We start from the raw sequence: 56,388 nt of genomic DNA, 5'->3' as shown, positions 1-56,388 counted from the left end.
TCAGGCAAGTTCAGTTTTGGCAAATCCGTAACTGACAATGGCTGGAATATGTTCACGAACATGCTGGAGTATAAACTGGCTTGGCAAGGCAAACAGCTTATCAAGATAGACAAGTGGTATCCCAGCAGCCAGCTGTGCCATGTTTGCGGATATCAGAACCACGAAACCAAGGACTTATCTGTAAGGGAATGGGATTGCCCTAAATGTGGCAGTCACCATAACCGCGATAAGAACGCGGCCATCAATATCCGAGAAGAAGCCAGGCGGATATCTGCCTGACGTAATCCATAAAATACCGTGGGGCGCACGGGAATCTACGCCTGTGGAGAGAGTGTAAGCCGCCGCAACTCTTTGGAGTCAGTAGCGCTGTTCTCGTTGAAGCAGGAAGCTCCCGCCTCTATAGGCGGGAGTACGTTCACAGCTTATACTGTACCCATAAGGTTGGACAGTCCCCTTTTTAAGTGGTTAGCGGCTAGTGGTTCGTGATTAGCAGATGGTTTTATAGTTTGTAATACGGATGCCACGTGAGCGGCCCGTTAGGGATTGGGATAATTCTTCCAGCAAACGGGGCAGTAAATCATACATATCCCGAAGCGGGCGCCCCACGTGGCGCCCCTACAGAAAAGGGACTGCCACATGTGCGACAGTCCCTTTTCTTATTAGGAGAGGAGTAGTTTTTCGAGGATTGGGTCTAATTCTTCCGGTGTCGTGCTGGGTTCAAAGCGCTGGACCTGGCTGCCGTCCCGGTTGATGAGAAATTTGGTGAAATTCCATTTGATGCCGTTGCCCTGGGCATTGTCCGGATAGTATTCGGAAACGACCTTCTGGATGAGCTGGCCGCTTTCTTTATCGGTTTCGTAGCCTTTAAAAGGCGCGGCTCCCGTGAGGTATTGATAAAGCGGAGCTGCCTGATCACCGCGAACGTCGATTTTCGCAAAGAGCGGGAAGGTGACGCCATGGTTGAGGCGGCAGAACTGTTCGATGTGCTGGTTATCTTCCGGGTCCTGTTCCAGGAACTGGTTGCACGGGAAACCGAGGATGACCAGGCCTTTATCCTTATATTTCTGATATAAGGCTTCCAGGCCGTCGTACTGTGGTGTAAAGCCGCATTTGCTGGCCGTATTGACGATGAGCAGGACTTTATCTTTATATTGGCTCAGGGATACATCGTGACCCTGGATATCTTTGACAGTGAAATCGTATACGTTCATGACGTGACCTCTTTATGGTTTATAATTCGTGGATAACGCAGCCGCCAAATTCCGGCGAGCAGGTGGCCCCGTCGAGGGACGGCGCTTCTTTGACAGCGAACGACTCCTTCCACAGGCCGTGGAGGTTGCAGTATGCATAGACTTCGCCGGCATCGCCTGTTTCAAATTCAGCCTTCGGTTCTTCACCTGGTTTGAGGTAACGGATGTCGACGCCGTTGTCATCGACAAGGGCAATCCATTCGATGTAATGCTTTTCTTCCATCGGGTGTGTCACTGAGCCGACGTGGACTTCCAGATGACCATCGATTTTCTGGATAGCCGGTACGTGTTTTTCTTTAGCTGCATCGACAGTGTCGGCGACGAGATGAGTCAATTCCTGGCCGGCATAGATGAGTTTTTCCGGTACTTGCGTGCCTACAGATACTAAAACGCTGCCATCTTTATCGTTACGGTAAAATTCTACGTGTTTCATATGGGTTCCTCCTTCGGGGCTTGGCCCCTTAATAATTATTTTTCTTTATGTGCTCATTATAGACTAAATCGGTACGCTTGTTAATAATGGAGAATAATTATTCTTTATTATTTTTTCTTGATATCCAGCTCAATGCTGTGCGGGTCTTTCTTTAGGGCCTTCATCCGTTCCCGCGTCGTCCGGCTGGCACCGCCCCATTTGAGGACCAGTCCACCGTTTACACTCCACGTCGACGTCATATTGGAGCCGGACCGCCTTGTCAATTCGCCCCAGACGGAATTCCCCTTCCCCAAAGACAGGGACGTCCCAAAAGTCATGTCATACCAGGTGTAATGGCTGGAACCGACATCGGCCGTCTGGGGTGCCTGGCCATCGCCATGGAGACTGCCCGTCGTAGTCCCATTCATTTCCCGCTGAACGCCAAAGCGGCCATAGAGCAGGCCGGCATGGCCGTTGACGCTATACGATTTGCCGGCCATAATGCCCAGGCGTCCGGTGACATAGGGTTTATTCCCGGACCGATAGGTCACGTCGTCTCCGCTGACCGTGTAAGGGAAGACATAACTCAGGGACAGGCCGGCCTGGGGTTCCCAAAAGAATTGCTTGGGCAAGAGACGCGTTTCATAATAGCGTATACCAGCAGCGATCAGCCAGTTCCGGTAGTTGACCAAATCGCTATTCCCATCGGCATCGCTATAAGAGACAGTATGCTGCAACTGGGACAGGCGGATGACGGCATCACCGTGACGGTCGTGCTTATCGCCCCATTCCATGGCAAAACCGCCGCCATATTCCTTGATAGAGTCAGACCCGCCACCATAGGGCTGGCTTCCTGCCTGACCATTAGTATATACATTCGACGTGCTCATCGTATAAAAAGCGCCCTGATGCAGGGTCCCGCCCCAACGGGCCATGGCATGCGGCGAATCATAACCGATGAGGGTCGCACTGTAGTCCTGGCTGAAAGACAGGCTGCCGTAATCGGGAAAGGTATAGCTGCGATAATCGGTCTTGACCCACCAGCCCGTATCTTCTGATGGTTCGGCCAAGTCTTTATAAGAAGCGAAACGATTATCATGCTGCGCCGCCAGAAAAGGTCCGACGCCATTTCATAAAAAGAAGCCGTCCCAGCCTGTGTCGCTGCCAAAGACCGGCCGGCAGACGACCAGTCCGCCGTTCCTGCAGCAGCTGCTCCGGCCGGACAGACCAGGAGCGAAAAAGCGATTATCCAATTACGCAAACCAGGCAGACTGAATTTCATAAAAACCTCCTTCGAGGACTTATGTTTCCGTCCTTACTAAATCATAATGGCGGCAGCCCTGTTCTTCACGGCAGCACAGGACACCGTGGTCGACGAGATATTCAATATGGGCCAGCGTTTCCCCCAGGGCGAACCATTTCTGCGTCGGCGGAAAGTCCTTCCACTGCTTGCCGCGCATGGACCAGGTCATATGTGGGGCGATGTCGTAGGCCGTGCTGTGCGGATAGAGCCCTGCCAGATGGCAGATTTCCGCCAGGCGTCGGTCGTGATGGGCCACGATTTCGTCGATGCGGCCGGCAATGGACGTATCGCCTTCACGGTGTCCCGGCAGAGCCAGTCGGACGGGGAGTTCCCGCACTTTCTGTAAACTTTCGAGATAGCGTTGCAGGGCCTGTTTCATATGATACCAGACCTGGATGTTCGGCGTAATGTCGAAGAGGATGTGGTCACTGGTAAAGAAGACTTCTTCTTTCGGCAGGTACAGGCAGCACAGGCCCGGCGTATGGCCCGGCGTGTGAATGACCTGTAAATCGCAGCCGGCCAGGTGGAGGCAGTCGCCGTCATGGACAGGGTTCACCGGGAAATGCGGGTCTGGCGAAAAGGTCCGGGCCTGATTGGAGAACTGCGTCTTGATTTCGGCCGGCGGCATGCCTTCGCGCATGAAGTTATCTTCAGCCGCTTTCCACGTCGAACCGTCTTCGGAATCGACGAGGTACTGGTAATCGACGGGATGCATGTAAATAGGACAGCCGGCCTGGGCAAAGAGGCCGACGAGACCGCTGTGGTCAGCGTGGAGATGAGTGATGAACAGGGACGTATCAGATTGTAAACGGATGTCCAGTTCTTGTAAACCCTGGCACAAGGCGCGTTTACATTCAGGACGGTTAAAGCCCGTGTCGATGACTAGATTGCCAGACACTCCTTTGATGACATAGGCGTTGAGATACTGCAGGGGATTGTCAGGCAAATCGACGCGGATACGGTATATATCGGGATGAGAATGAACTTGTTGGATCATGGGACCTCCTTTTAAAGGAATCAGGCGGGCCGCCCTCTGGGACGGCCCTACGAATAAAGGCCTTTAAATTTAAAACCATTCACTAAAAACTACAGACTGCAAACTTACTACTCAAAAAGAGGCTGTCAGATGACAGCCTCTTTTCTCATTTCTTCTTTTTAGGATTATAGCGGTTCATGCCTTTGTCGACGCCCAGGCTCAGGCAGCCTTCGATAGCTGTCGCTGCGTCTTCAATGCCCTGCTGGTAGGCTTCACGGAGTTCTTCCGGGAAAGGAGTCAGGACGTGGTCGACGACGTCATGGTGCGGCAAGGGCCGGCCGATGCCAACGCGGAAACGGGTGAAATCGGTACAGCCGTTGGCAAACAGGCTCTTGATGCCGTTATGTCCGCCATCGCTGCCGCTCTTGCGGATGCGCAGACGGCCGACGGCCAAGTCCATATCGTCATAGGCGACGTAGACATCGGGCTGATCGACTTTATACCAGCGCATGAGCGGGCCGACGGCGCGGCCGCTTTCATTCATGTACGTCTGCGGCTTGACCAGGATGATCTTTTCGCCGTTCACCGTGGTCTGGGCCACAAGGGCGTCCATCTTATCCTGCCACAAGGTCACGTTCCAGCGCTTGGCTAATTCATCGACGACACGGAAACCCGTGTTGTGTTTCGATTCTTCATATTGGCGGCCCGGATTGCCCAGGCCTACGATCATATGCACGACAGGTCCCTTATTTGTCGAAGAGACGGCTTACGGAAACGTCGTGGAAGATGCGCATGATAGCTTCGCCGAGGAGCGGTGCGACCGAAAGGACTTTGATCTTATCGATCTGTTTTTCCTGCGGCAAAGGAATGGTATTGGTGATGATCAGTTCGGAAATGACTGATTTCTGGATGCGTTCGACAGCCGGGTCGGTGAGGACAGCGTGAGCGCAGGCAGCGAAGACACGGGAAGCACCCATTTCTTTCAGGGCTTTCGCGCCACCGCACAAGGAACCAGCCGTATCAACGATATCGTCGACGAGGATGCAGGTCTTGCCTTTGATGTCGCCGATGATGTTCATGACTTCAGCAACGCCCGGACGGGGACGGCGTTTTTCGATGATGGCGATAGGTGCATTGACGCGGTCAGCCAGATCGCGGGCACGCGTTACGCCACCGAGGTCAGGAGATACGACGACGATGTCGCCCATATCCGTTTCTTCTTTTTTCTGATTGATGTATTTGGCAATGATGGAAGCCGAGCCGAGGTGATCGACAGGGATGTCGAAGAAGCCCTGGATCTGGCCGGCATGCAAGTCCATGGTAACGACGCGGGTAATGCCGGCTGTCGTCATCAAATCAGCAACCAGTTTGGATGTAATCGGTTCACGGCCGCGGGTCTTGCGGTCCTGACGTGCATAACCATAATACGGAACAACGGCGGTAATGTGTTTAGCCGAAGCGCGTTTGAGGGCATCTGCATGATGAGCAGTTCCATCAGGGTGTCATTGGCCGGCTGACAAGTCGGCTGGATGACGAATACGTCCTTACCGCGGACACTTTCGTCGATCATGACCTGGATTTCACCGTTGTTGAATTTGCCAACAAAGGCTTTGCCCAGTTCCAAACCGAGGTAATCGGCAATTTCCCTGGCCAATTCCGGATTGGCATTCCCCGTAAAAATCTTCAGCTTTTTCCCGTCTTCGTAACTCATAGTGAGCCTCCCTGTATAAGTAGTGATTAATTGTTATTTTTTATATGTATCTTCCTTGACCCAGCCTTCAATGTTGCGCTGCCGTGCCCGGGCAACGGATAAGGCTTTGGCCGGAATATCTTTGGTAATCGTCGAACCGGCGCCGACATAGGCATAGTCGCCGACTTTGACCGGTGCGACGAGGTTGCTGTTGCAGCCTACGAAGGCATGGTCGCCAATGATCGTGCGGTGTTTGATCTTGCCGTCGTAATTGACAGTGATCGTCCCGCAGCCGATATTGACACCACTGCCGACATCGCTGTCGCCGATGTAGCTGAGGTGCGGCAGTTTCGTGCCATCGCCGACGGTGGAGTTCTTGACTTCCATATAGTTGCCGACTTTGACCTGATTGCCGATGACCGTATTGGGCCGGAAATGGACGAACGGGCCGATTTCACAGCCGTTCTTGATTTCGCAGTCATGAGCATACATGAACTGGACATGGTCGTCATCGCCCATCTTGACGTTAGTCATGCGGACGTACGGGCCGACCTGGCAGCCTTCGCCGATGACCGTATCGCCTTCGAGGATCGTCCCCGGATAAAGGACGGTGTCGCGGCCGACGGTGACCGTCGTGTCTACATAGGTGTTATTCGGATCGATGATGGAAACGCCATCGGTCATGAGTTCATCCAGTTTACGCTGGCGCAGGACCCGTTCGGCTTCGGCCATCTGCTGACGCGAGTTTACACCGAGTGTTTCCGCATAGGACGGCGCAGCAAAGGCACTGACGACTTTGCCTGCCGATACGAGCATGCCGATGATATCGGTCAGATAGTATTCACCTTGCGCGTTGTCATTGGTGACGTTGTGAAGCATATCCCACAAGAGAGACATATCAAAGCAGTAAATGCCGGCGTTTACTTCGTCGACTGCCAGTTCTTCCGGCGTGCCGTCTTTCTGTTCGACGATTTTGACGACCTGCCCTTTTTCATCGCGGATGACGCGGCCGTAACCGGTCGGATTCGGCATATGTGCCGTCAGGACCGTCGCTGCAGCGCCGCTCTGTTCATGGCAGTCGATAAGGGCTGTAAACGTTTCCTTCGTGACCAGCGGCGTATCGCCACAGGTTACGAGGAGGGTGCCAGCTTCCCCCTGGAGCAGCGGTTCTGCCTGCAGGACAGCATGGCCTGTGCCGAGCTGTTCTTTCTGCATGACAGTTTCGGCCTGATCACCGAGGTAATCCCGGACCGTTTCACCGCCAAACCCGACGACGACGACCTGGCGCTGCGTCCCGGCTGCTTTGACAGCCCGCAGTACCTGTTCGACCATCGGGACGCCGCCGACTTTGTGCAAAACCTTGGGGAACTTCGACTTCATACGCGTCCCCTTGCCGGCAGCGAGGATAAGTGCAATAGTATTTTTCATCCAGTTATAGCCTCCCTGAATTCCATAACTATATAATGTCCATTTAAGGATAACACAAAACGGGGCGAAAAAAAAGAGGCTGTCACATAAAGACGCCTCTTTTATCAAACAAGCTCGTATTAACCTAATACATAGACAACGACATCACGACGGCCGAAGTCGAGGGCTTCGCTGGTCGAATCCATGGCCAGGTCGATGCGGTCACCGACGATAGCTCCGCCCGTATCGGCAGCTACGGCATAGCCATAGCCTTCAATGTAGAGCTGCGAGCCGAGGGGAATGACATCGGGGTCGACGGCAACCATGCCGCGCTGGAGATACTGTCCCGTTGCCGTGTAGCCATCACCGCCGCCATCTTCAGCGGTGTAAGCCGTAGCTTCCATGACAAGACGACGCTGATAGCCTTCCGTCGAAGACGATTCTTCAGGGATCGGACGGCCACTGGCTTCCGACAGGGCTTCCATGGTCTGGGAGCCGACGACGCCGTCTGCCGTGAGGCCGTGGTCAGCCTGGAACTGTTCGACAGCAGCTTCTGTCGAGGGACCAAAATCACCATCAGCACTACCGGACAGATAGCCCGTATCCTGAAGCATATATTGAACGCTCTGTACGACAGAGCCACTCATACCCATTTGAACGCTAGCACAAGCCAGGGATGTAAATGCGAACATGCAGATTGTTGTCATTAATATCAGTATACGATTTCTCAAAAAACCACCTCTTTGAACGAACACAATATCAAGTACGTCCTGAATTATAACAAACTTCCCACTATAAGTCAAAAAAATTAATAATTATAATATGTTTTTGATGTATTTATTCTTTATTCTGTACACCGTTTAAACAGCGTATGTCCGTTAATGCTCAACTTCGAGATGTATTTTTTAGTACCTGGTACTAGTTTTTTATAATTATTATGCATTTTTACCTATTTTAGCTCTTCGTCTTCTCCACAATATTTCTTATGGATTCAGCTCCTTCTATGGAATCGGTGAGGACGTAAATGAAGTCTCCTGCCCGCAGACACGTATCGTCATCAGGATGATATCTCCACTGCCGCGCTTGATGTCGACGATGACCGTATGGGCCGGCCAGGCAATGCGGCCGACATATTTCCCATCGGCCTGACTGCCGCTGGATACGGTCAGTTCCAGGAGATTACGCCGTTCTTCCGACGATAAGACGGGCTTATTCTTGGCCAGGTTCCGCTGCAATAAAGCTTCATAAATCGGTTCGCCCTGGCAGAGCTGAGCTACGACCAGTGCGACCAATGACGCCGTACAGAGAACAAGCAGGTGCTCATAAGAGCTGGTCATTTCCATGATGAGAATGGTTCCCGTCACCGGTGACTGAACAGAGGCCGCAAAAAAGGCGGCCATGGAGATGACGACGATGTTGGACAAGTAATACGAAGAAATGAGTCCCAAGCGGACAAAGACGATGCCCGTAATGCCGCCTGTCAGCGCGCCCAGGACCAGCATGGGCAGGAAAAAGCCGCCAGGGACGCCGCAGCCATAGCTGACCAGGGTGAAGAGGAACTTCCCGATGAGAAGGCCGGCAAAGAGTTTCAGCGATAAGGGCAGGGTATAGAGGCTGTTGACCAGGTCGTTGCCGCCGCCCAGGACTTCCGGGAAGACATAGCCCAAGATGCCGGCCATGCACAAGGCAAAGGCAATGCGCATATAATTATTGCGAAAGACAGGTAAATCATAGAAATAATGAATATTCAGCAAACCCTTGTTGAAGACGACGCCGGCCAAGCCAATAATGATTCCCAGAATGACCACGAGCCACATGTAGCGCAGGGGAAACGGCGGCAGCATGCCGAAATGGAAGACCGGCGCCCGGCCGAAGACGTAGCGGCTGACCATGGTCGCCAGCAGGGCCGCTGCCATGGACGGCGCCAGGACGACGCCGGAAAAATTGCGGTGCAGTTCTTCCAGGGCGAACATGACGCCGGCCAAGGGCGCATTAAAGGCCGCCGCCAGACCGGCACTGGCACCGGCCGTGATGAGGTAGCGTTCTTCCATGCGCGTCCGCCCCAAGGCCCGGCTCAGGCCCTGAGCCGTCACGGCGCCGATCTGGATGGACGGCCCTTCGCGGCCCAGGGACAGGCCCAGGCCGATGCCGACGATGCCACCGATGAGCTTGACCCAGAGAATGCGCAGCCAGCGCATGCGGATGGCCCCCAAGATGACGCCTTTTACCTGGGGGATGCCGCTGCCGCCGGCATTGGGTTCATAAATCCCCAGGCGCCATAAGAGCAGGGCCGCCGCCAATAAGACGCCGAACCAGGACAGGTTCAGGAGTACGCCGCCGCTGGCCAGGACGTTGGCATAGATCCATTGGCGCCAGACCGTCCCCATTTCCAGGCCCCAGCGAAAAAAGCTGATAACCGTTCCTGATAATATCCCGACGACGATGCCTTCAAAAAAAAGGCGCAGGCGGAACCGAGGCCAATGGTCGAGGGCCCGCAGAGCCGCTTCTAACTGTGTATCGACATGCATATCTTTCACAATCCTTTCTATTCATATGTCCAAATTATATCATAGTCCCGTAACTTTCGCAGGTTCCTGATGGTATCCCCTATTATAGTATTATAGAGAAGGCGAAATATAAGTTTTCGTAAATTTTTCGCAAGCATTTCCTAAAAATCGTTGCTATTTAAAGAATGACTCATTATGATAGAAACAACACATCGATAGGAGTCCTGTCCATGAATCAGCCATCTTTCCATTTCCCAAAAAGCCCGCGGGCCAAGGCCATCGCCTTTGGCCTCATCTTTCTCCTGACTTGTATAGCCATTTATCTCTATAGCCATTCCAGTGCCGTCCCAAAAGTAAAAGGCACGGCCCAGAACGTATCGGTCACGGCGTATACCGTGACCCGCCAGGATATGAAGCGCAAGATTTCCCTGTCCGGCCAGACCGTTCCCGTCGCCCAGGTCGACATTTCCACGAAATACGCCGGTAAAATCGCCGATGTCGCCGTCAACCTCGGCGATGTCGTCGCGCCGGGCCAGGTCCTGCTCATCCAGGATACGGTCGACACGAACCTGACCCTCAATCAGGATAAAGCAGCCCTGGAACAGGCCGTCGCCGATTCCAAGGCTGCGGAATCGCAATTCGGCTCAGACCTGCAAAAAGCAGAAGTCGAATACGACACGGCCAAGATGAATTACAACCGCTATGCCGTCCTGAAAAACGAAGGCGCCATTTCCCAGCAGGAACTGGATACAGCCTATCAGGCCCTGATCGTCGCCAAATCGGCCCTGGACAACCTGGAGTCGCAGAATGTCGGCGACGTCCCGGCCAGTGTGGCCAGTAAATATGCCGCCCAGGCCAAAGCCGGCTATACCGTCGACAGCCTGACCCAGCAGCTCGACGACATGACCCTGCGGGCCCCGCGGGCCGGCGTCGTCACCTACCGCAACGCCGAAGTCGGCGCCATGGCCGCGGCCAACACGAAAGTCATGACCATTACCGATACGAGCGGCGTATACATCGACTGTTCCCTGTCCGAAGCCGACGTCGCCGCCATCCAGCAGGGGATGCCCGTCAGCGTATCCATCGAGTCCCTAGCCCAGGACTACGACGGCTATATTACCTACGTCAGCCCGGCCATGGACGATACGACCAAGACCTACGTCGTCCGCATCACCCTGGCCCAGCCGGACGCGAAGCTGCGCGGCGGCATGTTCGCCCAGTCGTCCATCGACGTCCTGCAGAAACCGGATACCCTGTTCATCCCCAAAGACGCCTTGACGGAACAGGATGGGAAGGCTCAGGTCTGCGTCATCAGGCCTGACGATACGATTGAACTCCGCACGGTCACGACGGGCCTGCGCAACGACGATTATATCGAAATCACGGACGGCCTCGATGACGGTGACGTCATCGCCACAACCAACTTGGCCCGCCTCAAAGACGGTACGACCGTATCCATCGAAGAAAGGCAGTGACCGTCATGAATTTGACTAAGTTTTCTATCGACCGCCCTATCGGCATCACTATGGTCATCGCCTTCTTCGTCGTCCTCGGCCTGTTCAGTTTCTACCGCATCGGCGTTGAACTGCTGCCGGCCTTGAACACACCGTACGTCACCGTGTCCATTTCCTACCCCGGTGCCAATGCCGATTCCGTCGAACAGCAGGTCGTCAAGCCTGCCGAAGACGCTCTGTCTTCTGTGTCTAATTTAAAACATATGACGTCGACGGCATCGTACGGCCAGGCCCGGATTACGCTGGAGCTTGATTTTTCGGCCAATGCCGATGCGGCAGCCATTGACGCTACGAAAAAAATCAATGCCATCCGCGGCAGCCTGCCTGACGATATCGACGAGCCAGTCGTCATCAAGCGCGACGTCAACGCGACGCCGATCATGTACGTCGCCGTCCAATCTTCCCACTCCCTGGACGATATCTACAGCAAGACAGAAAATGATTTCCAAGATGTCCTCCAGCAGGCCGATGGCGTCTCGGAAATCGAGCTCAACGGCGGCCGTGATAAGGAAATCGCCGTCGAAATCGACAAGGACAAGCTCATCCACTACGATATGACCCTGGCAGAAGTCGTCAAAGCCTTGAAAGCGGAAAACGTCCTCATGCCGTCGGGGACGATTTATTCGTCAGGCACGACGACGGACGTCCGCGTCAAAGCCCAGTACGCCGATGAAAGCGAACTGTCCCAAATCCAGGTCACCAATGCCAAGGGTGCCAAGATTCCCATTACGGCGGTCGCCTCCATCAAGCGCCAGGACCAGCGAGTCACGCATTATGCCCGTGTCAACGGCGACGATGCTGTCGTCATGGCCATTTACAAGAACAGCGACGCCAACGTCGTCAACACGGTCGACAATGTGACCAAAAAGCTGGACGAACTGCGCCAGGACAATCCGGACTATACCTTTACCATTACCAATGAATCGGCTTCGTATATCCGCAATTCCCTGCACAATACCCTGCAGACCCTCATCGAAGGCCTGTGCACGACAGGGCTGGTCCTGTTCTTCTTCCTCCGGGGCTGGCGATCGACGCTGGCCGTCATGATTGCCATTCCGACATCCCTGATTTCTACTTTTTTTGCCATGTACCTGGCCGGCTTCACCTTTAACATGATGTCCCTCATGGGCATGGCCCTGTGCATCGGCATCCTCGTCGACGACTCGATTGTCGTATTGGAAAACATCCACCGCCACCTCATGCAGGGCGAAGCACCAAAATCAGCAGCCCTTCACGGCCGGTCGGAAATTGGCATGGCTGCTGTCGCCATCACCCTCTGCGATGTCGTCGTTTTCCTGCCTATTGCCTTCATGACGGGCATGGTCGGCCAGTATTTCAAACAGTTCGGCCTGACCATCGTCTTTGCCACACTCTTTTCCCTCTTCGTTTCCTTTACGCTGACGCCGATGCTGGCATCGCGCCTGTTCCGCCTGGGCCTGAAAATCCCGGACAAACCGATTTGGCATAAAATGGACGCCATCGAAGAAAGCGCCCGCAACCACTATACGTCTATCCTGACCTGGAGCCTGGATCACGCCAAAAAGCTGGTCATCCCCGTCCTGGTCCTGTTTATCGCCGCAGCGGCCCTGATCCCGACGGGCCTGGTCGGTTCGGAATTCATGCCCCAGACTGACGAAAGCAGTTTCCGCATCACCGTCGAACTGCCGACCAATGCCAATCTGACGCGGACGGATAAAGTAGCGCGCCAGCTCGAAGATTACTTGAAGACGGTCCCGGAAGTCACGTACTATACGTCGATGATCGGCGGCAAGAGCCTGAACCAGGCCAATATCCAGGTAACGCTGAAAGACCGGCGCGACCGGTCGCGGACGATATGGCAAGTCACCAACGACGTGCGCCGCTTTGCTGCGGACCACATCTATGACGGCGACGTCCGGGTCAAAGAAGCCCAGGCTTCCGTATCCGGGACGACAGGCGGCTTCGGCGGCGGTTCAGGCAACCTTCGCCTGGAACTGCGCGGCAAGGACAGCGAGGCCCTGCTGGCCCAGTCACGGGCTATCGAACAGATGATGAAGACCGACATCGCCGGCCTGCGCGACATCAGCAGCTCCTACCAGGACGGCATGCCCGAATACCAGCTCGTCGTCGACCGTAATAAGCTGAAACAATACGGCACGTCCCTGAGCGATCTGAACGACACCTTTTCCAATGCCATCAGCGGCCAGAAAGCCGGCGTCCTGGCCAATGACGCCAAAAACGACAACAACGACACGGATATCTACGTCCGCCTCAAAGGGGCCGACGCCTTCCGCCTGTCCGACTTGGAAACGATTCCCCTCAACGCCAACGGCCACATCATTTACATCGCCGACGTAGCCAAGGTCCAGGCCGGGACAGGACCGGTGACGATCCGCCGGACCGACAAGGAACGGAGCATCACCCTCGGCGGCTCGCCTCAGGGACGGCCGCTGAACGAGGTCATCCAGGACGTGGCGAATCACCTGAACGCCATGGACCTGCACGGCATGACTTTCCGCTTCACCGGCCAGGCCGACCAGATGACGACGACCTTCACGGACTTGGGCGAAGCCCTGCTCCTGTCGCTCATCCTGATATTCATGATCCTGGCCATCCTCTATGAATCGGTCAAGACGCCATTCATCCGCATGTTCTCGCTGCCCCTGGGCCTCATCGGCTCCCTGTTCCTGCTCTTCTTGACCAATAATACGCTGAACCTCTATTCCCTTATCGGCATCCTGGTCATGGATGGCCTGGTCGCCAAGAATGGGACGCTCCTCCTGGACTATACGCTGACCCTCATGCACGAACAGGGCCTGGACCCGCGCAGCGCCGTCATCCAGGCCGGCCGCGTCCGGCTGCGTCCTATCTTCATGACCACCCTGACCATGGTCGTCGGCATGCTGCCTACGGCCCTGTCCATGACGGCCGGGGCGGAAACGCGGGCCAGTATGGCCGTCGTCGTCATCGGCGGCCTGCTGACATCGACAGTCTTCACACTGGTCATTATCCCGATTCTTTTCGTCTTCATGGAAAAGCACAGCCTGTTCCGACGAAAGAGTGCCTAAAAAAAGTCCTGCCCTGGTGGCAGGATTTTTTGTTTTATTATAGAATAATATATACATATATAGAAAATGCATCGGGCTCAATGAAGGAGGACTGACCTATGAACGATAGATACACACCGACATTTAATATTCACGAAGCCGTGCGCAAGACTTTACCTTATATGATGGAAATGCGCGAATATTTCCATGCCCATCCGGAATTGAGTGAAAAAGAATTCGATACGTGCAAGACGATATTCCAGGAACTGTCCCTCATGGGCATCGAAGACGTTAAAATCATCGCCGGCACAGGCGTCACCGGCCTGATCCACGGCGCCCTGCCCGGTCCAGTCATCCTCTTGCGGGCCGATATCGACGCCCTGCCGCTGACGGAAAAATTCGACTGCCCTTATTCGTCCCTCGTCGACGGCGTCATGCACGCCTGCGGCCATGACGGCCATGCAGCCAATCTCCTGGGCGTCGCCAAAATCCTCAACAAGCACAAAGACTGCCTGCGCGGCACGATCCGCCTGGCCTTCCAGCCGGCAGAAGAAGGCAACGGCGGCGCCGCCCGCATGATCGACGCCGGCATCCTCAACAACCCCCGCGTCGACTATGCCCTGGGCCTGCACGTCGCCGGCAGCCTGCCCAAGGGGTACGTCGGCATCGGCCGCGGTGAGATTTCGGCGTCCTGTGACGACTTCACCATCACCCTCCACGGCCGCGGCGGCCACGGCTCCCAGCCGTCCCTGTGCATCAGCCCCATCCAGATGGGCATCGACATCATCCAGTCCATCCAGAACTTCGTCTACAACTGCCATGCCGACGGCGACGGCGTCGTCCTCACCTTCGGCCAGTTCCAGGCCGGCCACAACCCGAACGTCATCCCGGAAACGGCCGAACTGAAAGGGACCCTGCGGACATATAACGAAGAAAAGCGGAAACGCATCCTCGACGCCATTCAGGCCATCCTGAAAAATGTCACTACCACTTACGGCGGCACCTTCGACCTGGACGTCGTCCCCTTCTCGCCAGTCTGCGTCAATGACGACGGCGTCACCGACCGGGTCGTCCACATCCTCCAGGACCACTGTTCCCACCGCGTCGACCTGGTCCCCTTGAAGCGCGGCTCCGGCTCGGAAGACTTCGCTTATTTCAGCGCCGCCGTGCCCAGCTCGTTCTACTACGTCGGCGTCTACAGCGACGCACCGGTCATCGGCCATTCACCGGAATTCCATTGGGACAGCAACGCCTTGAAGTACATGTGCGAAACGATGCTCACCATCGTCTATTACTTTGAAAGTTATGCCTGAGCTTCCCAGTTGTCTAATTCCATATTGAGCGTATAATGAGGGGTATCCATCTTGAAAAAGGAGTGATACCCCTCATGGTATTCTGGTTCATCATCGAACACACGATGCTTCCCATTTTCTTTCTCGTCGTCCTCGGTTATTTCCTCGATAAGAAATTCCACCTCGACGTAAAGACCTTATCGAAGCTCATGTTTTTCCTGGTCATCCCCAGTTTCATCTTTACCAATATCTATACGACGCAATTCCCGGCGACGAGCATCAACATCATCGCGGCCATCGCCATCTTCATGGTCATCTGCTTCGTCATCGCCAACATCGTCGGCCGTATCCGCCACTACGATGCAGCCATGCTGGAATCGTGCCGCAATGCCTTCATGTTCAACAACACGGGAAATCTCGGCGTCGCCCTGATCATCCTCGTCTTTTCCCACGACCCCTTCGTCGTCAACGGCCAGACGCCGTATCTGGCCGAAGCTATGGTTGTACAGATCATCATCTTCATGATCCAGAGCATCTCCCTCAACACGCTCGGCCTCTATCAGGCCGGCCGGGGCCGCCTGACGGCCAGGGATACGCTATCTGTTATGTTCCACATGCCCCTGCTCTATGTCCTGGCTGCGGCCCTCATCGCCCGCTACGTCGGCTGGGACGCCAAGGACTTCTTCCTGTGGCCTATCATGGATATGGCCAGCAAGGCCCTCCTGCCCCTGGCCATGGTCAGCATCGGTGCCCAGTTGTCGCAGACGAAGATCCAATGGCTCGACAAGGACGTCTGGATTGTCAGCATCCTCAAGATGACGGTCCTGCCCCTCATCGGCCTGGCCATGATCTACCTGGCCAATGCCTTCCGGCCCGGCACGTTCACAGCCGTCAGTGCCACGGTCTTCCTCATCTACTGTGCCATCCCGACGGCCGTCAATACGGCCCTGTTTGCCATCGAGTTCGACAACAACCCCGATTACACCACGCAGGTCGTCATGAACACGACGGCCCTGAGCGCCGTATCCCTGACTTTCTATATTTTCCTGGGGCACATTCTTTTCGTCTGAATGATATACTTTTTATCTGTTCGTTACTAAAATCAATATATCCCAACTTTTATTAAAAGAATTTCAAAAAAAGTTATTGACATGACGCGTTTTTACTTATATAATGATTTCATCAACAGAATAGCAGCGGCAAAGGAGCCTGGAAAGAGAGAGCATAAACTATCTTTCCAGGCTTTTCGTATATTCTGGCGATAATAAAATATGACAGTAGACAATGATGTCTTTTCCCCGATGGTTCCATCAGGAAAGGCATCTTTTTTATTTGTCAGGAGGTTGGGAATTATGAAAAAATTATGGTCACGTTTAGGAGTGCTGCTCCCGTGTCTGCTCATGGCAGCGCCGGCAGCCTTCGCTTCCGATCCGGGGACGATCGATACAGGCGATACGGCCTGGGTCCTCATCAGCGCAGCCCTGGTATTCATCATGACACCGGGCCTTGGCTTCTTCTACGGCGGCATGGTCCGCAACAAGAACGTCTTGACGACGATTATGCAGAGCTTCTTCATCGTCGCCATGATTTCCGTAGAATGGATCCTCATCGGCTATGCCATGACTTTCGGTACGGATATTAATGGTTTCATCGGTTCTCTTGATAAAGTCGGTCTTACCGGCGTCGGCATGGCTGTCCTGGAAAACGGGACGATTCCGGAAATGGCTTTCGTCGCCTTCCAGTGCATGTTCGCCGTCATCACACCGGCCCTGATTACCGGCGCTTTCGCCGAACGCATGAAGTTCCACGCTTTCGTCGTCTTCATCCTGCTCTGGGCTATCTTCATCTACAACCCCATGGCACACTGGGTCTGGGGCGGCGGCTTCCTGGCTAAACTCGGTGCCCTCGACTTCGCCGGCGGCCTGGTCATCCACATCCTCTCCGGTGTTTCGGGCCTGACCCTCTGCGTCCTCCTGGGCAAACGCTATGGCTATGGGAAAATCCCCATGGTTCCGCATAACCTGCCTATGACCGTCCTCGGCGCAGCCCTCCTCTGGTTCGGCTGGTTCGGTTTCAACGCCGGCAGTGCTCTCGGCGCCAACGCACTGGCTGCCAGCGCGTTCATCGCTTCTCAGGCCGCTGCCGCTGCCGCTACGGTCACCTGGGTCGCTGTCGAATGGATTGTCCAGGGTAAACCGACCATCCTCGGTGCCGCTTCGGGCTGCATCGCCGGCCTGGTTGCCATCACACCGGCAGCCGGCTTCGTCGCTCCCCTGCCGGCCTTGATTATCGGCGCTGTCGGCGGTGTCATCTGCTACTTCGCCGTCGCCGTCGTCAAAGCCAAACTCGGTTACGACGATTCCCTCGACGCCTTCGGTATCCACGGTATCGGCGGTACATGGGGCTCCATCGCCACCGGCCTCTGGGCTACGACGGAAGTCAACCCGGCCGGGGCTGACGGCCTCTTCTACGGCAGCTCGGATCTGCTCGTCGCTCAGATTATTTCCACTGTCGTCGCTTACGCCCTGGCCATTGTCGGCACGTTCATCATCTTCAAGATCATCAGCCTCTTCATGACGGTCCGCACCGATAAGAATGAAGAAATCACAGGCCTGGACATTGGCGAACACGGCGAACGGGGTTATAATTATGCTATCATGTCCGGCAGCCCCTTCGGCGAAACGCCGGCGACGCCGCTCGGCAATGCATCCTTGGACAATGCCGCCGTCAACAACGCAGGCATTAACGGTCGTAACTTATAGAGGTGATACGAATGGAAGAACATCCGATTACAAAAGTAGAAATCATCACTCGTCCGAGTAAATTGGAAGAGCTCAAAGAAGCCCTGAACAACATCGGTGTCATGGGCATGACTGTCAGCCAGGTCTTCGGCTGCGGCCTCCAGAAAGGCTACGTCGAAGTCTACCGCGGCCAGCGGTACAACATCAACCTCCTGCCAGGCATTAAAGTCGAAACGGTCGTCTGTGAAGTGCCGGTCGACAAAGTCGTCGAAGTCGCCCAGAAAGTCTGCAAGACAGGCAAACCGGGCGACGGCAAGATCTTCATCTACCGCCTGAACGATGCCGTCCGCATCCGGACAGGCGAACGAGGACCTATCGCCATCATGGACGAAAAGTGAGTGTACAAACGGGGCTGCCGCATCGCGACAGCCCCTTTCAAGTTGTTAGTGGCTAGTTGTTAGTTGTTAGCGGATGGGTTTAAATTTAAAGGTCTTTTCTACAAACTATAAAGCACAAGGTGTTTCGCATGATGATATAAATCTTCGTATGACGGCCCCGCTTTTTGTTATTAGGGGCTAACAACTTATCATTTTTGCGCTATAATAGCGTCATGAAAGAAAAATCCACTGCAACTACTCACAAGAGGAGGAATTCAACGTATGGTCAAAATCGGCAATGTTGCCCTCGACAATGGCATGCCTAAAATCTGTGTCCCCCTTGTCGGTCATTCTACGAACGAACTCGTCCAGGAATGCCGCTATCTCCAGGATAAAATCTACGACGTCGTCGAACTGCGCATCGACTTCTTGAAAGACGTCACGTCCCTCGACGCTGTCGGCGAAGCTTTGGCCGCTGTCCGCCAGGAATTGCCAAACGGCGCTATCCTGTTCACGTTCCGTACTAAAGAAGAAGGCGGCGAAACGGAAGTTCCTGAAAGCTACTATTTCGACCTCATCGGCTACGCTATTAAAAGCGGTAAAGTCGATGCCGTCGACGTCGAATACTTCCGCGACCGCGCCAGCATCGAAAAAGCACTGGTCGTCGCGAAAGAACACGGCGTAACGGTCATCATGAGCAACCACGACTTCGACAAGACGCCGTCTTTCGATGAAATCACTGGCCGCCTCATGGGCATGAAGAAACTCGGCGCCGATGTGGCCAAACTGGCCTGCATGCCGAACTCGGCTAAAGACGTCCTGACCCTCTTGTCGGCAACAGAAGCCGTCAAATCCCAGTATCCCGATGAACCGATCATCACCATGTCCATGGGCAAACTCGGCGCCATCAGCCGCATCAGCGGGGAAATCTTCGGCTCTGCCCTGACCTTCGGTTCGGCTAAAAAAGCCTCTGCACCGGGCCAGCTGGAAGTCACGACATTGCAACAAATCCTGCGGGCCCTTCACTGAGGCCTTCATATATTTCTGATAAGTGCTTCAAGGGCATAGAGTACTTCTTCCATGCTTTTATCATTGACAATGCAATAATCAGCCGCTTCACGGTAAAGTGTGATGCGTTCTTCGTAGAGCCGGTAGACTTTCTGCCGGCCCTCTTTTAATAAGGGGCGGACAGCTACATCTACATCGGAGACGATATCATCTGGTGAACGGTCGATAAAAAATACTTTGCCCGTCTTTTTTAAAATAGCCATATTTTCCGGACGTTTGATGACGCCGCCGCCACAGGCAATGATAACGCCCTGCTTGGCAGCCAGCGTACGACTGGCTCGGACTTCGGCATCGCGGAAGCAGTCTTCACTGACGGCGAAGAGTTCCGGGATGGTCTTACCTTCCTGTTCTACGATGACGTCGTCGGCGTCGTAGAAATCACGTCCTAAGCGTTTCGCCAAAGCTTTCCCTAAAGTACTCTTACCGCATCCAGGCATGCCGATGAGGACAATATTGACCTTATCATTCATAATAAGATTCCATCTCCTTGGCAATTTGTTCAATCACAGACGAATCGATAGTCCGGCCCATCCAGATTTCTTCCGAACCGATGGCCTGAGCGACGAGCATGTACATGCCGTTCAGGGTCTTGGCGCCGTGGCGACGGGCGGCCTGCAAAATCTGCGTGTCTTTCGGGTTATAGACGATATCGACGACAGCCGGAAAGGCGGCGATGATACGTTCCGATGCAGGGCAGCCGTTGACGTCAGGGAACATGCCGACTGGCGTGCAGTTGACCAGGACGTCGCCGCCCTGAGAATATTCAAAGTCCTGATAATCGATAGTATCGGCACCGACGGTCTTCGTGAAGGCGTCGAATTCCGTCTTCGAGTGAGGATGGCGGGATACGACGGTAATCGACTTGGCACCGCTGTCGGCCAGGTACTGGATGATGGCCCGGGCACCGCCGCCGGAACCGAGGACGACGCAGTCCTTCTTTTGGATGCCGATACCGGCATGTTCCAGGGAGCGACCGAAGCCGCTGTAGTCTGTATTATAGCCAAAAATCCCGTTATCTGTAAAATGGAGCGTGTTGACAGCTCCGATGATGCGGGCTTCGCGGGAAATATCCGTCAAGTACGGCATGACGTCGAGTTTGTAGGGAATGGTGACATTGGCTCCCGTATACCCTTCGTCGCGCAGGCGCTGAAGTTCATTTGGGATATCGCTGCGGTCCATTTCCAGGACGCCGTACTGATGCTGCCCTTCGACCTGTAAAATCCTGAATAATTTTTCGTGGATAGCCGGGGAAGCCGTATGACCTAACTTAGCCCCGATGACGCCTAATTTCATCTACATTTCCTCCTTGGTCGGATACGTAATTCCCTAAGATTTTAAAATAATTGCAGTGTTCTGCCAAATTGCGCAGGACCCGGGATGTCGCCGGATTGCGCAGGTTGCCCATGATGTCGATGTGGAAAAAGTATTCAAAGGGCCGGCCTTGAGGGGCCGCGATTCCAGATGAGTCATGTTCATGCCGTTATAGAAGAAGTAGCCCAGGACGTGATACAAGGCGCCTGGCCGGTGCTGTGTCGTCAGGACCAGGGTAATCTTGTCGGCCTCTGGCGACTGTTCCATATCGGCGGCGATGATGAAGAACCGCGTATAATTCATGGTATTGTCATTAATATGTTCCACCAGGACATCGAGGCCGTACATATCAGCTGCCGTCTTGTTGGCAATGGCAGCGATATGGGGGTCCTCCATTTTTTGAACCTGTTCGGCACTCTGAGAGGTACTGAAATAGGGGTGGAGCTGCCATTCGCCGTGGTGCTTGAGGTAACTGCGGCACTGGTTCAGGCCCTGCGGATGCGAATAGACTTCGCGGATGTCTTCGAGTTTCGTCCCTGGCAGGGTCAAGAGGCAATGCTCTACTTTGACGTATTTTTCGCCGACGACGCAGCAGTCGTAACGGTGGATGAGGTCGTATACATCGGTGATGCCGCCAGTCGACGAATTCTCGATGGGCAGGACGCCGTAGCGGGCCTGCCGGGTAGCAACGGCCTGAACGACGTCTTCAAAGTGAGAGCCATAAGCAGGCAAAATATTCTTGCCGGCAAAATAGGACTTCATGGCTTCATACGTATAAGAACCGGGCTGGCCGAAACAGGCGATGTTCAAGGGCATATCTTCAGACGCATCCATTACCAGCACCGCCCTTTCTCTGACAAGCAGACGTCGAGGATGGCCCAGGCAGCGGCCGCTTCGACGACAGGGATGGCCCTCTGGACGATGCAGGGATCGTGGCGGCCCTTGATGACGAGGTCGCAGTTTTCCTTCGTGTCCGTGTCGATGGTTTCCTGTTTCTGGCTGATTGACGCCGTCGGCTTGACGGCCAGGCGGAAGACGACAGGCATGCCGTTGGTGATGCCGCCGTTGATGCCTCCGTTGTGGTTGGTCCGGGTCTTGACGGCATCGCCATCGTAATAAAAGGCGTCGTTGGCCTGGGAGCCGCGGAGGTCTGCCAGGGCGAAGCCGTCGCCGAATTCGATGCCCTTGACGGCCGGTACGGAGAACATCATGTGACTGAGCTGGCTTTCGACGGAGTCGAAGAACGGGTCGCCGATGCCGGCAGGAAGACCTGTCACCATACATTCGATGACGCCGCCGACCGAATCGAGGTCGTTCTTGGCCTCCAGGATTTTTTCTTCCATCGGGCCGGCCTGGGCCTTATCGAGGACGGGCAGTGTTTCTTTTTTCAGCGCCTGCAGGGTTTCTGCTGTTTCCCCGGCAGCATCAAAGGGCTTGTCGGCGATGCCGGCCAGGCGCAGGATATGGGAGCCGATGGTAATGCCGTGGCGGGCCAGTATCTGCGAAGCGACGGCACCGGCAAAGACCAGGGGCGCCGTCAGACGGCCTGAGAAGTGGCCGCCGCCGCGGTAATCGTTGAAACCGCCATAGCGTATCTTGCCGGAATAATCGGCATGGCCAGGCCGCATGATGTGGCGCAGCTGGTCGTAATCCCGCGAGTGCTGGTCACTGTTGCGGATGATAGCGCACAGCGGCGTCCCCGTCGTATGGCCGTTGAAAAAGCCGCTTTGTACTTCAAAGACATCTTTTTCCGAGCGGGCCGTAGACATTTTATTCTTCCCCGGCGCGCGGCGGGCCATTTCAGCCCGGACGGCGTCCCAGTCGATGGCCTCGCCCGACGGCAGGCCGTCGAGGACGGCGCCGATAGAAAGGCCGTGAGATTCACCGAAAATCGTAAGGCCGATCGTTCTTCCAAAGGTATTCATTTTACTCCCCCTCCTTTTGGATGATGCCGCCTAAGGCCTGGAAATCCTGCCAGAATTCCGGATACGATTTGCGGACACACTCAGCGCCTTCGATGCGCAGCGGCTGGCTGCAGCGCTGGGATGCGACGGCCAGGGCCATGGCGATGCGATGGTCGTTCCAGCCGTTGACCGTACCACCGGTAAAGCCGCCGACACCGTGGATGATGAGGCCTTCGTCTTCTTCTTCGATATCGCCGCCGATTTTGTTGAGCTCTGTGGCCATGGCGTGCAGACGGTCACATTCTTTCAAGCGGACCCGGCCGGCATGGATGATGCGGGTAATGCCCTTGGCACAGGACGCCAGGACGGTCAGGACCGGGACCAGGTCCGGGCAGTCTTCGACGTCGATGACTCGTCCAGTCAGTTCTGACGGGCAGGCCGTCAATTCCGTCTTGCCTTCGACCTGGCCGCCCATGTCGCGGATGAGAGAGACGATGACTTCGTCGCCCTGAGACGATTTCGACCGCAGACCCGTGCAGCAGATAGCCCGGCCCAGGCTGCCGGCAGAGAGCCAGAAAGCGGCCTGGGAATAATCACCTTCGACGACATAAGTCCCGGATCGATAGTGCTGATTGCCAGGAATCCGATAGGAGCCGTCCCATTCTTTATCGATGACGATGCCGTGCTGGCGCAGGCAGTCGAGGGTCATGTCGACATAGCTGGCCGATTCCAGCGGCGTCGTACTGCGCAGGACCGAGTCGCCGTCGAGAAGGGGCAAGGTCATGAGCAGGCCCGTGAAGAATTGAGAGCTGACGTCGCCGGCCAGGGAATACGTCCCGGGCTGCAAGGTCCCCGATACGGTCAGGGGCAGGGCGCCTTCCGTCGTTTCATAAGTGATGCCCTTTTCATCAAAGAGTTCATAATACGGCGTCAACGGCCGTTTGGCCAGGCGGCCTTTGCCGGAAAAAGTAACCTTATTGTCGCTGAGGATGGCGACGGGAATGAGGAAGCGCAAGGTCGATCCCGATTCATTGGCATCGACGGCCAGCGGCTGGCCCTGAGGCTTCAAGCCGCCTTGGACGCGATAGGCAGCCCGGCCGGAATGAGCTGAAACGGCAGGTGTGATGTCGGCCCCTAAAGCCTTCAGGATATCACACGTCGCTTCGATGTCCTGGGATAGGGAGATGTTGTCGACCAGGCTTTCCCCTTCGGCCAGGGCCGCGCAGATGAGGTCGCGGTGGCCGATACTTTTAGAAGAAGGCGCTTCTACCGTCCCTTGTAAGGTATGTGGTGTAATGATGACATTCATTGGGCGTCCTTCTTTCGGATGTATTTCGGCAGGTCTTCCGCAGCCAGCGGCAGCAGGCGGGCCTTGCCGATTTCTTCGATAATGACCAGGGTAATATGGTTGCCGCGCATCTTCTTATCATTGCTGATGTAAGGGATGAGTTCTTCAGCCGATGCATCGACATCGATCGGCAGGCCATACTGTTCGAGGACCTTGCGCAGCCGCGCCGTCGTCCCGGCTTTCGTCAGCCCCATGGCTTCGGTGACACCGGTCAGCATGGACATGCCGGCAGCGACGCCTTCACCGTGGGTGTAGTGGCCAAAACCATAACAGCCTTCGATAGCATGGCCGATAGTATGACCAAAGTTCAACATCATACGTTCGCCCATATCAAAGACATCGTGTTCAACGATATCGGCCTTGCTCTGGCAACAGCGTTCGATGATTTCTTCCCAATGCTCGAAAACAGACTGGTCATCGAGCTTTTCCAGGAGTTCAAAGAGGGCCAGGTCGCGGATGCAGCCGTATTTGATGACTTCCCCCATACCGTCGTGGATGAAGCGCTTGGGCAGCGTCGATAGCAGTGCCGGATCGATGAGGACGCCTTTGGGCTGGTAAAAATTGCCGGCCTGATTCTTGCCGCTGGGCAGGTCGATGGCAACTTTTCCTCCAACGCTGCTGTCGACTTGGGAAATAATCGTCGTCGGAATCTGGATAAAGGGAACGCCGCGCAGGAAGGTCGCTGCCGCGAAGCCGCCGAGGTCGCCGGTAACGCCGCCACCGAAAGTCAGGATACAATCGCTGCGGGTAATGCCAGCATCAGAGAGCTGCTGATAGAGGTCTAGGAGGGTCGCTGCGCATTTGTGTTCTTCCCCGGCCGGAAAGACCAGGCGGTGAACGCGGAAGCCAGCCTTTGTTAGAACCGTTTCCAATCGCTGACCGTAGAGGGTATCGACGTTCGAATCACTAATGACAGCCAGGTTCTGCGATTTCGTCAGGTTGCGGATATAATCGCCAGCCCGGTCGAGAAGGCCATTTTCAATATGGATATCATAAGAGTCTTTTCCTAAATCAACGTGAATGTGTTTCATGAACCAATTCCCTTCTCCGCATAGCGGCTTGCTGTAAAAAACGGGTCATCTCTTGGGCATCTTCTTCGGCCAGCATGGTCGAGAAAGATTGCAGGGCTGCGCTGAAGCGGTTGATTTCATACAAGAGGTTGTCTTTATTGGATAAGAACAGCTTGGTCCACAGCGGCGCATTGATGTCGGCAACCCGCGTCCCATCGCGGAAACTGCCGGCTACAAAATACTTGGTCAGCGTATTCATGGATTCGCTGTTGACCAGAGCCGTCGCCAGGACGTGGGGCAGGCTGCTGGTATAAGCGATGAAGCGGTCGTGGTCTTCCGGCGTCACGCGGACGACGTGGGAACAGCCCAGGGCCATGGCCATATCCTTCACAGCCCGGATATGGTCTTCGTCGTTGCCCGCCATGGGGACGAGGATATAATTGGCACCGTTGAAGATATCGGCACTGGCCATGGCATACCCCCGGCCTTCACGGCCTGCCATGGGGTGACCGGGCACGAAATCAACGCCTTCCGGGAGAAGAGCGGCAATAGCCGTCGCCGTATCCCCTTTGATACCGGCTACGTCCGTCAAGACCGCCCCCGGTGCAAAGAAGGCTTTATTTTCTGCCAGGAATCGTATCATCACATCAGCGGCCGTACAAAAGATGACCAGATCCGCCTGCTTCAATGCCTTACTGCCAGCCGTATAGATTTCATCGACCATGCCTTCCTGCTTAGCCTGGTGGAGGGCTTTTTCATCGGAATCGATGGCGATGATATGTCCGACGCCGATGCGCCGCAGGCCGCGGGCATAGGAACCGCCGATGAGGCCCAGGCCGACGATGGCCACAGTCTGTTTCGTATTAAAACCACTAGCTTCCTTATCCATGATTGTCTCCCCCTGTATCCCTTATATTTCCCGGCCGACGACGGGTGCCAGTTTGCGGAGCGAATCCATGAGGTCGGCGAACATGGCCGGCGTAATCGACTGAGCGCCATCGCACCAAGCCCTGTCCGGGTCGTTGTGGACTTCGATCATCAGGCCGTCAGCCCCGGCAGCAACGGCGGCTTTGGCTAGGTCGGCTACCATCCAGCGCTTACCCGTCGCATGGCTCGGGTCGACGACGATGGGCAGGTGGCTCTGGCGTTTGACGGCCAGGACGGCACTCAAGTCGAGGGTGTTGCGGGTGTACGTTTCAAACGTCCGGATTCCCCGTTCGCAGAGGATGACGTTGTGGTTGCCTTCGGCCATGATGTATTCAGCCGACATGAGCCATTCTTCGATGGTCGCGCTCAGGCCCCGCTTGAGCAGGACCGGCTTGCGCGTCTTACCGACGGCTTTGAGGAGGTCGAAGTTCTGCATGTTCCGGGCCCCGATCTGGATGATGTCGACGCCATCTTCGAGGAAGACCGGCAGTTTGTCGGCCGACATGATTTCCGTAATGACCGGCAGTTTCGCCTTGCGGCCGGCGTCGCGGAGCATGTCGAGGCCCTTGTTGCCTAAACCCTGGAAGGAGTACGGCGAAGTACGCGGCTTGAAAGCACCGCCGCGAAGGATGTTGGCACCGGCCTTGGCGACGTCGTAGGCGACGCCTTCGATCTGGTCCGGCGTTTCAATGGAGCAGGGACCGGCGATGACGGCAAGTTTCTTGCCGCCAATGGTCACGCCGCTGTTACCGACGGGAATGACCGAATCCTGGGGATGGAACGCCCGGCTGGCCCGTTTGTACGGGACTTCGACGCGCATGACCTTGTCGACACATTCATAGCTCTGTATCTGTTCGACATCGACGACTTCCGTATTGCCGACGAGGCCCATGACAGTCTGGCGGGCGCCTTTACTGATATCGACCTGCAGGCCCTTGGCCTTGATGGCATCGACTAATTTTTTCGCTTCTTCTTTCGGTGTGTTTGCTTTCAATACAATGATCATAACTTTTTCCTCCATTCCAGCAACAAAAAAAAGCAGGCTCACATGAGCCTGCTTCTAAGATTCTCGTTTATCGCCTTTTCCTCGCGTCTTGCTTAGGCAGCCATAGCCGGCTGGCACGGAAAAGGTGGAAGTCTTCTCATGCTTACATCGGTTTTATTGAATTCGTCGTAGCAAAAATAACCAGCGCTAAAATACAGGTAGCCCCAGCTAAAATAAGTAAAGACGTATTCAATTACCTGATGTAAGAATGACGTGTTCATAGGAATCTCCTTGTGCAACATTTAAAAATTCGTTGTCGTCATTGTATACCCCGGGGAAATAATTGTCAAGGTAAAAAAGCAGGGATTCTCTGTATAGATATGAGAATCCCCGTGGACAATCGTTTTACTGACGGATATATTGTATACTATTTTCGCATATCATCTATGTCTTTTACCAAGAAGGCGGAATGGCTGTCGTGACGACGCGGAACGTATAGCCCTGCCCTTTCAGGAGATGGATGATGTCCGGCAGGGCGTCGACGGTCGCACCGTGGCCATAGGCATCGTGCATGAGGATGACCAGATGGCGATGGAGATAGGGCCGCAATTGCAGCTGCTGCTTTATGTTTTCCACTTCTTTATCGGCTGTCTTGCCCGTCCCGTCAGCATCGCCGGTCAAGGCATTCCAGCCGACTTCGATATAGCCGATGTTGTTGATAGCCGTCCAGAAGTCCTTGGTGAAGTGCCCTTCCGTACCGCCAGGGGCGCGAGAAATGATGGGCCGGACGCCGAGAATCTTATAAATTTCTTCTTCTGTCTGCAAGAGCTCGTCCGTATAAGCCTTGGGCGAAACGTATATTTTCTTATAATCATGCGTATACGAATGGACGCCGATGGCATTGCCAGACTGGTAGATTTTCTTGACCACATCAGGGTAGCGGACGACATTCTGGCCGGTCAGGAAGAAGGTAGCATGGATGTTTTCCTTTTTCAGGATATCCAGAATGCGCGACGTATTCTTATCGTTCGGGCCGTCGTCAAAGGTCAGATAGACGACGTTGTCACCATAATAATAATCCCGCGTCTTGCCGTATGTCGTGGGCAGGCCCTTTTCCTGACGCTGCCGGGTCGTATATTTATCGTACACCGGTTTATCATTATCGACAGGAGGCAGGGAGAAATCATCACCGATCAGAGCTACGTCAGGCTTGCTGGAAAGGACCTGCGGCACCGGGATATGCCGGGCTTCGGCCGCTGCCATGACGCGGTCGCGGTCGAAATTCAGGAAAAGCCCCAGCGAAGCCAAGAAGAAAAGTAAGATACATCCCAAAAACAGTCTGCCTTTTTGTTTCATTTTTGCTTACATCCGTTTCTTTTTGACATTACCATAGTGAATATACTGGCGTATCGTACACGTTTCCCGATAGCCATCGGCCAGGACGCTGGCCGTCAGGTCGAAGTCTTCCAAATCGTCGAGGAGGGCTTCGGTCATGCGGTGCTGGACGGCATTATAGCCCGTGCAGAAGAGGATCCGCGGGCAGCGCACGCCGCGGAACAGTCCCCGCGGATGCTTGATGAGCTTGGCCAGCATGGCCGGCGTAATGACAGCGCCGCAAGGACGGCCCATGATGGCCGCTGCCGTTTCGACGCCTTCGATTTTTTCGGCGCTGATGACGTTGCCCAGCATCTGTAAATTGAGGACACCGATGACGGTATCGCAGGAAGCCGGCAGGGGTACATCGTCTGCCAGCGGGGCCTTGAGCCACTTATTGCCGGCTGCATCGCCTTCGATGAGGATGTACCAGGCCGGGTGGCGCATCTTGATGTCATCGATGACCTTGGGGTCGAGGCCGATATAGCGGTCCTGGTCGTCGAGGCCGGCGAACCACGCCGGGACGTGGCCGGCGGCAATGCGTTCAGCGCAGAAGGCTTCGCCCTTTTCCATATCTTCCGTGCAGATGACGTCAAAGGGTTCGACATTATCGACACGCGTGCTGTCCATGGGAACGATGCTGCTGACCATGATCGGCAGATGACCGCCGTGGCCGTAAGTCCCCAGCCGTTCCAATACGGTCGTCTTACCACCGGCACCGACAATAGCCGTAATGCCGGGTTTCAACATACGTCGCCAACGATTATCTTCAAACATGAAAGTACCCCCTTCTGGAATTCACTTCTTCACAACATAACGATTATAGCCTTTCCAGGCCGATTTGATGAGGCCGCGGACCATATCGATGGTCAGGGCCCGCCGTTCTTCTTCGGAGCAGGTGCCGAAATTGCCGAAATCGAGTTCTTCACTGGCCAGATGGGCCACATTTTCTTTGACGGCCATGCCCTTTTCCGTCAGTTCTTCACTGGCCGAGCGGGCAATGGCAGCCAGGCCGGGACGGCCGCCGACGACGATGCACCACGAATCTTCCCGCATGGCGACGGCACCGACCAGATACGGTTCATCTGCCGGCAGCTTGCGATAGGCTTTATAGGCCGTATAGACAGCTTCTTTGGCAATGGAAATGCCCGTTACCAGTTCACCCATGGGCGGGCAGTGCAAATAGTCATCCAGGCTCATGCAGCCTTTATCCTGCAGCTGTACATCGACGTGGAGGGACAGGAGGATCGGCAGGAGGACGGAAAAAGGCGCTTTCCCCGAAATGACGCCGCCCAGCGTGCCGTAGCGCTGGACGTTTTTATCGGCTACGTCACTGATGGCCTTGCTGATGGCTCCGCCGGCAAACTCCTGGATGACCGGGGAAATCTTGATCTGCCAAAGCGGTGTCATGGCGCCGATGACGATGTCGTCTTCCCGTTCTTCGATATACTGCATCCCGGCTTTCGACAAATCGACAGCCAGGTCATAATGGTCTTTTTTATATTTCAAGCCCTGCGTTCCCGCCAGGAAAACAGCCGACGCAGCCTGCCGATAAGCAGCGTAGGCTGCGGCCGGATTATCCGGGACCAGGGTCGTCGTACTGGTAATCACGATACTGAAAATCTCCTTTCTGCCTAGTTAAGGGATGTCGTCGAAGAACCAGTCTTCCAGGGCCACGTTCGGCCTGTCCTTGTTGAGCAGGAAAGACCCGCCACATTCATCGACGACAGCATCGACAAGGGCGTCGACGCCGATGTCGCTGCACAAATCCATTTCTTCTTTATATAAAAGGATGGGCATGAGAAGTTCCACCGTCGTACCATCGGCCATGGAAACGCCGCCCAGCTGACCTTCAAACTGGACGATGACCAGGCCGGACAGAGCCGTATCCCTGGCAAAAGGCTCATGGCTTTCCGAGTTGGGCAGGAGAAAGCCATAGGACATCCACACATCATGGACGTGCGGGAACCGCCCCAGCTCCATGAGCAGCCAGATGGGCCAGGCTTCTTCGTCGTTTAGGGAAATATCCCAGTCCTTGCGGAAGGGCCAATCAGCCGGCAGGATGAGGCAGAGTTCGCCGTAGCCTTCTTTCCCGGTCACAAATTCGCCAGCCGGGTAATGCATGGGCGCGGCACTCATGCCGATGGTATGAAGGAGATAGAAGGGTTCTTCTACCGTAGGATATAAGAGCTCTACGTCCACTGCCAGCGGCGTCCCGTCCGGGTCCTGGAAGACACTCCACTGCCGATGAGGAAAGAGGCTGTGGAAATAAGCCTGGACGGCGCGGCCATATTCCTCGTGAGGCCGCTGTATCTTCAAGGTGTCCATCAAGGAAAAAAAGCGAGGCCATCGATAGGACGTAATCGGTAAGGTACTCATCGAATCCCCCCTTTTCGTTATATTCAGCTTCATTATAACATAAATGAGCCCGCTCTGGGCAACCAAAAAGGGGCGCCGCGAACGCGAAGCCCCTCTCCACTATCATGACGATAGACTTTTTAGCCCTCAGGGTTCGTGCCGGAGGGATTCACTGAATCTCATCGCCTGTTCAATTGACGGGATATATCATATCAATAAATAGGGAAATTGTCAAATCACAGCGCCTTCGGCGCGCCTTGTAAAAGGCAGGACGGTATAGTAGAATAAAGGAGAATGGAACGCACTATATTAACCGCAAAGGGATGACTACATTGAAGGTACGCTGGGTAGAATTAAACCGTTTTGAAGCTGAACTGATCCTCGAATTCGCCTGCCAGCCCAAGGATGCTCCCGTTTCTGCCAGCCTGTGCCGTATGATATACCGCCGTCTCGAAGGCCAGCCGGCACTGGCACAGAACCAGCCGGGACTCCAGGACGGGGAGGCGTAAAAGGCAGCCTCACTCTTCCATCGCTTTTTCTAATCGAGCGGCGATGGCCTTCCCCGTTTCGGTCCGGGCCAGGCCGCCATCGGAGGTTTCTTTCAGGGCGACTGGCATGAGGCGGCCGATTTCCGCCATGGCCGCAATGACTTCATCTGGCGGGATGACGCTCTTGATGCCGGCCAGGGCCATTTCAGCAGCCGCCAGGGCTTCAACGGCAAAGACGGCATTGCGCTTGACACAGGGCACTTCGACCAGGCCCGCTACGGGATCGCAGGCCAGGCCCAGCGTGTTTTTCATGCACAGGGCAAAGGCCTGGAGGATCGTATCGTTATCGCCGCCGGCCATTTCGGCTACGGCCGCTGCCGCCATAGCCGCAGCCGTCCCACATTCGGCCTGGCAGCCGCCGACGGCACCGGCGACAGAGGCATTGCGGGAAACGACGGCGCCGATACCCGCTGCCGTGAACAAAGCATCGACCAGTACGGGACGGGGCGTCTGCATTTCTTCGGCAGCGGCCATCATGACGGCCGGCACGATGCCGCAGGAACCGGCTGTCGGGCAGGCGACGATTTTGAACATCTTGGCATTGGCTTCACTGACGGCCAGGGCATAGACAGCCGCCTTATGCGCCAAGGGGCCCAGTAAATTCGGCGCCTTTTCAGCCAGTTTATGGGCATCGCCGCCGACGAGGCCGCTGACCGATTTTCCCGGGTCCTTCATGCCGGCATCGATGGATTCCTGGAACACATCGAGACGGCTGGCCATGATGGCCCGTACTTTTTCTTCCAGTTCTTCTGACGACTCTACTTCATGACGCACGACGATGTCTGACAGAGTCGTCTTTTCTTTTTCTGCCAGGGCCAATAAGTCATGAAGGGTCTTATATTCATATTTATACATCTTATTCCTCCTAGAGCGGCAGCAGCGTGACGACGCTTTCAATGGCTGTAATATTCTGTATCATGTGGACGATTTCATTGGGAACAGGGCTGTCCGTGCAGACGATCATGACGGCTGTTTCGTTCTTGGCACTGCGGAAGACGCGCATATTCGATACATTGATATGACCGATGGCCAGGACCGTCGTCGCCTGGGCGATGATGCCCGGCTGGTCCCTGTGGACCGTAATCAGTGTATGTTCTTCCCCATTCAGGGCCACTTCTGCCCCGTTGATTTCGCGGATTTCGATTTTACCGCCACCCAGGGAGACGCCGAGGACTTCCATCTTCCGGCCAGACGCGCCGGTCATGGCGATGCGTACCGTGTTGGGATGGTCCACTTCTTCATCGGACCGGTGGAATTCAATAGCCAGGCCCTGGTCTGCGGCAATGGCAAAGGACGTGCGCAGGCGGACATCGTCGGCAGAAAAGCCGAGCAGGCCGGCGACGAGGGCCCGGTCCGTACCGTGACCCTTATAGGTCTTGGCAAAAGAACCATAGACAGTGATGACCGCCTTTTTCGGTTCATCTTTCAGGATTTCCCGGGCCATGAGGCCAATCCGGGCGGCACCCGCCGTGTGGGAACTGGACGGCCCGATCATGACAGGGCCGACCACATCAAAAACTCCCATGAGAAAACCTCCTTACAGTTTTTATAGTCTGATTTCTTGTTGTAGATGTAAGCTATAAATGTACGTTTCTTCGACGGGCCGGTGCGTAATCTGTTCGACAGCCCGCTTGTATAATGCCAGCTGGACGGCATAGCGTCTGCGGAAGGCGTCTGCCGTTTCCAGCCGGTCCGACTTATAATCGACGAGGATCCAGGCATCATCTTCGCGGAAAAGGCAGTCGATGACCCCTTGGATCAAAATCTGTTCGCCCGTTTCTGTCTCAGGCAGAGGATCGCCGCCAGCTAACAGGACAGTGAAGGGATATTCGCGATGCAGCTCCGGCGATTCGGCCATGCGCCGGCCTATATCGGACTGACAGAAAGCTGCCAGGACCGGCACATAGACCAGCTTGGCCTCTTCCCGGCTCAACAGGCCCTGGCGGACAAAGGCGTCGATTTCACGACGCAAAGTCGCCGTCGTCTGATCGGCAGCCGGCGTGATATACTGCAAGGCCTTGTGCAGGGCCGTCCCGCGCTGAGCTCCGCTGACAGCCGCTTCTTCTCCGGCCAGCCAGGGCGGCAGGGCGGCAAAGGCATCGTCCTCACCGGGCGCCGGCGGGATGACGGCCGCAGCCGGGACAGACAGGGCGGCTTCGTCTTGCAGTTCATCGCTGTGCAGTTCCTGATATCGCCGCTTGACTTCGGATACGGAAAACTTGGCCGCTGTCCGGACAGCCTGGGGATAGGCATACTGCCAGGATAACTGTTCGTCCAGCCAGGACGGGACAGGCGTGCCGGTCAAGTCGCCGCGCCGCAGGGCTTCCAGCCGCGGTTCCCCATCATAGGCGCCTTCTTCAACAGTCCCTGCCGGGACGGCCTTGGCGATGCGCACCTGCCAGACCGCATCCTGCCAGGCCGCACCGGGACGGGCATAATCAGCATCGGCCTTGGCCCCGAAGGGGGCCAGGGCAGCCGGCATGACCCAGTCGAAATACGATTTGGCCTGAGCCGGATTGAGGTGGCTCGTCCAGCGCTGCCAGTCACGGTCGATGTGGCTGCTGTGGCCCGTCAGGATAAGCTGGTCCCTGGCGCGGGTCATGGCGACATAGAGGATGCGCTCTTCTTCGGCCGTCCCTTCCCAGCGCAGCTGGGCGGCGATACCGCTCCAGATGAGCGTCGGATAGGATATGCGCCATTCCGGGTCATACTGCTTGAGACCGATGCCCAGGCGATTGTGAAAGAGTATCTGGTCCTGCGTGTCGCGGCGGTTGAAGGCCTTGCCCATATCGGCGACGAAGACGACGGGGAATTCCAGGCCCTTGCTCTTATGGATACTCATGATGCGCACGACGTCTTCCTTTTCACTGACGACTTTAGCCGGCGCCAGGTCCAGGCCGTCTTCTTTCATCTTATCCATGAGCTGCAGGTAGCGGAAGAGGCCGCGGAAGCCGGCTTCTTCGTACTGCCGGGCCCGGTCGTACAGGGCTTTCAGATTGGCCTGGCGCACGTCGCCGCCAGGCATGGCCCCGACGAAGTCGACATAAGCCGTATCATCATACAGGCGCTGCAAGAGTTCTGCCACGCCGTGGCGGCGGCTGTACGTGCGCCACGAATCAAAGGCGGCCATGAACTGCTGCAGGTCCTCTTTTTCATCTACGCCGTCGGGCAGCGAAGCAACAAAGGCCGGCAGGTTCTGCCACAGCGTCCCGTCACCGGCCAGGCGGACACCGGCCAGGGCCGTCTCATCCAGGCCGACCAAAGGCGACCGCAGGACAGCCGCCATGGCCAGGTCCTGTTCGGGATTATCGATACAGCGCAGGAGGGCCAGCATGACCTGGACTTCGACGGCGGCAAAATAACCGCCACTCTGTTCGGCATATGACGGGATGCCTCCTTCCTGCAGGGCCTGGATGAGGACGTCGGCCTTGCCGGCCATGGAGCGCAGGAGGACGACGATATGGCGATAAGACAAGGGCTCCAGCGTGCCGTCTTTGCGGGCTGCCATGCGGCCGCTGGCCAGGAGCTCGCCGATGCGGCCGGCAATGAAGCGGCATTCCTTTTCAAAGGCCGTGCTGCCGTCGTCGTCTTCCTCGTCACTCGGCGTCGGCACGATGTCGACTTCGACAGGCCCGCCGATCCAGCGTTCATCGTCCGGAGCCTGCCGGCCGGCGTAGAGTTTTTCCCGTTCACCATAATCCATGCCGGCCGCTTCTGCCGTCATGGCCCGCGAGAAGACAGCGTTCACGGCGTCGAGGACGACCGGAACGCTGCGGAAATTCCGCCCCAGGTCGATGCAGCGCTGCACGGCTTTTTCATCGCGGCTGAAAGACTGGTATTTCTCCAGGAACAGCGTCGGGTCGGCCAGGCGGAAGCGATAGATGCTCTGCTTGATGTCGCCGACCATGAAACGGTTGTCCTCACCGGAAACGAGGCGGGTAATGAGTTCCTGGACGCCGTTCGTATCCTGGTATTCGTCGATGAAGACCTCTTCATACTGGCTGCGCAGCTCTTCGGCTGCCGCCGACGGCACGGGATGTTCCGGCGATGCATCGGGGGCGAGGAGGATCTGCAGGCAGAAATGTTCCAAGTCGCTGAAATCGATCCAGCCCTTTTCCTTCTTCGCCGCCCCATAAGCTTTGGCAAAATCCAGGGTCAGCGTCACCAGGCCATCCATGACGGGTTTCATGGCCCGCATGCCGTCGAGCCATTCTTCCGGCGTCGCCGAGAAATAGACGGACTGCAAGGTCTTGATCACGTCTTTCTTGACATCGTCGCGCACTTTCTTGCACCGTTCCCAGACGGCTTTATCGTCATCCGATAATTTCCGCAGTGACTTCAGGCGCGGGAAGTCGATGGCCCGGACAAAGCGGTTCAAATCATTCCAGGACCGGGCCTGGGCGGCCTGCCGGAGAGCTGCCTGTTCAGCCACGAAGGTATCGCAGGCCGGCGCAAAGGCTTCGCGCTGGCGCAGGTGATAGAGCACGCCGTCATAGAGGTGGGCATCTTCTTCAAGGATACGGCGGACGGCATCCTTGATGGGGCCGGCCCAGACCATATCGTCGATGACGGCGTCCGGCGCCACGTCATAAGCTCGGGCTGCCTCTTTCAGCCAATGTTCCGGCCAGGCCAGGCTGCGGGCATAGGTATACATGCGGCTTACTGTATCCATGAGGATGTCATCGCCGCGGTCGCTGCCAAACATATCGGCCAGCGGATAGAGGATGGACGCTTTCTCATCGTCTTCATAGTAAGACAAGAAGACGTCTTCCAGGACCTGGCGGCGCAAGAGGTTCAATTCTTCTTCACCGGCAATGGAAAAAGCCGGATCCAGGTCGATGGTATAGAAATACTTACGGATGACATGCTGACAAAAAGCATGGAGCGTCGAAATCTGGGCCGATGGCAATAAGGCCAGCTGGCGTTCGACGCGGGGATCCTTCGTTTCCGACAAGGCCTTCATCAGGGCCGTCCCGATGCGGTCGCGCATTTCGGCCGCGGCGGCCTTGGTAAAGGTGACGACCAGTAATTCCGTAATATCAATGGGATATTCCTTGTCCAGGAGGCGGCGGATGATGCGTTCCACCAGGACAGCCGTCTTCCCGGAACCGGCCGCCGCCGACAGGAGCAGCGTCTGCCCCCGGCTGTCGATGGCTGCCTGCTGCTCATTCGTCCAGGCCATGTTCGTCATCTCCTTCATCAAACATCTTTTGAATCATCTCGTCTGTATCTTCCCGTCCCGCCGCGTCATACGTATTGCCGGCAACGGCGACATCGAACCGGCAGACCGGCCGGTAAGGGCAATAGCTGCACGGCGCCTGCTGGCCCATGAGGATGGGATGGATGGAAATATCACCGTCGCCGATATGGCCGGCAATATCGCGTATCTGCCGGGCCGCCCAGTCGAGCAGGTGGCTCCAGCCTGCTTCATTATAGAGCGTGTGGGACGAATCGCTCAGGGTCCCGTCTTTTTTCAGCCGCAAGTTGAGGAAATCGGAAAAGCCCTGCATCGACGTATCCAGCTGCTGCATGACCTGGCCGTCGTCGAGGTAGAAACCGGTCAGCTTCCCTTTGGCATCGTAGAGTTTCTTCTTGTCTTCCTCACTGACGCGGTATTCCAGGGATACCTTATCATTGCGGACGTAACAGTATAGGACGGCAGCCGGAATGGCATCGCCGCCAATATTCAGCAAAGCCACGAACATATACGTCAAAAGCTGCAGTTCCAGGCCCGTGAAAATCTGGCTGATGTCGAGCTGTTTCCGGCCGGACTTATAGTCGATGATGACGACGTATTTATGGTCCCCCTGGCGCAAAGTATCGATGCGGTCGATCTGGCCGGTGACGACGACTTGCAGGCCATTCTTCAAGGTAAAGCGCAGGGCTTCCCAGGGACTGCCCGGACGGCCGAAGGATTTTTCCAGCCCTTCCATATGGAAATCGGAAACGGCACTGAAAGCGCTGAGGCGTCGTACCGTCCGGGTCAGGGTCTGGATGAGCCGTTCCTTTATCTGGGCGAAATAGGCGTTGGACATGAGGATATCGTGCTGGACCTGCGGCGCCAGTTCATCCGTCGCCTGGCGGCAGATGGCCGGGACGTCTGCGTCGGGAATGTCATGCCACTGTTTCTGTTCCCGCAGCAGCCGTTCCCCGATGATGCGCAGGGCGCCGTGGACCAGCATGCCCAGGTCTGGTGCAGCGAACTGATAGCGCGGCCGTTCTTCCAGGCCAAGGCCATAGCGGGAAAAATAAGCAAAGGGACAGCTGCGGTACTGCTCGAACTTAGTGACCGACCCGCGCAGCGTCCCGTCCGGCGCAAAGAGGCGGCGCACCAACGATTCCGGCAGGGTGACAGGCAGGTTCGTATGGAACAGGCCCTGGACGGCGCGCACGGCCTGATGGCGCCAGCCATGCTGCCAGGCCCAGTCATAGAGGGCCCACCATATATCCCCGACAGCTTCGCCATTGGCAGCCGGCCGCAAGTGACCGGGAAGGTAATCGAGAGCCGCCGGCAGGGCCAGCAGGTAATCCCCTTCCCGGCCGGGCTGTACCTTGGCCTTTTGGCGGATGATGTCAGCTACATAGCCTTTATCCCGGAGCTGATGGATCCACGACGCTTTTTCCATGGCACTGCCGTCATCGTCAGCGACGACGTAAGATATGATGAACCGTTCCGCAGCCCGGGTCGCCCCTAAATAGAACAAGAAGCGTTCCTGGAAAGAGCGGAAGCGGCTCCCCGGTCCGAGGACGATGCCCAGATCAGCCAGGCGGTGCCGTTCTTTATCGCTGAACAGCCCTTCTTCCTGGCTATGCTGAGGGAAGACGCCGTCATTGACACCGCAGAGAAAGACGACCTTGGCCTGCATCGTATAGCCTCGTTCGACAGCCGTCAAAGTGACGTGATCCAGCGTCGGCGGGATAAGGCTGAACTTCAAATTGGCCAGGCCATCTTCGACGATTTGGGAAAATTCATCGAGGTCCGTTTCATCGTCACCGCAAAGACTGACGATTTCATTGAGGAACGTCCCGATACGCTTCCAGACCTGCTCGTGCTCCTTGCCTTCTTCGGCAAGGCCCGACTGCTCATCTTCTTCCTGCCACTGGCGCAGTACTGACGGGATGTCCAGCCGGCACAGCCAGTGATACAACAAGGTACACCAGTCGCGCAGGCTATGTTCTTCCTGGGCTTCTTCCCAGCAGGGGAACAAAATGTCCCGCACGCGCTGGCGTATGGCATTCATGCGCTGGAGGTGCGCTTCTTCCCGTTCGTCGATGACCTGGGGCTGTTCCTGCCGGCGGCCGTAAGTCCACTCAGCATCCCTCAGCCAGTGACGCCCCTGGATGCCGTAAGCGAGGCAATAGTTTTCCAAATCGTCGACGTCATGGCGGCTGACGGGAAAGAGGTCCGTCTTGAGCAGGCGGAAGAGCGACTCATGAGACCAGCGGCTGCGGAAGACGCCGAACAGGGCGGAAATGGCCTCGGCGGCGGGATGGCTGGTCATAGGCCGGCGATAGTCGCTGAAGCAGGGAATCCCATAGCGCCGGAAAATGCGTTCGACCCGGTCGTGGTACAAGTCACTCGTCCGGGCCAGGACCAGGAAGTCGCGATAACGATAGCCCTGACGGCAGAGCGCTGCGATTTTCCGGGCAACGCTGTCGATTTCTCCATCCCTGTCGGGACATTCCCAGATTTCCAGGGCCGATACGGGCCGGTCCATGCTGGCCGGGACGGTCTGGAAAAAAGCATCGCGAAAGGCCGTCAGCGGGCCGGCCGGCCGCTTTTCGACGACAGCCGTTTCCATATGGGGAAAGAGTGTCTTTATATCGCGATAGACTTCGTAAGCCCGGTGGAACAAGGCCGTTTCCCGCAGCTGCTGTGCCAGATGCGCTTCATCGATGGTCAGGGTAATCGTCACCTTCGAGGCTGCGCGCTCTATCTGCCGCAGGATTTCCATCTGCTGCGGTGTGAACCACTGGAAGCCATCGACCCAGACATGGGCGCCCTGGAGGAAGGAATAATGCCCGATTTCCCGGGCCAGCAGAGTCATCGTATCATCTGCCGAGCCGAAGTGGTCTGCCAGAAAGGCCTGATACGCTTCATAGAGCCGGGAAATATCTTCCAGCTTGTGCGACAGGGTCGGGCTGGGGACGGCTTCAGCCGCCTGGCGCAGGGCTTCCGGCGTAACGCAGAAAGACCGGCATTCCCATAAGAAGCGGCCTGCCGTATCGGCAAAATTCGGCTGCCTGGCCGCCGTCTGCAAGACGGAAAATTCTTTCTCCCCTTTGTGCAGCAGGCGCTGCAAAATGATTTTGCGGGCTAACTCCGACAGCGACGCGTGTTCCAGGCCCCGTTCCTGGAAGACTTTATAAGCCAGCCGGGAAAAGCCGAGAACCTGCGTCCCTAAAAAGCCCTGTCCATCGGAACTTTCGGCGAGATGGCGTTCGGCACCATATGTCGCCTGGTCCGGGACAAGGAGCAGGGTCTTGCCACCGGCAGCCGCGCAGGCCTGTATCTCCCGATAACACTGCGTCGATTTGCCGCTTCCCGCCTTGCCCAATAATACTGTAACGGCCATGAACGTACCTCCTTACATAAAAAATCGATTATCTCTATTATACCCGATTTCCACTGGAAAAGAACAGTAAAAAAGAGGCTGTCGCATGAAGACAGCCTCTTTTTTGAGTTTTAAGTTTGTAGTTTTTAGCGAATGGTTTTAAATTTAAAGCCATCTTCTACAAACTACAAACTCCGCACTACAAACTAAAATTAAAAGAACCACGCATGCCGGCCAACGCCTTCACGCGGCAAAAAATCAATGGAAAATGGCGCAGGCCGTCTTGAGGAAGGGCAGGCGTTTGCTCAGGCCCGTCCGCGACCGCTGGATCCATTTGAGGTCATACGGTTCAAAGACGACATTGCGGTAGGCTTCGATGTCCAAGGGCGTCCCGTCCCAATCGGAATGGATGGCCCCGGTCTGCTTGATGAGAATATCATAGAGGATATCGTATTCCTTATCGTCCCGTTCATCCCGTTCGATGACCGTACTGTACGGCAGGGTCTTATGATAGGTCAGTTCCATGCCTTTGTAATCGAAATGGAAACCGCAGCGCATACGGCAGCCGTCGAGGCCCGTATAATCGGCGATTTTCTTCAGGTCATGAAGGATATGGTCATGGCCTTCTTCATATAAATTATCCGGCGTCGTTTCCGTATAGTCGAAACGAAACTGGATTGATGCCCCATCAATCTTGCGGAACCGTTCCAGATACGGTTTGAGCTGGTCTGCCGGATATTTCTTGTACAATACGCAGTTGATGCGGAACGGAACAGCCAGGCGGCTCAGGAGGCCATCATTCGATTCCTGTACATAGTGCTGCATATGGCGCGATACGTTGATGCAGGTGATCTTATGACGGTTGCGTTCCGTAAAAGCGACGATGTCGTCTTCTGACTGATTCTCAAAGACGGGCAGCGTCGTATTGATATATACCTTGTGTGTCACAGGAATACAGTCCAGCATGCGCTGCAGCGATTCCATATTGGCAAAAGGTTCACCGCCAGTGAATACGAAATCACAGAACGGCGTCAAGCTGTCCATCAGGCGGATGCTCTGGCAGATGGCTTCTTCAGAAAAACCCGTCATATCTTCATATTCCGCCTTGTTGATGCAGAACGGGCAATGGTTGTGACAATTATAGGGCACGAAAACCGTGACGGTAGCGCCGCCGTTCCGTGTCTTATACGGGTGGACCACACGCGGTACAGTTGTTGCGGCCATGCTGATTGTTGTTTTCATTCTTTTTTCGCCTCGAATCGTGGATAAGATCCCAAGCTGTTCCCACACTGCAGCAAGATGGAAAGGAAAGTATTTTTTCACCTCACAGCAGACAATCTTGTGACCCGAATGTAGTATCCACGCTTATTGTACCATAAAAGTCCATTTCTGCAAATGCATGTTGCGTATTCCCATTTTGCATAATTTTTATACCAAACAATTCACCATAAACATTGTTTTATTTTTCTAAAGAAATCCTTACATTTCCTTTGAATCTAAAGCCCGGCTAATGTCGGCCGCCGTCTTTTTGACAGCTTCGATGGCCAGGTCCCGTTCTTCCGCCGTTAGCCGGTCTGCCGGTCCGGATACGCTGATAGCCGCCGTAATGATTCCATGATGGAAAATCGGCGCAGCAATGCAGGCCATGCCGAGTTCGACTTCTTCCCGTTCCACGGCGTAACCCCGGCAGCGGATCTTCTCCAGTTCCTGGAGCAGGTCGCTCCAGTCGGTCATGGTATATTCCGTAAACTTCTGCAGCGTGCAGCCCGTATAAGTGTGCAGGTATTCCGGCGAAAAAGCCAAGAGGCACTTGCCCGAGGCCGAGCAATACGCCGGACGGACGGCACCGATAGGCGGTGCCGTATCAATCGTCCTGGGCGACTTGATCTTCTCTAAAATGATGTGCTGCGGATAGGAAGCCCCATTATGGGCAAAGGTCGTAATATGGACCCCTTCATTGCACTGCAGGGACAGGGCCTTGGCATACGGATAGGCGACTTTAGGGAAGGCATCCTTTTCCCGGAAGAGCATCCCCAGGGCATAGACCTGGAGCCCCAGCCAGTATTTCCCTGTTTCACTGTCTTTCTGGACAAAGCCGCGGCGCTCCAGCGTATCCATAGTGCGGCTGACAGTACTCTTATGAAGGTCCATCAGCTTGCTGATACGGGTCACACTGAGGGGCCTTTCTTCCTTTAAAAAAAGCTGTAAAACGGCCAGGGCCCGGTCAATCGATTCAATCATCCTCGTTCCCCCGATTCGGCATCGTCACGACGCCAAGAAATTAATATATTTCATTATATGGAATACAGACGCAATGTCAAGAGGGAAACGCCAGGCCCCAGCCGGAGAGTGCTAGTGGCTGACCGCTTCGCTTTCTTCCCGGGACGTCTGATGATGGTCGTACAGGCACTGCGACAGCTTGCGGATCAAGTCGTCACATTCCAAATTGCCGCGCCAGCTCTTGGGGATAGCCTGGACCCCATCCTGGGTACCCATGATATTGCCGCAGATGGCGCCGCACGTATCGCTATCGCCATCCTGGTTGCAGGCCATGAGAACGGCGTCTTTCAGATGGCCCGTCTTGAGGACGCAGTATACGGCCAGGGCCAGGGCTTCATCGGCTTTCTTGCCCAGGCCCAGCTTCTTCATGGAGCGCACTGGATTGCGGTCGGTGACGGCTTCGTCGACAGCCCGCAGGATAGTCTTCATGAGCGGCGTCCCTTCCGGATCAGCCTGGAGGATGCGCAGGGCCCCTCCCAGGGCAGCGCTGATATTCTTGCCAGCTGCCAGGGAGGCAATCATGGCACTCAGCGTGGCCGTCGATAAATAGGCTTCCGGACTACCGTGGGTCAGGCTGGCAGCCTGGCAGCCGACGGCAAAGGCTTTTTCCGGGTCGCCGGCATAAAACAGGCCGATAGGCGCAGCCCGCATGACCGTACTGCTGCCACAACTGTGGTTCAGCGGTTCCTGACGGGTCAATTTTTTCCCCGACGCCAGCGACGTCAGGCAGATCTTGCCCGGAGAGCGGCGGGCAAAGAGGGCCTCTTCCCCCATGATGTCGTAGTCGAAATCGACTTCATGAGGCTGGCGCATCATCCATTTTTCCTGTTCCGGATGGATGATGCGTTCGGTCTGCGTATAATACCAGCGCATATACGCCCGGTACAGGCCATCTGAAGGTTCCAATCCGTCGTGGTCGGCCCAGAGCATGCCGTCAGCTGTGAACAACGCCAGCTGCGTATCGTCTGAGATAAGGCTCTTATTGCCATTTTTAGCCGATTTTAAAACAGTGCGCAATCCATAAGGGCCGTATTTCTTATGAATCGTCTTCAAATCGTCGAATTCAATGACAAACCCCAAAGCGTCGCCTACGGCGCCGCCAAACATGCAACCCATAAACCGATCTAGTCCATACATGTAGCATCCTCCTATCCTCGTCTGTCGTCCGAGTCTTTTTTTCTCAAAAAACTTTACAATTTCGTTCAAGTAGTATATAATAAAAAGCTTATACGTTCATTATACAGGTTATGATAGGAATTTGCAAATAAAAAAAGGGCTTGTCGCACGAAGATTTTTGCCATCATGCAAAGCCCCTTTTACTTTATAGTTTGTAGTACGGAGTTTGTAGTTTGTAGAAGCTGACTTTAATTTTTTTACCATTTGCTGCAAACTAAAAACTACAAACTTAAAGCTCAAAAAGAGGCTGTCTTAATGCGACAGCCTCTTTTAAGTTGTTAGTGGTTAGCAGTTAGCCACGAGCCACGAGTCACGAGCCACCAACATTTTAACTCATTTCCCCGCTGCGAGGAGGTCGGTTCTGCCTTCTACGCGGTCGAGGGCTTTCTTTACGATGGCGGCCAGGCCCTGCATCTTGATTTCCGGGATGGAGCAGACGCCGAGGCGGACGCCCTGGGCCAGGGGACCGGCAAAGACCAGGTCGGCTTCCAAGGCCTGACAGACGGCAGCCGATTGCTGCGTCGGAATGGAGATGAAGAAGCCGCCTTTATAGGGCACATACGGCAGGCCGCAGCGGTCGGCTTCATAGGTGAAGATGTCGGCACGGCGGCGCAGGCTCTTGGCAAAACTCATGCGTTCCAATTCGAGCTGGGCCATGAGGTCGCGGTCGCTGCGGATCTTGGTCAGGAGCGTCATGGCCGCGCGGTTGATGTTCGACCAGGCCGTGCGGGCCGAATATTTGCCCAGATTGGCGAACTCTTCGATAACGGCTTTGCTCGACGACAAGCCAACGAGAGCGCCGGCGCGCTGGCCATACATAGTATAGCCTTTGGACATGCTGAAGGCGAACATGGTAAAGATGTGTTCCGGAAGGCCGGCGAATTGTCTCATGAACGAGCGGACGCGGTCCTTTTCCCCGGCATAGGCGATATAGGCGATATCGACGAGGATACTGATGCGCTTGCCATTCTTTTCATGGAGGCGGCAGACTTCGAGGACATCGGCCCATTCGGCATCGGACAGGGCAAAGCCCGTCGGGTTGTTGGCCGGCGTGTTGAGGATGAGGAGCAGCGAATCCTGACGGCGCAGGATGTTGGAAACAGCAGCCGAGAACGCCGCCGTATTGAAATGGCCCTGGTCGTCCATCATCGAGAAGGTGTGCAGGTCGCGGCCGATTTCCTGGCACAGGCAGTCATAAATGTTCCAGCGCCAGTCCGTCGTCAGTACGGCATCGCCGACTTCTGAATAGTTGGCAATGGCGATATGGATGGCACCGGTACCACCGGACGTAGCCACAGCATCGACATAGCCATCGGGACGACAGCCTTCAAAGGTTTCGTCGATGACGGCCTGGCGATAGCCTTCCAGGCCCAGCGGCGGTGCATAGGTAATGAAATCGCTCATAGGCAGAGAGCGGTATAATTGTTCTACCACAGGCAGGCAAGCCAGTTTTTCATCGTCGCCGGCATAACAGCCGACGGTCGCATTGACGACCTTATCCGCCCCGTACTGCGCTGCCGCTTCCCGGGCTGCCGCTCCAGCGGCGAATACCACGTCACGTAATGTCTTACCTTCTCTGCTTGCTGCTGCCATAATCGTCATCGTAAAAAACCCCTCTCTGCATAATAGTTCGTGTTTAGTGGACACTTGTTCTCTCCAAATGTCTTGACGTCCTACATTATAGCACTGTGAAAAGAGTTTTTATATAGCGAAAAGCCTAAAATACTGTATACACAGCAAGAATATTGTATACAATATTCATTTGTGGTCTTCGCTGTCGTGTCTGGCACCGGCATCGACGTGGAACGTCGCCTGTTTGATGCCCTTCATGGCCAGGAGCTGGCTGACGATTTCCGTTTCATCCATGTAATGAGCCGCCGTCAGTTCCAGGTCGATGTCGGCCAAGGGTGCATCGTCATCATTATGGGAATGGAAGGTCTTGATATGCATGTGGTGGTCATGGATAAAAGTCGAAAGTTTCCGGGCCTGGCCGATGTTGTTCTTCATGACCAGGTGCATGGCATAGCGCTTGCGGAAGTGCCCTTCCAGGCGGGCATCGAGGCGGACGAAGACGGTCAGGACCAGGAAAATCAGCGCCGTCGCCACACAGGCTATGACGAGATAGCCGGCACCGACGACGAGGCCGATGGCCGATACGGCCCATAAGCCGGCAGCCGTCGTCAGGCCGCGGACGCTGCGGTCTTTCTGGTTGGCCAGGATCGTACCGGCCCCGATGAAGCCGACGCCGGATACGACCTGAGCTGCAATCCGTTCCGGGTCGGAGTTATTATAGCCAAAGGTGAAGTAATAATCCATGGCAATATTGATAGATATGATCATGCACAGGCAGGAGCCGACACAGACCAGGGTATGTGTCCTGAGGCCTGCCGACTTGCTCTGGGCCTGTCGTTCATAACCGATGAGTCCGCCCAGGATGAGGGCCATAATCAGGCGGATGATGCTGTCTTCCGTAGAAATCATAGAGGCTCAACTTCTTTCAAAATAATTTTTACATCCGTTAAGAAAACGTTATAATGGTATTATAATATATAGATGCAGCAGAGAACAAGCAAAATGTTCTCCCCGCATCGGAGAAAGAAGGTCATGATCATGAACCGCTTCATTTGCTTTGATAATCTGCGCAGTGCCGCCGTCGTATTGACGCTGGCCGCTTTATTGCTACAATCCTGGACAGCCTTTTACGAAGAGAGTGCCGTCGTCGCCATTTCCATCGTCTTCTTCATCAGTGCCTACTTCGGAGCTTCGGCCCTGCGCATCCGCACGATATCGTTCTTCTTGAAAGATAAATGGAAACGTCTGGGCTGGCCGGGCCTCGTCTTAGTCCTCTTCGGCATCGAAGAACAGCTGGTCACATCAGCCCTGCCGGTCACGTCGTGGGTCCCGCTCTGGCTCTTCCTGCTCTTTGCCGGCTTGTCCCTGATCAAGCATGTCAACCATAAGGTCTTGCAGCACCGCATCGCCTCGAAGCCATCAGTTCCTTTCCTGCTGGGCTTCCTCGTCTTGCTGGCAGCCGCCCTCTTCCTCTGTCAGGCCTTCCTGCCTCAGTCCCTGGCCATCCCTTACATCGCCCGGATCCGCCCGGACTGGCTGGTCCTGTCCCTCTTTGCCTTTGCCCTAGGGGTCTACACCTTCCGCCATCGCTGGTTCACGCCGTCTGGCTATCAGCCTAAAAGCAGCAGCCTCTTCGGCTTCGCCATCATGGTCGGCGTCTATGCCGCCTGGATGCCCGGCAAGGGAGCCTCTATCCTGACAGCGCTGACGCCGGCTTTACTGCTCGTCGCCGCCGTCCTTGGCCTGACGGCCTGGTTCCATCAGCAGTTCGATAAGCACTCGGCCTGGTCCCACACGCTGCACCGCATTTCCTACGGCCTGTTCTTCGTCAGCGAACCGATCATCCTCCATTCGATGTGGTTCTTACAGCCCCTGGCCGTCGCCGTATGGCTCAAGGTCGTCATTACGGCCCTGGTCCTGGCCATCTACGGCTATCTGCTCTGCCGTTACGCCCTGTTCCACATCCCATGCTTTAAAAGCAAGGGATAATAGCTGGCGGACACTAGCCCCGGCAGGCCATCTGTGCTATGATAGATAGCAAGTTTGTTTCTTTACATTATCGATAAGGAGTGTGCCTACTTGGATACATTATTACAACTCATGGAATCGTACGGCTACATCGCGATGTTCGTGGCAATGGCATTGGAAAACGCCAATATCCCCATCCCCAGTGAAGTCGTACTCGGATTTGCAGGCTTCCTCATTTCCCAGCAAATCTTTTCATTCTGGACGACCTTTGCCGTAGCCTGCGTCGCCGGCCTCGTCGGCTCGGTCATCAGTTACTGGCTCGGCTCTTATGGCGGCCGGCCGCTCTTGTTAAAGTATGGCAAATACATCTTCTTCAACGAACGTAAATTCCGCATGGCCGAAGACTTGTTCAACAAGTACGGCGGCATTGCCGTCATCATCTGCCGCTGCCTGCCCGGCGTCCGCACGTTCATTTCCTTCCCGGCCGGCGTCGCCCGCTATCCTTTCTGGAAATTCGCCATCTTCACCGTCATCGGCACCATCCCCTGGACGCTGCTCCTCGTATGGGCCGGCTCCCTCCTGGGCAGTCACTGGCGGGACCTCATACAGTACAACCACATCTTCCTCATGGCCGTCATCGCCGTCTGTGTCGTCGCCACCGTCGTATTCGTATGGCATAGACGCCGCCGGAGAAATGCAGAATGAAACAATGGTTCTTAACACATCGTTACGGCCTGACCGTCGCCTTAGTGGCAGCAATGATCTTGCTGCCATTTTTAGGTGCTGCCCCGCTCATGGACCCGGACGAACCGGTCTACGGCGAAACGGCGCGGGAAATGCTCCTGGCTGGGGATTGGCTGTCACCGCGCATCTTCGGCCAGTACTGGTACGATAAACCACCGCTCTTCTACTGGCTGGAAATGCTGTCGTACAGCTTTTTCGGCGTCTCTGACATCGCATCCCGCCTGCCCAGCGTCATCATGGCCATGGCAACGACGATGTACGTCTACGTCCAGGGGAAGGAATTATTCAATAAACCCATCGCCTTCCTGTCGGCCCTGTTCCTGGTGACCAGTGCCGGCTTCATGTATATCGGCAAGGCTGCCGTCACGGACATGACCCTCATGTTCACCCTGACCGTGACCATGGTTTCCTTTTACCGTAAAAACTATTATATAGCCTATATCTTCTGCGGCCTGTCGCTCCTGGCCAAAGGCCCTGTCGGCTACGCGTTCCCGGCGCTCATCATGCTCATTTATCTGGCCTGGACGCGGCAGTGGCCGCTCTTGAAGCATATGAAGATTCCCCAGGGCATCCTGCTGGCCTTCCTGGTCGGTCTCCCCTGGTATATCCTCATGTACCGGGTCCACGGCGAAGTCTTCCTGGACACCTTCATCGGCTATCACAACATCACCCGCTTCGCGGCGCCGGAACATCCGGGACAGAACAGTCTCTTCTTCTTCATCCCCATCCTCTTCGCCGCCATGATGCCCTGGACGGCGGCCCTGTTCCCGACAATCCGGCGGCTGTTCCACAAGCGGGACCCCTTCCGCGACATACTCCGGTTCTGCTCCGTCTGGGCGGCCTTTATCTTCGTCTTCTTCTCCCTCTCCAAGACCCAGCTGGTCACGTATATCGCCCCGATGTTCCCGCCGACGGCATATCTGTTGGGCTGGTACTGGTACCGCTGCTATATCGAGAGGAAATTTTCGCGGCCCTTGCTGGTATCCTTCTATATCCTGGGCCTGCTGCTGCTCGCCAGCAATGCCATCCCGCTCCACGAAAACGCCGCCTTTTTCCGACCGGCCATCGCCTGGGGTTCGGGCCTGCTGGCAGCGGCATTATTCCTCCCGGCCTGGTGTCTGTGGCGCCGCCGCTACCGGTCGGCTTTCGTGGCAGGCATCGTGATGATGATCTGTTTCTCCTGGGCGGCTTTCGGCTTCATCATCCCCCAGTTCAAAGGCCACGTCACATCTTACGAGACAGCCCAAATCCTGCCGGATGTCTATGACGGCCATTCCCCACTCTATATCGAAAAATTCCTGCGCCCGGGCATCGCCTATTACAGCGGCATGTACGGAACGGAATGGGGCCCGTCAAGGACCCGGACCTGGAAGAATTGCTCGCAGAGAAGGATAAGATTTTCCTGGTCATGTCGAAATCGACCTTCCATAAGCTGGCCAAATCCCAGCAATTGATTGACCGCTTCGGCATCGCCGCCGAAACGCCGACACAAGTCATCCTCATCAACCATCCTTAGGAGGTGTCCCCATGAAACAGCGCACATTCCTGACCATCATCTTCGTGGCAGCATTCCTTTTCCTGGCCGTCGGCATATCTCAGCTGGCCGTCACGGACCCGGTCGAATCGAATTACGCCCTGACGGCACTGGAAATGGTCCGCAGCGGCGACTGGCTGTCCCCGCAGATTTACGGCACGTACTGGTATGATAAGCCCATTTTCCTGTACTGGCTCCTGAGCCTGTCTTACAGCCTCCTGGGGACGACGGATCTGGCAGCCCGCCTGCCAGCTGTCCTCTTCGGCACCGCTTCCTGCACCCTGGCTGCCTGGTTCGCCCTGCGCCAGACGGGCCGCCGCACGACAGCCCTCCTCTTCGCCGCCATGACCGTGACATCCCTGATTTTCTGGTTCGTCAGCCGCTCCGTCATCACTGACCAGCCCTTGTATTTCTTCAGTGGCGCTACCTTGTTTTTCGCCTATATCGGCCTGACAGAAGGGAAGAAAGGCTATATGACAGGGGCTTACGTCATGGCTGCCGGTGCCGTCCTGACCAAGGGCCCGGTCGGCCTGGTCCTGCCCGGCCTGTTCCTGCTTCTCTTTACCGCCATCCAGCGCCGGCCCGATTACCTTAAAAGGCTGTTCCCGCCGGCAGGCATCGTGCTCTTCCTGCTCCTCTGCCTGATCTGGTATGGCCCCATGTACAGCCGCCATGGCATGGATTTCATCGATGGCCTGCTGGGCTTCAACAACGTCGTCCGGGCGACCGTATCGGAACATCCCGAATACGACGTCTGGTATTACTACCTCGTCCTCGTCCCAATCAGTCTCCTGCCCTGGACCGGCCCCTGCCTCTACGCCCTGTGGCGGCGGCGCAGTCATCACGATGAGTACGTATTCATGGCCATCTGGGCCCTCGGGACAATCCTGTTCTACAGCCTCATGGCAACGAAATACCCAACCTATGCCTATATCGCCAACTGGCCTCTCTTATACCTGGGCGCCCGCACGATGCAGGCCTGGCTCGACGAGGACGCCCGCTATGCCTGGCTGGCAGCCCTCATCCCGGCCTCCGTCTACAGCCTGCTCTTCGCCGTATTGGTGGCCTTTGCGGATAAAGCGCCTTTCCCCGTCCAAGGCCTGTTGCTGCTGACGGTATTCCTGGCCATCATGGCTATCCTGACCTGGCTGGCGTGGTGGCAGAAAGCCTATCTGGCCCTGCCCTTCTTCCTGATTACGACGACAGTCATCACCTACCTGATCGTGACCTTCCAGGTCCTGGTCCCCTTTTATCAATACCGGTCCGCCCAATCCCTGACCGTCCTGAACGATGCGGCCCCGGTCTATTTCTTTGAAGAGTACCGCACGTCCTATCCTTATTATACGGGACAGACGGCATACTGGACGGCACCGGCCGACTACGACGAAAATGCCCGGCTCCGGCGCGATGCCGTATGGGCTAAGAAACACGTCTACCCGACAGCTTCCGAAGACCAGGTGTTATCCAGCCTGAATCAGCACCAGAACCTGACCCTCGTCGTCCCGGAAGGGAAATATAAAGATTATAAAGCCTCGGAATTTTTCAGCCTGACCCGGAAAGTAGGCCGGATCGGCCCGTATTATATCTTCAAGCCCAGCCCTTAGGATAGGAGGATTTTCCATGGAAGAACTCATCGACAAACTCTGTGCCTACCATCATCCCGGCGTATTCAATCCCTGGTCCGAATATGACGTCTCCTGCGACATCAGTCCGGACGCGCCAGCCATCCGCTGCCAGCAGCTGCGGGAATATTTGGCGCCCCGCCTGACCCGGGCCCGCATCGTCCTCATCGCCGAAGCCGCCGGATACCAGGGCTGCCGCTTCACAGGCATCCCCATTACCTGCGAACGCATGCTCCTGGACGAACACAAACAGATACATGCTGACGTCATCCTGGGCCACCGCGGCCAGCGCACGAGCCGGCCCGACAGCGCCTTCATGACCAGCCGTCCTCAGCGGGAAAAAGGCATGAACGAGCCGACAGATACCTACGTCTGGGGAGCCATCGTCGACAACGGCCTGGACCCGCGCGACGTCTTATTATGGAATATCTTCCCCTTCCATCCCCACAAGACCTGGCCCTTCTCCAACCGCACGCCGACGGACAGTGAGCTGGCCGACGGCCTCGTGTACGCCAAAGCCCTGCTGAGCTACTGCCGGCCGGATATACGCCTGGCCGCCATCGGCAGGAAGTCAGCAGAAACCTTGCAGAATGCCGGCTTCCCGGCCATCGCCATGCGCCACCCGGCCAACGGCGGAGCCGGTCTTTTTCGGGAACAGTTCACACGTTTTTCTCGATAATTCCTTTAAAAAATCGGTAAAATTCGATTTTTACATTAAAATTGTCGGCGTTTCAGCAAAAACATTCAGAAAAATCATTGCATCGACTTCACAAATTGTTTATAATCATAGGTACACCACAGTATATACGAGCCTTCTCTCTCATACAGTGACGGCTCATTTTTGTATACCCAAAGGGGGATTACGTATGAATAAAGAAATGCGCGATCTGCCGCGCCCGCAAGGCCTGTACGATCCGTCTTATGAACACGATGCCTGCGGCATCGGTATCGTTGCCAATATAAAGGGGAAAAAATCATACGGCATCATCGACGATGCCCTGACGATCCTGGAAAACCTCCGTCACCGCGGTGCCGAAGGGGCTGACGCCAACAGTGGCGACGGCGCCGGCATCCTGGTCCAGATTCCACACCAGTTCTTCAAGCGCGAATGTGAAGTCCTGGGCTTTTCCCTTCCTGACGAAGGTGAATACGGCGTCGGCATGATTTTTGCCCATCGTTATGAAACATTCCGTCATAAACAGATGGAAGCCTTTGAAGACATCGTCCGCTCCGAAGGCCTGTCCATCCTCGGCTGGCGCGATGTCCCTGTCGATGAAAGCCTGATCGGCAACATTGCCAAACAGACGTGTCCTCATTTCCTGCAGGTCTTCATCCGCAAGGACCCGACCATGAAGACCCAGATGGACTTTGAACGGAAATTATACATCATCCGCAAGCTGGCAGAAAAAGCCATCGTCCCGGAAAGCCAGAAAAACGGCACGGACTTCTACATCGCCAGCCTGTCATCGAAGACCATCGTCTATAAAGGCATGCTGACGTCCATGCAGCTGCGCCACTTCTTCCTCGACCTGTCGGACCTGGATTTCGTCACGTCCATGGCCCTCATCCATTCCCGTTTCAGTACCAATACCTTCCCCAGCTGGGCCCGGGCCCATCCGAACCGTTACATCGTCCACAACGGGGAAATCAACACCATCCAGGGCAACATCAACTGGCTCAACGCCCGTGAAGGCAAATCGAAATCGGACTTCTTCCCGGACATGGAAAAAGTCTTCCCCGTCGTCGACGATACGGGCAGCGACTCGTCCATGTTCGACAACTGCCTGGAATACCTGTACATGACAGGCCATTCCCTGCCCCATGCCATGATGATGATGATTCCGGAACCGTGGGAACGGGATCCGCTCATGAGCGACGAAAAGCGCGATTTCTACCGCTATCACAACTTCATGCTCGAACCGTGGGACGGCCCGGCTGCCATCGGCTTCTGCGACGGCACGGTCATCGGCGGCATGCTCGACCGCAACGGCCTGCGTCCGGCCCGTTACTATGTCACCCGCGACGACCGGGTCATCGTAAGTTCTGAAGTCGGCGTCGTCAACATCCCGCCGGAAGACGTCCTCTACAAGGGCCGCCTGGAACCGGGCAAGATGCTCCTCGTCGATACGCAGAAACAGCGCATCATCGACGACGACGAAATCAAGCACGAAATCGCGACGGAACACCCTTACGACGAATGGTATAAAGAACACATCGTCAACCTCGACGACCTCATGACGGGTCAGAACATCGCCAACAGCGATGCCATCATCCCTTATGACCTGAAGGAACAGGAAAAAGTCTTCGGCTATACCCAGGAAGATATGGACAAGGTCATCCTGCCCATGGCCCGCGATGCCCAGCACGCCATCGACTCCATGGGCGTCGACGTCCCCCTGGCCGTCCTCAACGACAAACCTCAGCTCCTCTACGATTACTTCAAGGAAAATTTCGCCCAAGTCACCAACCCGGCTATCGACGGTGTCCGCGAAAAGACGGTCATGTCGTCAGCTGTCATGGCCGGCAACGTCGCCAACATCATGGAACCGAACGAAGCGTCGACGGCAGCCTTGTACCTCAAAGGCCCGATTCTGACCAACGAACAGATGTCGGTCATCAAGTCCCTCATGACGCCGAAACTGCGGGCGGCTACGCTGTCCATGCTCTATCCCGTCAACAGCGGCTCTGAAGGCATGGAAACGGCCATCGAATCGCTCTGCATCGATGCCTTGAAGGCCATCAAGAACGGCGCCAACATCCTCGTCCTGTCCGACCGCGGCGTCAACTCGCGCATGGCCGCCATTCCGGCCCTCCTGGCCTCGGCAGCCCTGCACCATTATCTCATCGACAAGGGCGTCCGCTCCGACGTCGGCCTCATCCTGGAATCGGGCGAACCGCGCGAAGTCCATCATTTCTGTACCCTCATCGGCTACGGCATTACGGCCATCAACCCGTACATCGCCCTGGAATCCATCAAGGAACTCATTGCCAACAAGAAGCTCCAGAAAATCGATTACGAAACGGCCAAACAGAACTACATCGACGCCGCCGTCAAAGGCATCCTGGCCGTCATGTCCAAGATGGGCATTTCGACAGTCCACAGCTACCACGGCGCACAGATTTTTGAAGCCGTCGGCATCAAACAGGACCTGATCGACAAATATTTCTGCAACACGCCGTCCCGCATCGAAGGCCTGGGCATCGCTGAAATCGCCAAGGAAAACGTCCTGCGCCACCAAGAAGCGTACAGCACGGGAGATAAACTGGAACGGGGCGACTTCTACCAGTACCACAAGGGCGGCCAGCCGCACATCATCGACCCGGAAACGGTCCAGCTCCTGCAGAAAGCCGTCCAGACCGGCGACTACGCAACGTATAAAAAATACGCCGACCATGTCAACCGTCAGACCATTTTCCGCCTGCGCGACCTCCTGGACTTTGAATATCCTGCCGGCAGCAGCATCCCTATCGAAGAAGTCGAACCTGTCGATTCCATCGTCAAGCGCTTCCGCACGGGTGCCATGAGTTACGGCGCCCTCAGCAAGGAAGCCCATGAATGTGTCGCTACGGCCATGAACCGCCTGGGCGGCATGAGCAATACCGGCGAAGGCGGCGAAGACTCGGCCCGTTTCGATACGGAAACGAACGACCGCATCAAACAGGTCGCATCGGCCCGTTTCGGCGTCACCAGCGACTACCTCATCCACGCCGATGAATTGCAGATCAAGTGCTCCCAAGGGGCTAAACCGGGCGAAGGCGGCCATCTGCCGGGCAATAAAGTCTATCCGGATATCGCCAAGACCCGTCATGCTACGACAGGCGTCGCCCTCATCTCGCCTCCGCCGCATCACGATATTTACTCCATCGAAGACCTGGCCGAACTCATCTTTGACCTCAAGAATGCCAACCGCAAGGCTACGATTGGCGTCAAACTGACGTCCGGAGCCGGCATCGGCACGATTGCCGCCGGTGTCGTCAAAGCCAAGGCCGACGATATCGTTGTCAGCGGTTACGACGGCGGGACCGGCGCTTCGCCGCGGACGAGCCTGCGCCATGCCGGCCTGCCCTGGGAAATTGGCCTGTCCGAAGTCCAGCAGACGCTGCTCCTCAACCGCCTGCGCGACCGCGTCACCCTGGAAGTCGACGGCAAACTGCTCACAGGCCGCGACGTCGCCATTGCCGCCCTCTTCGGCGCTGAAGTCTTCGGCTTCGGTACGGCACCGCTCCTGGCCATCGGCTGCCATATGCTGCGCGTCTGCCACCTCAACACCTGCCCGTACGGCGTCTGCACGCAGGATGAAAAACTGCGCAAACGCTTCAAGGGCAAACCGGAATATATCATCAACTTCATGCGCTTCGTCGCACAGGACCTGCGGGAAATCATGGCCCGCCTGGGCTTCCATACCATCGACGAAATGGTCGGCCGCTATGACTGCCTGAAACAGCGCGATCACTTCGGCAACTGGAAAGCCAAGACGGTCAACTTGAAGAACCTCCTGTACCGTCCGTACACGGATGCGTCGGTCGGCCAGCATTTCACGACGCCCCAGAACCACAAGATCAATACGACCTTGGATATGTCCAAACTGATCCGCATGTGCCGGCCGGCCCTGGAAGAACAGAAACATATCCGGGCCCGCCTGCGCATCAAGAATACCGACCGCGTCACCGGGACCATCCTGGGCAGTAAAATCACCAAGCGCTACGGCGAAAAAGGCCTGGCCGAAGACACGATCATCTTGTCCTTCGTCGGCTCTGCCGGCCAGAGCTTCGGCGCCTTCATCCCTTGTGGCCTGACGCTGACCCTGGAAGGCGATGCCAACGACTACCTGGGCAAAGGCCTGTCGGGCGGCAAGATCATCGTATCGCCGCCGCGGGAATCGGTATTCCCTGCCGAAGATAACATCATCATCGGCAACGTCGCCTTCTACGGTGCCACCAGCGGCGAAGCCTACATCAACGGCACAGCCGGTGAACGCTTCTGCGTCCGCAACAGCGGCATCAGTGCCGTCGTCGAAGGCGTCGGCAACCACGGCTGCGAATACATGACCGGCGGCCGGGTCCTCATCCTCGGCCAGACAGGGCGCAACTTTGCAGCCGGCATGTCCGGCGGCATCGCCTACGTCTACGACTTGGACCCGAATAAATGCAACACCGACCTGGTCAAACTGGAACCGCTCACCGACGACGACGAAAAAGCGGCTGTCAAAGCCATGCTGGAAAAACACGTCCACTACACGGACAGCAATCTGGGCCACATCCTCTTGGAAAACTGGGACGACACCGTCACTCACCTGACCAAAGTCATTCCTGAAGCCTATGAAGAAATGGTCGCCCTCATCGCCCAGGCAGAAGCCGAAGGCCATACCGACCAAGAAGCACACATGATTGCTTTTGAAAAGAAACACGGAAAGAACGGAAAGAATTGAACCTCTCCCGCTTATAGAAGCGGGAGATTCTTGAGAAGGTTGCTGTTTAAGTTTCCTCCTGAAATCAGGATAGCCTTATTCTCAAAGGGCTGTCCAAAAGCCCCTTACACAGTCCCTCGAAATCGAAGTTCTGCTTACTTTTACGGAGTATGTTGGCGGCACCGTTGATGTCGCATTGGC

43 protein-coding genes and 2 pseudogenes are annotated in these 56,388 nt (G+C 55.9%); 15 read left to right on the top strand and 30 right to left on the bottom strand.

Annotation, left to right across the window (positions count from 1 at the left end; genetic code table 11):
• The coding region (locus tag NM10_RS00785) for an RNA-guided endonuclease TnpB family protein (RefSeq protein ID WP_020309727.1) at nucleotides 1–279 on the top strand (279 nt) is incomplete at its 5' end.
• A 380-nt stretch (nucleotides 280–659) separates the two neighbouring features.
• Here the strand turns inward: NM10_RS00785 and NM10_RS00780 are convergent.
• The 9 genes and pseudogenes from NM10_RS00780 to NM10_RS00740 form a co-directional block, all read right to left on the bottom strand.
• The gene (locus NM10_RS00780) at nucleotides 660–1,211 is read right to left on the bottom strand and encodes a glutathione peroxidase (protein ID WP_020309726.1); all 552 of its coding nucleotides are present in this window, start codon (nucleotides 1,209–1,211) and stop codon (nucleotides 660–662) included.
• 19 nt (nucleotides 1,212–1,230) lie between these two features.
• Entirely contained in the window at nucleotides 1,231–1,683 is a 453-nt protein-coding gene (locus tag NM10_RS00775) for a desulfoferrodoxin family protein (RefSeq protein ID WP_014015231.1), read from the bottom strand.
• Between the two features lie 107 nt (nucleotides 1,684–1,790).
• Nucleotides 1,791–2,732, bottom strand: a complete 942-nt coding sequence (locus NM10_RS00770; protein ID WP_020309725.1) for an autotransporter domain-containing protein — start codon at nucleotides 2,730–2,732, stop codon at nucleotides 1,791–1,793.
• Nucleotides 2,733–2,963: 231 nt separating this feature from the next.
• On the bottom strand, nucleotides 2,964–3,962 hold the full coding sequence (locus NM10_RS00765) for an MBL fold metallo-hydrolase (RefSeq protein ID WP_020309724.1): 999 nt from the start codon (nucleotides 3,960–3,962) through the stop codon (nucleotides 2,964–2,966).
• Nucleotides 3,963–4,107: 145 nt separating this feature from the next.
• Complete coding sequence (pth, locus tag NM10_RS00760; RefSeq protein ID WP_020309723.1) at nucleotides 4,108–4,671, bottom strand: aminoacyl-tRNA hydrolase; 564 nt, start codon at nucleotides 4,669–4,671, stop codon at nucleotides 4,108–4,110.
• Between the two features lie 16 nt (nucleotides 4,672–4,687).
• A pseudogene (locus NM10_RS00755) lies at nucleotides 4,688–5,652 on the bottom strand (ribose-phosphate diphosphokinase).
• 33 nt (nucleotides 5,653–5,685) lie between these two features.
• The gene (glmU, locus tag NM10_RS00750; RefSeq protein ID WP_020309722.1) at nucleotides 5,686–7,059 is read right to left on the bottom strand and encodes a bifunctional UDP-N-acetylglucosamine diphosphorylase/glucosamine-1-phosphate N-acetyltransferase GlmU; all 1,374 of its coding nucleotides are present in this window, start codon (nucleotides 7,057–7,059) and stop codon (nucleotides 5,686–5,688) included.
• Nucleotides 7,060–7,178: 119 nt separating this feature from the next.
• Nucleotides 7,179–7,745, bottom strand: a complete 567-nt coding sequence (locus tag NM10_RS00745) for a peptidoglycan-binding protein (protein WP_192813529.1) — start codon at nucleotides 7,743–7,745, stop codon at nucleotides 7,179–7,181.
• A gap of 247 nt (nucleotides 7,746–7,992) precedes the next feature.
• Nucleotides 7,993–9,566, bottom strand: a pseudogene (locus NM10_RS00740) (ClC family H(+)/Cl(-) exchange transporter).
• A 209-nt stretch (nucleotides 9,567–9,775) separates the two neighbouring features.
• Between NM10_RS00740 and NM10_RS00735 the strand changes: the two are divergent.
• The 7 genes from NM10_RS00735 to aroD all read left to right on the top strand — a co-directional run bounded on the left by NM10_RS00735 (nucleotide 9,776) and on the right by aroD (nucleotide 19,524).
• Nucleotides 9,776–11,020 (top strand): efflux RND transporter periplasmic adaptor subunit, encoded by a 1,245-nt coding sequence (locus NM10_RS00735; protein ID WP_020309719.1) that lies wholly within the window; start codon nucleotides 9,776–9,778, stop codon nucleotides 11,018–11,020.
• Nucleotides 11,021–11,025: 5 nt separating this feature from the next.
• Nucleotides 11,026–14,106, top strand: coding sequence for an efflux RND transporter permease subunit (locus tag NM10_RS00730; RefSeq protein ID WP_020309718.1), 3,081 nt, complete (start codon nucleotides 11,026–11,028; stop codon nucleotides 14,104–14,106).
• 98 nt (nucleotides 14,107–14,204) lie between these two features.
• Entirely contained in the window at nucleotides 14,205–15,398 is a 1,194-nt protein-coding gene (locus tag NM10_RS00725; RefSeq protein WP_020309717.1) for a M20 metallopeptidase family protein, read from the top strand.
• A 74-nt stretch (nucleotides 15,399–15,472) separates the two neighbouring features.
• Nucleotides 15,473–16,447, top strand: a complete 975-nt coding sequence (locus NM10_RS00720) for an AEC family transporter (protein WP_020309716.1) — start codon at nucleotides 15,473–15,475, stop codon at nucleotides 16,445–16,447.
• A gap of 282 nt (nucleotides 16,448–16,729) precedes the next feature.
• Nucleotides 16,730–18,139: an ammonium transporter gene (locus NM10_RS00715; protein WP_020309715.1), complete on the top strand. Its 1,410-nt coding sequence runs from the start codon at nucleotides 16,730–16,732 to the stop codon at nucleotides 18,137–18,139.
• Nucleotides 18,140–18,150: 11 nt separating this feature from the next.
• Complete coding sequence (locus NM10_RS00710) at nucleotides 18,151–18,516, top strand: P-II family nitrogen regulator (RefSeq protein WP_020309714.1); 366 nt, start codon at nucleotides 18,151–18,153, stop codon at nucleotides 18,514–18,516.
• Nucleotides 18,517–18,777: 261 nt separating this feature from the next.
• Complete coding sequence (gene aroD / locus NM10_RS00705; RefSeq protein ID WP_020309713.1) at nucleotides 18,778–19,524, top strand: type I 3-dehydroquinate dehydratase; 747 nt, start codon at nucleotides 18,778–18,780, stop codon at nucleotides 19,522–19,524.
• A 5-nt stretch (nucleotides 19,525–19,529) separates the two neighbouring features.
• Here the strand turns inward: aroD and NM10_RS00700 are convergent, their stop codons facing one another.
• From NM10_RS00700 to NM10_RS00645, 12 genes are all read right to left on the bottom strand, one after another.
• Nucleotides 19,530–20,033, bottom strand: coding sequence for a shikimate kinase (locus tag NM10_RS00700; protein ID WP_020309712.1), 504 nt, complete (start codon nucleotides 20,031–20,033; stop codon nucleotides 19,530–19,532).
• Nucleotides 20,026–20,856, bottom strand: coding sequence for a shikimate dehydrogenase family protein (locus NM10_RS00695; protein WP_020309711.1), 831 nt, complete (start codon nucleotides 20,854–20,856; stop codon nucleotides 20,026–20,028). The genes NM10_RS00700 and NM10_RS00695 overlap by 8 nt, the downstream gene beginning before the upstream one ends.
• 33 nt (nucleotides 20,857–20,889) lie before the next feature.
• A complete protein-coding gene (locus tag NM10_RS00690; RefSeq protein ID WP_020309709.1) occupies nucleotides 20,890–21,708 on the bottom strand; it encodes a prephenate dehydratase in 819 nt (272 codons plus the stop codon).
• Complete coding sequence (gene aroC, locus NM10_RS00685; protein ID WP_020309708.1) at nucleotides 21,708–22,799, bottom strand: chorismate synthase; 1,092 nt, start codon at nucleotides 22,797–22,799, stop codon at nucleotides 21,708–21,710. The genes NM10_RS00690 and aroC overlap by 1 nt, the downstream gene beginning before the upstream one ends.
• 1 nt (nucleotide 22,800) lies before the next feature.
• Nucleotides 22,801–24,087, bottom strand: a complete 1,287-nt coding sequence (gene aroA / locus NM10_RS00680) for a 3-phosphoshikimate 1-carboxyvinyltransferase (RefSeq protein ID WP_020309707.1) — start codon at nucleotides 24,085–24,087, stop codon at nucleotides 22,801–22,803.
• Nucleotides 24,084–25,157 (bottom strand): 3-dehydroquinate synthase, encoded by a 1,074-nt coding sequence (aroB, locus tag NM10_RS00675; protein ID WP_020309706.1) that lies wholly within the window; start codon nucleotides 25,155–25,157, stop codon nucleotides 24,084–24,086. The genes aroA and aroB overlap by 4 nt, the downstream gene beginning before the upstream one ends.
• Nucleotides 25,138–26,025, bottom strand: coding sequence for a prephenate dehydrogenase (locus tag NM10_RS00670; RefSeq protein ID WP_020309705.1), 888 nt, complete (start codon nucleotides 26,023–26,025; stop codon nucleotides 25,138–25,140). The genes aroB and NM10_RS00670 overlap by 20 nt, the downstream gene beginning before the upstream one ends.
• 21 nt (nucleotides 26,026–26,046) lie before the next feature.
• Nucleotides 26,047–27,069 (bottom strand): 3-deoxy-7-phosphoheptulonate synthase, encoded by a 1,023-nt coding sequence (aroF, locus tag NM10_RS00665; protein ID WP_020309704.1) that lies wholly within the window; start codon nucleotides 27,067–27,069, stop codon nucleotides 26,047–26,049.
• Between the two features lie 432 nt (nucleotides 27,070–27,501).
• On the bottom strand, nucleotides 27,502–28,380 hold the full coding sequence (locus NM10_RS00660; protein ID WP_239639540.1) for a polysaccharide deacetylase family protein: 879 nt from the start codon (nucleotides 28,378–28,380) through the stop codon (nucleotides 27,502–27,504).
• 30 nt (nucleotides 28,381–28,410) lie between these two features.
• Nucleotides 28,411–29,199 carry a selenium cofactor biosynthesis protein YqeC gene (gene yqeC, locus NM10_RS00655; protein ID WP_020309702.1) on the bottom strand — a complete coding sequence of 263 codons (789 nt, stop codon included), beginning with the start codon at nucleotides 29,197–29,199 and terminating at the stop codon, nucleotides 28,411–28,413.
• Nucleotides 29,200–29,220: 21 nt separating this feature from the next.
• Complete coding sequence (locus tag NM10_RS00650) at nucleotides 29,221–30,033, bottom strand: FAD binding domain-containing protein (RefSeq protein WP_020309701.1); 813 nt, start codon at nucleotides 30,031–30,033, stop codon at nucleotides 29,221–29,223.
• A 27-nt stretch (nucleotides 30,034–30,060) separates the two neighbouring features.
• Nucleotides 30,061–30,801: a suppressor of fused domain protein gene (locus NM10_RS00645; RefSeq protein WP_020309700.1), complete on the bottom strand. Its 741-nt coding sequence runs from the start codon at nucleotides 30,799–30,801 to the stop codon at nucleotides 30,061–30,063.
• A gap of 302 nt (nucleotides 30,802–31,103) precedes the next feature.
• Here NM10_RS00645 and NM10_RS00640 point away from each other — a divergent pair, with 302 nt between their 5' ends.
• A complete protein-coding gene (locus NM10_RS00640) occupies nucleotides 31,104–31,289 on the top strand; it encodes a hypothetical protein (RefSeq protein WP_036200724.1) in 186 nt (61 codons plus the stop codon).
• Between the two features lie 9 nt (nucleotides 31,290–31,298).
• Here NM10_RS00640 and sdaAA read toward each other — a convergent pair whose 3' ends face one another.
• From sdaAA to NM10_RS00595, 9 genes are all read right to left on the bottom strand, one after another.
• On the bottom strand, nucleotides 31,299–32,183 hold the full coding sequence (sdaAA, locus tag NM10_RS00635; RefSeq protein ID WP_020309699.1) for an L-serine ammonia-lyase, iron-sulfur-dependent, subunit alpha: 885 nt from the start codon (nucleotides 32,181–32,183) through the stop codon (nucleotides 31,299–31,301).
• Between the two features lie 10 nt (nucleotides 32,184–32,193).
• Nucleotides 32,194–32,853, bottom strand: coding sequence for an L-serine ammonia-lyase, iron-sulfur-dependent subunit beta (gene sdaAB, locus NM10_RS00630; RefSeq protein WP_020309698.1), 660 nt, complete (start codon nucleotides 32,851–32,853; stop codon nucleotides 32,194–32,196).
• Between the two features lie 21 nt (nucleotides 32,854–32,874).
• Complete coding sequence (addA, locus tag NM10_RS00625) at nucleotides 32,875–36,510, bottom strand: helicase-exonuclease AddAB subunit AddA (protein ID WP_020309697.1); 3,636 nt, start codon at nucleotides 36,508–36,510, stop codon at nucleotides 32,875–32,877.
• A complete protein-coding gene (locus NM10_RS00620) occupies nucleotides 36,494–39,904 on the bottom strand; it encodes a PD-(D/E)XK nuclease family protein (RefSeq protein ID WP_020309696.1) in 3,411 nt (1,136 codons plus the stop codon). Before NM10_RS00620 ends, addA begins: the two co-directional genes overlap by 17 nt.
• Nucleotides 39,905–40,141: 237 nt before the next feature.
• On the bottom strand, nucleotides 40,142–41,125 hold the full coding sequence (locus tag NM10_RS00615) for a 4Fe-4S cluster-binding domain-containing protein (protein ID WP_192813528.1): 984 nt from the start codon (nucleotides 41,123–41,125) through the stop codon (nucleotides 40,142–40,144).
• Between the two features lie 237 nt (nucleotides 41,126–41,362).
• Complete coding sequence (locus NM10_RS00610) at nucleotides 41,363–42,124, bottom strand: IclR family transcriptional regulator (protein WP_020309694.1); 762 nt, start codon at nucleotides 42,122–42,124, stop codon at nucleotides 41,363–41,365.
• Nucleotides 42,125–42,235: 111 nt separating this feature from the next.
• The gene (locus NM10_RS00605) at nucleotides 42,236–43,300 is read right to left on the bottom strand and encodes an ADP-ribosylglycohydrolase family protein (protein WP_020309693.1); all 1,065 of its coding nucleotides are present in this window, start codon (nucleotides 43,298–43,300) and stop codon (nucleotides 42,236–42,238) included.
• Nucleotides 43,301–43,672: 372 nt separating this feature from the next.
• Nucleotides 43,673–44,941: a pyridoxal phosphate-dependent aminotransferase gene (locus NM10_RS00600; RefSeq protein WP_020723776.1), complete on the bottom strand. Its 1,269-nt coding sequence runs from the start codon at nucleotides 44,939–44,941 to the stop codon at nucleotides 43,673–43,675.
• Between the two features lie 156 nt (nucleotides 44,942–45,097).
• Nucleotides 45,098–45,820 (bottom strand): MgtC/SapB family protein, encoded by a 723-nt coding sequence (locus tag NM10_RS00595; RefSeq protein WP_020309691.1) that lies wholly within the window; start codon nucleotides 45,818–45,820, stop codon nucleotides 45,098–45,100.
• Nucleotides 45,821–45,949: 129 nt separating this feature from the next.
• Between NM10_RS00595 and NM10_RS00590 the strand changes: the two genes are divergently transcribed.
• The 6 genes from NM10_RS00590 (at nucleotide 45,950) to gltB (ending at nucleotide 56,208) form a co-directional block, all read left to right on the top strand.
• Nucleotides 45,950–46,900, top strand: coding sequence for a hypothetical protein (locus tag NM10_RS00590; protein WP_020309690.1), 951 nt, complete (start codon nucleotides 45,950–45,952; stop codon nucleotides 46,898–46,900).
• A 90-nt stretch (nucleotides 46,901–46,990) separates the two neighbouring features.
• Nucleotides 46,991–47,584 (top strand): DedA family protein, encoded by a 594-nt coding sequence (locus NM10_RS00585; RefSeq protein ID WP_020309689.1) that lies wholly within the window; start codon nucleotides 46,991–46,993, stop codon nucleotides 47,582–47,584.
• Nucleotides 47,581–49,077: an ArnT family glycosyltransferase gene (locus NM10_RS00580; RefSeq protein WP_020309688.1), complete on the top strand. Its 1,497-nt coding sequence runs from the start codon at nucleotides 47,581–47,583 to the stop codon at nucleotides 49,075–49,077. The genes NM10_RS00585 and NM10_RS00580 overlap by 4 nt, the downstream gene beginning before the upstream one ends.
• Nucleotides 49,078–49,150: 73 nt before the next feature.
• Nucleotides 49,151–50,761 (top strand): ArnT family glycosyltransferase, encoded by a 1,611-nt coding sequence (locus tag NM10_RS00575; RefSeq protein ID WP_020309686.1) that lies wholly within the window; start codon nucleotides 49,151–49,153, stop codon nucleotides 50,759–50,761.
• Between the two features lie 16 nt (nucleotides 50,762–50,777).
• Nucleotides 50,778–51,458, top strand: a complete 681-nt coding sequence (locus tag NM10_RS00570; RefSeq protein WP_020309685.1) for a uracil-DNA glycosylase — start codon at nucleotides 50,778–50,780, stop codon at nucleotides 51,456–51,458.
• Nucleotides 51,459–51,645: 187 nt separating this feature from the next.
• Nucleotides 51,646–56,208 (top strand): glutamate synthase large subunit, encoded by a 4,563-nt coding sequence (gene gltB / locus NM10_RS00565; protein ID WP_020309684.1) that lies wholly within the window; start codon nucleotides 51,646–51,648, stop codon nucleotides 56,206–56,208.
• Nucleotides 56,209–56,388 lie beyond the last annotated feature (180 nt).

The organism is Megasphaera sp. NM10 (assembly GCF_000417505.1).
Classification (GTDB): domain Bacteria; phylum Bacillota; class Negativicutes; order Veillonellales; family Megasphaeraceae; genus Megasphaera; species Megasphaera intestinihominis.
This window is presented reverse-complemented; position numbering and strand designations above follow the sequence as displayed.

Coding starts and splice junctions, on each gene's coding strand:
- NM10_RS00780 (WP_020309726.1), bottom strand. CDS start 1,211: ATGAACGTATACGATTTCACTGTCAAAGATATCCAGGGTCACGATGTA.
- NM10_RS00775 (WP_014015231.1), bottom strand. CDS start 1,683: ATGAAACACGTAGAATTTTACCGTAACGATAAAGATGGCAGCGTTTTA.
- NM10_RS00765 (WP_020309724.1), bottom strand. CDS start 3,962: ATGATCCAACAAGTTCATTCTCATCCCGATATATACCGTATCCGCGTC.
- pth (WP_020309723.1), bottom strand. CDS start 4,671: ATGATCGTAGGCCTGGGCAATCCGGGCCGCCAATATGAAGAATCGAAA.
- glmU (WP_020309722.1), bottom strand. CDS start 7,059: ATGAAAAATACTATTGCACTTATCCTCGCTGCCGGCAAGGGGACGCGT.
- NM10_RS00745 (WP_192813529.1), bottom strand. CDS start 7,745: ATGACAACAATCTGCATGTTCGCATTTACATCCCTGGCTTGTGCTAGC.
- NM10_RS00735 (WP_020309719.1), top strand. CDS start 9,776: ATGAATCAGCCATCTTTCCATTTCCCAAAAAGCCCGCGGGCCAAGGCC.
- NM10_RS00730 (WP_020309718.1), top strand. CDS start 11,026: ATGAATTTGACTAAGTTTTCTATCGACCGCCCTATCGGCATCACTATG.
- NM10_RS00725 (WP_020309717.1), top strand. CDS start 14,205: ATGAACGATAGATACACACCGACATTTAATATTCACGAAGCCGTGCGC.
- NM10_RS00720 (WP_020309716.1), top strand. CDS start 15,473: ATGGTATTCTGGTTCATCATCGAACACACGATGCTTCCCATTTTCTTT.
- NM10_RS00715 (WP_020309715.1), top strand. CDS start 16,730: ATGAAAAAATTATGGTCACGTTTAGGAGTGCTGCTCCCGTGTCTGCTC.
- NM10_RS00710 (WP_020309714.1), top strand. CDS start 18,151: ATGGAAGAACATCCGATTACAAAAGTAGAAATCATCACTCGTCCGAGT.
- aroD (WP_020309713.1), top strand. CDS start 18,778: ATGGTCAAAATCGGCAATGTTGCCCTCGACAATGGCATGCCTAAAATC.
- NM10_RS00700 (WP_020309712.1), bottom strand. CDS start 20,033: ATGAATGATAAGGTCAATATTGTCCTCATCGGCATGCCTGGATGCGGT.
- NM10_RS00695 (WP_020309711.1), bottom strand. CDS start 20,856: ATGAAATTAGGCGTCATCGGGGCTAAGTTAGGTCATACGGCTTCCCCG.
- NM10_RS00690 (WP_020309709.1), bottom strand. CDS start 21,708: ATGGATGCGTCTGAAGATATGCCCTTGAACATCGCCTGTTTCGGCCAG.
- aroC (WP_020309708.1), bottom strand. CDS start 22,799: ATGAATACCTTTGGAAGAACGATCGGCCTTACGATTTTCGGTGAATCT.
- aroA (WP_020309707.1), bottom strand. CDS start 24,087: ATGAATGTCATCATTACACCACATACCTTACAAGGGACGGTAGAAGCG.
- aroB (WP_020309706.1), bottom strand. CDS start 25,157: ATGAAACACATTCACGTTGATTTAGGAAAAGACTCTTATGATATCCAT.
- NM10_RS00670 (WP_020309705.1), bottom strand. CDS start 26,025: ATGGATAAGGAAGCTAGTGGTTTTAATACGAAACAGACTGTGGCCATC.
- aroF (WP_020309704.1), bottom strand. CDS start 27,069: ATGATCATTGTATTGAAAGCAAACACACCGAAAGAAGAAGCGAAAAAA.
- yqeC (WP_020309702.1), bottom strand. CDS start 29,199: ATGTTTGAAGATAATCGTTGGCGACGTATGTTGAAACCCGGCATTACG.
- NM10_RS00645 (WP_020309700.1), bottom strand. CDS start 30,801: ATGAGTACCTTACCGATTACGTCCTATCGATGGCCTCGCTTTTTTTCC.
- NM10_RS00640 (WP_036200724.1), top strand. CDS start 31,104: ATGACTACATTGAAGGTACGCTGGGTAGAATTAAACCGTTTTGAAGCT.
- sdaAA (WP_020309699.1), bottom strand. CDS start 32,183: ATGTATAAATATGAATATAAGACCCTTCATGACTTATTGGCCCTGGCA.
- sdaAB (WP_020309698.1), bottom strand. CDS start 32,853: ATGGGAGTTTTTGATGTGGTCGGCCCTGTCATGATCGGGCCGTCCAGT.
- addA (WP_020309697.1), bottom strand. CDS start 36,510: ATGGCCTGGACGAATGAGCAGCAGGCAGCCATCGACAGCCGGGGGCAG.
- NM10_RS00620 (WP_020309696.1), bottom strand. CDS start 39,904: ATGGCCGTTACAGTATTATTGGGCAAGGCGGGAAGCGGCAAATCGACG.
- NM10_RS00615 (WP_192813528.1), bottom strand. CDS start 41,125: ATGAAAACAACAATCAGCATGGCCGCAACAACTGTACCGCGTGTGGTC.
- NM10_RS00610 (WP_020309694.1), bottom strand. CDS start 42,124: ATGATTGAATCGATTGACCGGGCCCTGGCCGTTTTACAGCTTTTTTTA.
- NM10_RS00605 (WP_020309693.1), bottom strand. CDS start 43,300: ATGTATGGACTAGATCGGTTTATGGGTTGCATGTTTGGCGGCGCCGTA.
- NM10_RS00600 (WP_020723776.1), bottom strand. CDS start 44,941: ATGACGATTATGGCAGCAGCAAGCAGAGAAGGTAAGACATTACGTGAC.
- NM10_RS00595 (WP_020309691.1), bottom strand. CDS start 45,820: ATGATTTCTACGGAAGACAGCATCATCCGCCTGATTATGGCCCTCATC.
- NM10_RS00590 (WP_020309690.1), top strand. CDS start 45,950: ATGAACCGCTTCATTTGCTTTGATAATCTGCGCAGTGCCGCCGTCGTA.
- NM10_RS00580 (WP_020309688.1), top strand. CDS start 47,581: ATGAAACAATGGTTCTTAACACATCGTTACGGCCTGACCGTCGCCTTA.
- NM10_RS00575 (WP_020309686.1), top strand. CDS start 49,151: ATGAAACAGCGCACATTCCTGACCATCATCTTCGTGGCAGCATTCCTT.
- NM10_RS00570 (WP_020309685.1), top strand. CDS start 50,778: ATGGAAGAACTCATCGACAAACTCTGTGCCTACCATCATCCCGGCGTA.
- gltB (WP_020309684.1), top strand. CDS start 51,646: ATGAATAAAGAAATGCGCGATCTGCCGCGCCCGCAAGGCCTGTACGAT.